The organism is Streptomyces sp. NPDC030814, from assembly GCF_055572155.1.
On the sequence record NZ_JBVIDX010000024.1, the window covers coordinates 1 to 57,333 of the forward strand.

The window sequence follows — 57,333 nt, forward strand, 5'->3', positions numbered from 1 at the left end:
TTGTCCGATGGACGGGGTATCAACATATCTGGCGTTGATTTTTGGCACGCTGTTGAGTTCTCAAGGAACGGACGCTTCCTTTGTACTCACCCGAGCATCTTCTCGGGCTTTCCTCCGGGCGCTTCCCTTCGGTCTTGCGTTTCCGACTCTATCAGTGTTTTTCCGTCTCTCTGACCACTCTCCCGCAGACATGCGGAAGGGACCCTGAGATAGGATCTGACAAGTTGGATGCCGCTTAGGGCGGGACGCGCAGTGGCGCCGCTCGGCCCCGAGCAGGTCTACGACTGTACAGCGGGCTCCGGAGCGCGTGCAAATCGCTTGGACTGGTGGTCTAGACCACTAGGCGGTATCTTCCGTGCGGAACCCTGCATCTGACATACGCTGCTGGGCAGTGCCGCGCGAGACAAGCGGTGACGGCTCGTACGCAGCTCCACCCCTGGGAGGCTTCCCATGACCACCGTGACGTCCCCGCTTGCCGGACGCGCCATCGGACTGGCCGCCGTACCGGACCCCGTCTTCTCGGGAGCCATGGTGGGCCCCGGCACTGCGATCGACCCCGCGCGTGACGCGACCGACGCCGTCTCCCCCGTGGACGGAGTCATCGTCTCGCTGCACCCGCACGCGTTCGTCGTGGTCGACAGTGAGGGACACGGTGTGCTGACGCATCTCGGGATCGACACCGTGCAGCTGAACGGCGAAGGGTTCGAGCTGCTCGTCAACAAGGGCGACACCGTCCAGCGTGGTCAGGCCGTGGTCCGCTGGGACCCCGCCGCCGTCGAGGCCACGGGCAAGTCGCCGATCTGTCCTGTCGTTGCCCTGGAGGCCACAGCGGACGCACTCTCCGATCTCCGCCTGGACGGCGATGTGAAGACCGGTGACGCGCTCTTCGGCTGGCAGTGACGCCAGGTCCGTACCGCACGGCAAGTTCGACAACCACCGCGGCGGCGGGGTCCGCCGCCCTACCGGAGACGGGTGAGATGGAGACAACGCTGCGAGGCGTCGGTGTGAGCCACGGTGTGGCCATCGGCGAGGTTCGGCACATGGGCACGGCGGTCCTGGAACCGCCGGCCAAGCAGATACCGGCGGAGGACGCGGAGCGCGAGCAGGGACGGGCCCGCAAGGCGGTGGACGCCGTCGCGGCCGACTTGACGGCGCGCGGCAACCTGGCGGGCGGAGAGGCCCAGGCGGTGCTCGAAGCCCAGGCGCTGATGGCGCAGGACCCGGAACTGATGGCGGATGTGGAACGCCGAATCGCCGTGGGGAGCACGGCGGAGCGGGCGGTCTACGACGCCTTCGCCGCGTACCGCGCTCTGCTGGCGGGTGCCGGTGAGTACCTCGCGGGCCGGGTGGCCGACCTCGACGACGTGCGGAACCGTATCGTCGCCCGGTTGCTCGGGGTCCCCATGCCGGGGGTGCCGGACAGTGACGAGCCGTATGTCCTCATCGCCCGTGATCTGGCGCCTGCGGACACGGCGCTGCTCGACCCGACTCTCGTGCTCGGTTTCGTCACCGAGGAGGGCGGGCCGACCAGTCACAGCGCGATCCTGGCGCGGGCGCTCGGTGTGCCGGCCGTGGTGGCGCTGCCGGGGGCCGGGGAGCTCGCCGAGGGCACGGTGATCGCCGTGGACGGCAGCACCGGTGAGATCTTCGTGAACCCGAGTGCGGAGAAGAAGGCCGAACTGGAGTCCGCCGCCGCAGAGCGCAAGGCCGCGTTGGCAGCGTCCAGCGGTCCGGGGGCCACCTCCGACGGGCACAAGGTGCCGCTGCTGGCCAATGTGGGCGGTCCCTCCGACGTGCCGGCGGCCGTGGAGGCCGGGGCCGAGGGTGTCGGTCTCTTCCGTACCGAGTTCCTCTTCCTGGACGACAGCAAGCAGGCGCCCTCGGAGGAGAAGCAGGTCGAGGCGTACCGGAAGGTGCTGGAGGCCTTTCCCGAGGGGCGGGTGGTCGTACGCGTGCTCGATGCGGGCGCCGACAAGCCGCTGGACTTCCTGACTCCGGCCGACGAGCCGAACCCGGCGCTCGGTGTGCGGGGGCTGAGGACGCTGCTGGACCACCCGGAGGTGCTGCGCACGCAGCTGACGGCGCTCGCCAAGGCCGCGGAGGGACTGCCCGTCTATCTCGAGGTCATGGCGCCGATGGTCGCTGACCGCACGGATGCGAAGGCGTTCGCCGACGCGTGCCGTGAGGCCGGACTGCGGGCCAAGTTCGGTGCCATGGTCGAGATCCCGTCGGCTGCTCTGCGGGCGCGGTCGATCCTGCAGGAGGTCGAGTTCCTTTCGCTGGGGACCAATGACCTCGCGCAGTACACGTTCGCGGCAGACCGGCAGGTGGGTGCGGTGTCGCGGCTGCAGGATCCGTGGCAGCCCGCGCTGCTCGACCTGGTGGCGCTGTCCGCGGAGGCCGCGAGGGCCGAGGGCAAGAGCTGCGGTGTGTGCGGTGAGGCGGCGTCGGATCCGCTGCTCGCGTGTGTGTTGACGGGGCTGGGAGTCACCTCCCTGTCCATGGGGGCGGCGTCGATTCCGTACGTGCGGGCGACGCTGGCGAAGTACACGCTGGCCCAGTGCGAGCGTGCTGCGGCTGCCGCTCGGGCGGCGGACACGGCGGAAGAGGCGCGCAGTGCTGCTCAGGCGGTGCTGTCCGGCGAGTGACGTGGCGGTGATCGGTTGAGGCCGAGGGGCGCTCCACCTGCAGCGGGTGGAGCGCCCCTCCGCGTTCAGTGGAGGTGTCCGTCCGGGGCGGTGCCTCCCCGGCCGAGGTCGTCCCCGAGGTCGGGCGGGGTGCAGTAGTCGACGCCGGACTCCGGTGAGACGAGGTCGCCGGAGTCCACGTCGGTGCAGTAGGCGTCGAAGACCTCGCCCGCGGTGAGGGGTTCGAGGCCTTCGCCGCGCAGACGCCAGCCGTAGACCCGGTCGGTGGTGTCGGGGGCGGTGGTGCGCATGACGAGTCCAGCGGGGCTGCGAGTGGCGATGCCCAGGGCGAGGACGGTGGCGAACTCCAGGGCTTCCGTGTCGTCCAGGCGGGTGGCGCCGTCGGGGCCCTGGTCCGCGCGGAGGACGGCGACGAGTGCCTGGGGCTTGGAGGAGACGCTGCACACGAGGTGGCGTTCGCCGGGGCCTGCCGTGTCGAGGATGCGGGTGAGCAGTTCCATGGCCCGGGCGAAGGCCGCGCGTCCGATGTCCTCGCCGCAGCAGACGCAGGCACCGATCTGGGCGAGGAGTGTGGTGGCGTATTCCCAGGTGGCCTGGCGGACCGCCTCGTCGATCAGTTCGGGGACGAGTTCGGTGAGGGACTGTCCTTCGTAGGGGACGGCGGCGCCCGTCGCGGCCAGTTCGGCGGTGAAGCGGGTGCGGCTGGAGGGGGTGTCCGGTTCGAGACCCGTGTCGGCGCAGAATTGCGCGTACTCCTCGGGGTCGAAGAGGGCGACGGTGGTGTGGTTGCCCTGCTCGGCTCGGGTGCGGAGCAGGGCTTCCACTTGGTCGAGGTAGGTGGTGTGGTCGTCGAAGGTGAAGCTGCGGTAGCGCCGCATGGCCGTGAAGTCGTGCTCGTCCGCGAGCAGGCCGATGGTGCCCGCGATCTCGCGGCGCAGGACCCTTCGCATGCTCTGGTGGCCGGTGTGTGCCATGGTTCTCCCCCTGTGCGAGCAGTCGATCAATGCTCACTCACAGTAACCGGACCCACTGACAACGGGTGCCGGCCCGGTGTCCGGCTCACGGCGCCCGGTCCGCGTCAGGCTCGTTCGCGGGCCAGGTCCTGGTAGAAGCGCAGCAGGTCGAGGTTGTCGATGGAGCCGGGATTGACCGCCTTCTCCAGGGGGGTGCCCTGGAGAAGGCGCTTGACGGGGACCTCGATGCGTTTGCCGGTGAGCGTGTGGGGGATTCCGGGGACCTCGATGATCTCGTCGGGTACGTGGCGCGGGGAGAGCTCCTGGCGGATGGTCCGCTTGATGCGGTCCCGGAGTTTTTCGTCGAGGGTCGATCCGGGGCTGAGGTGCACGAAGAGGGGCATCCAGTAGCCGCCGTCGGGCTGTTCGATGCCGATGACGAGGGATTCCTTGATCTCCGGGAGCCGTTCCACGGCTTCGTAGATGTCGGCCGAGCCCATGCGGACGCCCTGGCGGTTGAGCGTGGAGTCGGAGCGGCCGTGGATGACGACGGAGCCGCGTGAGGTGACGGTGATCCAGTCGCCGTGTCGCCAGGCGCCGGGGTAGGTGTCGAAGTAGCTGTCGTGGTAGCGGGTGCCGTCGGGGTCGTTCCAGAAGTGGATCGGCATGGACGGCATGGGGTTGGTGACGACGAGTTCGCCGACCTCGTCGGTGAGAGGTTTGCCGCTGGGGTCCCAGGACTGGAGGTCGGTGCCGAGGCAGGGTGCCTGGAGTTCGCCGATGTGGACGGGGAGGGTGGGGACGGCTCCGGCGAAGCAGGAGCAGACGTCGGTGCCGCCGCTGACGGAGGCGATCCAGAGGTCCTCGCGGACCTCGTCGTGGAGCCAGCGGAAGCCGTCGGGCGGGAGCGGGGAGCCGGTGGTGCCGACGCACTGGACGCGGGAGAGGTCGTAGTCGCGGCCGGGGTGGATGCCGGCCTTGCGGCAGGCCATGACATAGGCGGCGGAGGTGCCGTACAGGGTGGCGCCGGTGCGTTCGGCGACGCGCCACTGGGCGCCGGTGTCGGGGTACCCGGGGCTGCCGTCGTAGAGGACGACCGTGGTTCCGGTGAGGAGGCCGGAGACGAGGAAGTTCCACATCATCCAGCCGGTGGAGGTGTACCAGAAGAAGCGGTCCTCGGGGCCGAGGTCGCAGTGCAGGCCGAGCTGTTTGAGGTGCTCGATCAGGATGCCGCCCTGGGACTGGACGAGGGCCTTGGGGAGGCCGGTGGTGCCGGACGAGTAGAGCACCCACAGGGGGTGGTCGAAGGGCACCTGTTCGAAGGTGGGTTCGATGTCCGCAGAGGTGAGGGCGGACCACTGCAGGGCCCCGTCGGGGGCGTCGGTGCCAAGGAGGGGGATGTGGACGACGGCGCGCAGGGTGGGCAGTTCGCGGCGGAGTTCGGCGACGATGTCCCGGCGGTCGTGGTCCTTTCCGCCGTAGCGGTAGCCGTCGACGGTGAACAGGACGACCGGCTCGACCTGCTGGAAGCGGTCGAGGACGCTGCGGGCGCCGAAGTCGGGAGCGCAGGACGTCCACACGCCGCCGACGGCGGCCGTGGCGAGGAGGGCGACGACGGCCTGGGGGATGTTCGGGAGGTAGCCGCTGACGCGGTCTCCCGGGCGTACGCCGAGGGCGCGTAGTTCGGCGGCGAGGGAGCCGACCTGGCGGCGCAGTTCGGCCCAGGTCACGGGGCGTGGTTCGTGGGTCTCGTCGACGTGGAGCAGGGCCGGTTCGTCGGCGCGGGTGGCGGCCGCGCGGAGGGCGTGTTCGGCGTAGTTCAGGGTGGCGCCGGGAAACCACTGGGCGCCGGGCATGGCGCGGTCGCCGAGCACGCGCGCGTAGGGCGTGGAGAACCGTACGTCGAACCACTCGGTGACGGCCTTCCAGAAGGTCTCGAGTTCGTCGACGGACCAGCGGTGCAGGGCCGGGTATCCGCCTTCGGCGGGGGCTCCGTGGTGCTCGGCCGCCCAGGCCTGGAACCGGGTGATCCGGGCCCGGGCGATGCGGTCCGCGTCGGGCCGCCAGAGCGGCGAGGGGTTCGCTGAGGTCATGGGTCGGCTCCCGGACTGTGCGCGTCGTGTGCGTCTGGCGCGCACGAGCGGGGTGTGCGCGTGACGCGGCCACCACGGACGATGCCATGTGATCGACTTCGGCACCAGGGTGCGCCGCGGATGGTCGGCGACATGAAGTGTGCCGTCACCATGGGTGAACGGAAGTTGAACGACTCACACAAACGGGCCGGTCAGTGGCAGGGTGAGCGGCATGGAGGGTCGTGACCTGGTGCGTTCGGTGAAGGCGATCGGTTCGGCGGGGGCGGTGCAAGGGCTTCGAACCGTCCGGGCCGCGTGGCGCAGGAGGCGTTCCGATGCCACCGGGTTGGTGGCGCGGGGCGCCGAACGGGCGCGGGTGCCGGGGTCGGTCCGGGATGTGGAGCCGGGGCCCGGCGGTGGGGTCGTGCGGTTCGGCCGGTCGGAGTTGCGGATCATCGTCGATGTGAACGGGGCCGTTTTCTGGGGCTGGGACGGGGCCGGGCAGGAGCCGTCGTACGCCGTCGCGGGCCGGTGCCCGGAGCCGGATCCGCGGGCCATGCTGGAGCCGCACAAGGACGGCGGCTGGCGGGTCGTGGCCGAGCGGGTGACGGTCGTGGTGTCGCGGTTCGGGGCGGTCGAGGTGTGTACGCCCGGTGGGGTGACGTTGCGGCGTGATCTGCCGCCGCGGTGGTGGGAGCCGGTCGGTGGGGGTGAGGCGCGGTGGACGCAGCGCTCGGAGGTAGCGGCCGATGCCCGGTTCTTCGGTCTGGGCGGGCGCGCGGCCGGGCCCCGGCTGCGTGCGGGAACGTATCGCCTGTGGAACACGGATCCCGGGCACGCGTTCAGGCCTGGCGATGATCCGCTGTACATCACGATGCCCGTGCAGATGGTGGTGGCCGACGCGGGGACGCATCTGGTCTTCCACGACACCACGTGGGACGGCACGGTGACGTTGCGCGAGGGCGAGGAGGGCGCGGGGTCGGGGCACGACCGGATGGGCGCGTCGGAGCTGCGGATGTCAGGGGGGCCGCTGCGCTGCTGGGTGATGGTCGGTACTCCCGCGCGCGTGCTGCATGCCTGGGCGGCGCTCACGGGGGCTCCGGCGCTGCCGCCGGCGTGGGCGCTGGGACACCATCACGCGCGGTGGGGGTTCGGCAGCGAGCAGGAGGTGCGGCGGATCGTCGCGGGGTACCGGGAGCACGGGCTGCCGCTCGACGCGGTCCATCTGGACATCGACCACTTCGACGGCCATCAGGTGTTCACGGTGGACGCCGAGCGCTTCCCGAAGTTGCCTGACCTCGCCGAGGAACTGCGGGGGCAGGGGATCCGGCTGGTGTCGATCGTCGACGCGGCGGTGCCGGCGCGGCCCGGCAATGCCGTGTACGACAGCGGGACGGCCGAGGACGCGTTCGTGCGGGATGCCGCGGGGCGGGTCGTGGAGGGGCTGGTGTGGCCCGGGGAGTCGGTCTTCCCGGACTTCACGCGGGCGCGTACGCGCGCGTGGTGGGGCGGTCTGTACGAGGAGAGGCTCGCGCAGGGCTTCGCGGGGTTCTGGCACGACATGAACGAGCCGACGTCGTTCGTGGCGTTCGGGGAGAACACGTTGCCCCGGTCGGCCCGGCACGACCTGGAGGGCCGGGGCGGCGACCATCGGGAGGCGCACAACGTGTACGCGTTGTGCATGGCGCGGGCCGGCTACGAGGGGCTGCGTGAGCTGGTGCCCCAGGAGCGGCCGTTCGTGTTCTCGCGTTCCGGGTGGGTGGGTATGCAGCGCTACGGGGGCGCGTGGTCCGGGGACGTGGCGACGGGCTGGCCGGGGCTGCGGGCGTCGCTGGCGCTGGTGCTGGGGCTCGGACTGTGCGGAGTGCCGTACTCGGGTCCGGATGTGGGCGGCTTCGACGGGAGCCCGTCGCCCGAGCTGTTCCTGCGGTGGTTCCAGCTGGGGGCGTATCTGCCGCTGTTCCGCACGCACGCCAGCATGCGGGCTGGGCGCAGGGAGCCGTGGGAGTTCGGGGACGAGGTCGTCGAGCACGCGCGGGTGGCGCTCGTCGAGCGGCGGCGGCTGCTGCCGTACTTCATGACGCTGGCCCATAAGGCGCGGCGCACGGGGGCGCCCTATGTGCGCCCGGTGTGGTGGGGTGCGCCGGAGGACCGGGCGCTGCGGGACTGCGAGGACGCGTTCCTGCTGGGGGGCTGTCTGCTGGTGGCGCCGGTGCTGGAGCCGGGTGCGGACAGGCGTGCCGTGCAGCTGCCTCGGGGGCGCTGGTACGACACGGTGACGGGGAAGGCGTACCAGGGGCCCGGTCGCGTGCTGGTGGACGCGCCGTTGTCGAGGATCCCCGTTCTCGCGCGCGCGGGTGCCGTGGTGCCGGTCCGGGGCGCCGACGGCGGCCTGGAGCTGGAGGTGTGGGCACCCGCGCGCGGGCGGACGGGGGGCGGGCTCGTGGTGCCGGACGCGGGCGACGGCTGGAACGAGCCGGAGGTCGAGCGGTACACGACGCGCTGGGAGGGGCGGCGTGTGGTCGTGGAGCGGGACGGGGAGGAGGGGCCGGTCGAGCCCTCGTACCCGGTGCGGGTGCGTGGGCTCGACCGGGGGTGAGCGCGGGTCCGGCTCAGATGTAGCGGCCGTCGAAGAACGCCTGTACCGCCAGGGTGTGCAGCGGGAAGGCGAGTTCGGCCGGTCTGCGCAGCAGGTGCCAGCCCTCCGTCTCGTCGGTGGCCGCGGGCGGCGGGAGGTTGGCTGCCGGGCGTTCGGGGAGCAGCCCGAACAGGAGCAGATGGCCGTCGGGTGAGCTCATGGCGTCGGCGAGGCGGACGTCGCGGTCGGCCGCGCAGATGCCCGTCTCCTCCTTGAGCTCGCGGACGACGGCGTGCCGCCAGTCCTCCCGGTGGTCGATGAAGCCGCCGGGCAGGGCGGTGCCCCCGCGTGCGGGGGCGATGGTCCGTGTGATCACCACGAGGGCTGTGCCCTTGGTGTCGTACACGGGCTGGAGGGCCACCGCGACGGGCAGCGGGTTGCGGTAGGCCACGGTGTGGCAGGCCTCGCAGGTGCGGGGCCAGCCGGAAACGCCCTCACCGTAGGGCGCTCCGCAACCGGAACAATGCGAGTCCGGTGCGGAGTTGGCGGTTGGGTGTTGATTTGCGGACACGCGGCGGACTGTATCCGATCATCTGCTGGTCGTCCTGTTCGGGCGACGCAATGCGCCATCGCGGCCGGTGGACGGCATGAGGAGGGGTGGCCGGAACCACCCCCGTCGGCCCCGGCCACCCCTCCGGATACTGCGACGCCGAATGGGGCTCGTTGGTTCGCTCCGGGGCCTGCTCAATTTCCGCCGCCCGTGACAAACTTCTGACGGTTCATCAGATCTCTTGTCGGGGAGGCGCGTTGTCGCGTAGTCGCACGCCTGTGGTCGCCGGCTGGTTCACCGGGGAGGGCGACGAGTTCCGTCTGCTCGGCACGCGCTGCTCGACGTGTGCCTCGGTGTTCTTCCCCCGCGAGGACGTCTTCTGCCGCAACCCCGGGTGCGGCGGGGGCGAGCTGCGGGAGGTGCCGCTGTCCCGGCGGGGGCGCGTGTGGTCGTACACGGACGGCCGATACCGACCTCCGTCACCGTACGTGTCCGATCCGGACCTGCCGTGGGAGCCGTACGTGTTGGTCGCGGTGGAACTGGCCGCGGAGCGTCTGGTGGTGCTGGGGCAGGCGGTTCCCGGGGTCACCGTCGCCGATCTGGCGGTGGGCATGGAGGTGGAGGTCGTCCCCGGCGTGCTGAACGAGGATCCGGAGACGACCTGGACGACGTGGCACTGGCGGCCGACGGGGGTGACGGCATGACGGACGACGTGGCGGTGCTCGGCGCGGGCATGCACCCGTGGGGCAAGTGGGGAAGGAGTTTCGTCGAGTACGGCACGGCCGCCGCGCGGGCGGCGCTGGACGACGCCGGGGTCGGCTGGCGGGACGTCGGCTCGATCGTCGGGGCGGACACGGTGCGTGGCGGCTACCCGGGGTACGTGGCCGGGGCGACCTTCGCGAAGGCGCTGGGCTGGCAGGGGGCACGGGTCACGAGTGTGTACGCGGCCTGCGCGTCGGGGGCGCAGGCGGTGGCCGCCGCCCGGGCGCAGATCCTCGGCGGTCTCGCGGACGTCGTGCTCGTGGTGGGGGCGGATTCGGCGCCGAAGGGGTTCTTCCGGCCCGCGGGCGGGAATCGCCCGGACGACCCGGACTGGCTGCGGTTCCGGGTTCTCGGCGCGACCAACCCGACCTACTTCGGGCTGTACGCGCGGCGCCGGATGGCGGTGCACGGTGACACCCGGGAGGACTTCGCCCGGGTCAAGGTGAAGAACTCGGCGCTGGGGGCGCTCAACCCGTACGCGCGGTACCGCAAGCGGGTGACCGCGGAGGAGGTCGCGGGGTCCCCCGTCGTCGCGGACCCGTTGCGGCTGATGGACATCTGCGCGACCTCGGACGGGGGTGCGGCCCTCGTGCTGTCCGGCATGGAGTTCGCACGGCGGCACGGCGTGGCCCGGCCCGTGCGCGTACGCGCGGTGTCCACGGTGACGCCGCACTATCCCAACACGGTGCTGGACCTCCCGGACATCGCGACGGACTCCGCGGTGGCGGTGGAACCGGCTGCCGAGACGTTCCGGGCGTCGATCGCACGGGCGGCGTACGAGGAGGCGGGTCTCGGACCGGACGACCTGTCGCTCGCCGAGGTCTACGACCTGTCCACGGCGCTGGAACTGCAGTGGTACGAGGACCTGGGGCTGTGCGGCGAGGGTGAGGCGGCGAAGCTGCTGCGGGACGGGGTGACGGCGCTCGGCGGACGGATACCGGTGAACACGAGCGGGGGTCTCGCGTCGTTCGGTGAGGCGGTCCCGGCGCAGGCGATCGCCCAGGTGTGCGAGCTGGTCCGGCAGTTGCGGGGCGATGCGGGTGACCGGCAGGTGGCGGGAGCGCGCGTCGGCATCAGTGTGAATCAGGGGTTGTTCGGGCACGGGTCGGCGGTGATCGCGGTCCGGTGACGCATCCGGTCGGGTGCGGGCGGCGCAGCGGCCCGGTCGCCACGGTGTCCGAGGGAGTCGTGCAGACGTGCGTACAGTCCGTGCCGGTGCGAAAACCATGCGTGAACAGCTTATGAACCGGGTCCCGGCGGGCGCGGGCGACGTCATCATGCTGCCGTGCCTTCCTGGTCGGACATGCTCCGCTTCGCCTTCCAGCCGATCGTCAACCTGACAACCGGCGGGGTCTCGGCGCTGGAGATACTCGCGCGTCCCGAGAGCGGTGACGTGCTGGCCGAGGCCCGCCGGGACCCCGAACTCGACGGCCGGCTGGCCGCGTCCGCGATCCGTGCCGCGGCCCGGATGGAGACGCTGCTGCCGCTGCATGTGAACGTCTTCGCCGCGACACCGACCGATCTGGGCGGTCTCGCCGCACTGCGGGACGCCGTACGGGACGTGCGGCGGCTGCCGTGGGAGGTGACCGTCGACATCGTGCCGCCGTACGCGCACGTGCCCCGGTCGGGCCTGCTGGAGGCGGTCGCCGGGCTCAGGAGCGAGGGTTTCCGGATCTGCGCCGACGGGGTCGGGGAGGGCGACGTACCGCTGCGGTTGCTGGTGGATCTCGCGCCCCACCTGGTGAAGCTGGACGCGTCGCTGCTGGCACGGCCCGCCGCGGTGCGGGCGATGCGGACGCTGTGCGACGAGGTGGGCGCGTTGTTGTCGGTCGAGGGGGTCGAGACGGAGGCGCAGTGCGCGGCAGCGATGGCGGCGGGCGCGCAGCTGGCGCAGGGCGAGTTGTTCGCGCCGGCCGCCCGGCTGCCCGCGGCGGACGTGTACGTTCCGCGGCTCTCCCCCGTGGCGCCGGCGCCCGTCGCCGGGCCCTCGGTACGGCAGTTCCTGCGGCCGGCCGCGCTGTTGCCCGCGTCGGCGTCGGCGGCCGAGGTGCGGGCGCTGCTCACCGGGGCTCCCGAGGTGTCGGGGGTGCTGCTCGTGGACGGCTGCGGGAGCCCGGTGCGGTCGGTGCACCGGTCGCGGTTCCTGCTGTCGATGTCGGGGCGCTACGGGCACGCCTTGTACGCCGACCGGCCGGCGGCGAGGCTCGCCGACCCGCCCCGAACGGTCCGTGTCGACGCCACGGCCTGGGAGGTCCTCGACATCGTGGCGCTCGGCGACCGGGACCGTACCTCGGACGACGTCGCGGTGGTCGACCCGTACGGGCGGTGTGTGGGCGTCGTGCGGCCGGCCGATCTGCTGCGGGCACTCGCCGAGAGCCGGGTCGAGGAGGCGGCGGGTCTCAATCCACTGACGCGGCTGCCCGGTTCGGACGCGATCACCGGCGAGGTGGACCGATGGATCGCGGCCGGGCGTACGGTCGCGTTGAGCTGGCTGGACATCGACCACTTCAAACAGGTCAACGACGGGGCGGGGTTCGCCGCCGGGGACGAGTTGATCCGGTCCGTGGGGCGGGCGTTGCAGCGCGCCGCGTCCGGGGCGGCCCGGGTGGGCCACATCGGGGGTGACGACTTCCTGGTCCTCGCCGAACCGGACGGACTCGATCCGTTGGCCGGTGCGGTGCTGGACGTCCCGTGGTCGGTGGGCGGGAGCGCGGTCACGCTGTCGTTCGCCACCGTCGTGTGCTCCCCCGGCAGCGTCACCGATCATCGGGAGGCTGCCGCGTACCTGGCACCGCTCAAACGCGCCGCCAAGGCGCTGGGCGGCGCCAGTTGGGTGCTGGGGCGGGCCGGGCGACCGGGGCACGAGGTGCGGCGCGGGGGCGAGGCGGTGGGGGCGGGGGCAGGGCAGCCGGGCTGTGCCCGAGCGGAGTGACGGGCGCGGGGGCCCGCTTCTCGCCGGTCGGCCGGTCGGGTGGTACGCGGGCGTCGGCGTCGGTGCCCAGGACAGCGGCCCCCAGGTGGGGCGGAGTTCGGCACGGACGTGGAAGGCGGCTTCCATGGGGCCACCCAACGAGCAAGGGCGCACAGCGGCCGTACGCACGCCTACGCGCCCGGGCTTGCGGCGGGCCATGACGAGGCCCGGAAGCCGACCCGCTCGGTAGCGGTGGACGGATCCCCGACGGCCGCTCCCCTGACCGCCATGCCCCTCCCCCGGCCGCACCCCCGACGGCGGTGCTGGGCCGTCGTGTCGAACGCCGCACGGGACGGCCGTCCCCAACCATTGTTCGTCCGTGTTCTTGACGCCCCCTGGGTGCCGGTGAACACTGCCGGTGTCAGTCGGCATCGCCGCATTCGGGCGTCTTTGTGCACTGCGCCGCTCGGGTCTCCCGCCTGCCCATCGGGCCGTCCCCCACGGGCGATTCGGCTGCTACGGCACGCTCGTCACGGACGCCGGGCGGGGCTCGGGACTCTCCCTGCCTTCGGCTGAAGTAGCCATGGGAACGCACCCTGCACGCATGGTCCGGGGTCGATCACCCCCGGGCCGGGGCCTAGGAGCCGCCATGAGCAACGCAGACATATTCCTCGGCGAGGTCATCGGTACGGCGATCCTGATTCTCTTCGGCGCCGGAGTGTGCGCCGCCGTCACCCTCAGGTTCTCGAAGGCGAGGGCATCGGGCTGGATCGTCATCGCGTTCGGCTGGGGCTTCGCCGTCCTGGCCGGTGCCTACACCGCCGCTCCCCTGTCGGGCGGGCACCTGAACCCGGCGGTGACCGTGGGGATCGCGGTCGACACGGGAACGTGGGACAAGGTCTGGGTGTATCTGCTGGGCCAGATGGTGGGCGCGATGCTCGGCGCGGTCCTCGCCTACCTCGTCTACCTCGCGCAGTTCCAGGCGAACGTCCGCAAGGAGGGCACCACTCAGGGCACGGCGGACGAGCCGACGCCGACCCTCGGGATCTTCTCCACCATCCCGGAGATCCGGAACCCCGTCGCCAACCTGATCACCGAGATCATCGCGACGATCGCGCTGGTGCTGCCGATCCTCGCCTTCGGCCGGAACACAGGGATAGGCATCGGCCAGATCCCCGGCGAAGAGGCCGGGGTCTACGGCTCCGGCATCTCCGTGCTGCTGGTGTCGTTCCTGGTCGTCGGTATCGGCCTCTCCCTGGGCGGGCCCACCGGCTACGCGATCAACCCGGCGCGTGACCTCGGCCCGCGCATCGTCCACACCTTCCTGCCGATCCCGAACAAGGGCACCTCCGACTGGGGTTACGCCTGGATCCCGGTCGTCGGCCCGCTGGCCGGCGGAATCCTCGCGGGCCTCGTCTACAACGCCGCCTTCTGACCCAACAGACGCAAGACGTGTATCGACGTAAGACGTAAGGGGATGTCATGCCGGACAACGCCCAGAAGTACGTCGCCGCCATCGACCAGGGCACCACCTCCAGCCGTTGCATCATCTTCGACCGGGGCGGCGCCATCGTCGCCGTCGACCAGCGCGAACACCGCCAGATCTTCCCCAAGCCCGGCTGGGTGGAGCACGACGCCACCGAGATCTGGTCGAAGGTGCAGGCGGTCGTCGCCGGAGCGATCGCCAAGGCGGGCCTGCGCCCGGACCAGATCAGCGCGCTCGGCATCACCAACCAGCGCGAGACGACCGTCCTGTGGGACCGGACCACGGGCAAACCCGTGCACAACGCGATCGTCTGGCAGGACACGCGTACCTCCGCGCTCTGCACCGAACTCGGCGGCTCCGACGGGCAGGACCGGTTCCGCGAGCAGACCGGTCTGCCGCTGGCCAGCTACTTCTCCGGCCCGAAGGCCGCCTGGCTGCTCGACAACGTGCCGGGGCTCAGGACCCGCGCCGAACGCGGCGAGATCGCCTTCGGCACGATCGACTCCTGGCTGATCTGGAACCTCACCGGCGGCACGGACGGCGGTCGGCACGTCACCGACGTCACCAACGCGGGGCGCACCATGCTGATGAATCTGGAGACCCTCCAGTGGGACCCCTCGATCCTCTCCGCGATGGACGTCCCGGAGGCGGTCCTCCCGGAGATCAGGTCCTCCGCCGAGGTGTACGGCACGGCCGTGGGTCAACTCGCGGGCGTACCCGTGGCGTCGGCTCTCGGCGACCAGCAGGCGGCGGTGTTCGGGCAGGCCTGCTACGACGTGGGCACCGCGAAGAACACGTACGGCACCGGTAGTTTCCTGCTGCTCAACACCGGCAACCGGCCCGTGCCCTCGAAGAGCGGACTGCTCACGACCATGGGGTACAAGATCGGTGACGAGGCGCCGGTGTACTGCCTGGAGGGGTCGATCGCGATCACGGGCGCCCTGGTGCAGTGGTTCCGCGACCAGCTCGGCATCATCCGTACCGCCGACGAGATCGAATCGCTGGCGGCGAGCGTCGACGACAACGGCGGAGCCTACATCGTGCCCGCGTTCTCGGGGCTGTTCGCCCCGTACTGGCGCTCCGACGCCCGCGGCGTCATCACCGGATTGACGCGGTACGTCACCAAGGCACATCTCGCGCGCGCGGTGCTGGAGGCGACGAGCTGGCAGACCCGGGAGGTCGTGGACGCCATGTTCCAGGACTCGGGGGTGCGCATCACGACTCTGAAGGTCGACGGCGGCATGACCCGGAACAACCTGCTGATGCAGCATCAGGCGGACGTTCTGGACGTCCCGGTGATCCGCCCGAAGGTCTCCGAGACGACGTGTCTGGGAGCCGCGTACGCGGCCGGGCTCGCCACCGGGGTGTGGAACGACCTGGACGAGCTGAAGTCGCACTGGGCCAAGGACGTCGAGTGGACACCGTCCATGGAGGGCTCCGTCCGTGACCGCGAATACCACAACTGGCGCAAGGCGGTGGAGAAGAGCCTCGGCTGGCACGAGGACGACGTCGCTTGAGCGCGTCTCAGGCCACGGCCCGTACCCCGGTCGGCGGGGGTACGGGTCGTGCTCAGGTCGTGCTCAGGTCGTGACGGACTGGCGGTGCTCCGCGGTGTACGCCATCGCGTGCCGCACGACGGCGACCAGGACGTCCTTGACGGACTCCCGCCGACGCGCGTCGCACAGCACGACCGGTACGTCAGGGTCGAGGTCGAGTGCCTGGCGGACGGTCTGCTCCGGGTAACGCGCCGCCATGTCGAAGCAGTTGACGCCGATCACGAAGGGGATGGAGCGGCGCTCGAAGTAGTCGACGGCGGCGAAGCAGTCCTCCAGGCGGCGGGTGTCGGCGAGCACCACGGCGCCCAGGGCGCCGGCGGCCAGCTCGTCCCAGAGGAACCAGAAGCGGTCCTGGCCGGGTGTGCCGAAGAGGTACAGGACGAGGTCCTCGCGCAGCGTGATGCGCCCGAAGTCCATGGCCACGGTGGTGGTGTGCTTGCCCTCCACACCGGTGGTGTCGTCGACCGGGCGGCCCGCCTCGGTCAGCACCTCCTCGGTGCGCAGCGGCTTGATCTCACTGACCGCGCCGACGAGGGTCGTCTTGCCCACGCCGAAGCCGCCGGCCACGAGGATCTTGAGCGTGACGGGCTCGACCGGAGGTGTGCCGCGCTCAGTGCGCCCGAGGATCATCGGTCTCTTCTCCTGCTGGATGGTTGTCGCGCGACGGCGGACCGCGGCCTGCTCACAGCGCCCGGAGGCCGTTGATCACGTCGCGCAGAATACTCTCGTCCACCAGTTCGGCAGGCGGAACTGGACGATTCACATGGACCAGTTCCTCGTCGACGAGGTCACCGACGAGGACACGGACCACTCCGACGGGCAGGTCCAGTTCGGCGCCCAGCTCGGCCACCGACTGCGGGGTGTCACGGCACATCTCGACGATGCGGACGTGCTCCGGGGAGAGCGAGTGGTCCTCCTCCGCATCGTCGGCATGGGGCTCCGTGACGACCACGGCGATGAGATCGAGGCGGTGCTGCACCGCGTGGCTGGTCCGGCCGCGCGTCATGGCGTACGGACGGACCACCGGTCCGGCCTCGTCGTCGAACCAGTGGCTTCTTCCCTGACCGTCTCGGCTCATGCCATCCCACTACCCGCCCTGGGGCAGATCGGTGCGTGGGGCGGAGCCCAGATGTACGCCGACCCGCTTGACCAGCAGCGTCATCTCGTACGCGACCTGCCCGATGTCGGCTTCGGCGTCGGCGAGGACGGCGAGGGCGCTGCCGTCGCCGGCGGCCGTGACGAAGAGGAAGGCCTCGTCGAGTTCGACCACGGTCTGGCGGACGTTGCCCGCCTCGAAGTGGCGGCCGACGCCCTTGGCGAGGCTGTGGAAGCCGGAGGAGACAGCGGCCAGGTGCTCGCTGTCCTCCCTGGTGAGCTCCTTGGAGACGCCCGTGGGCAGTCCGTCGCCGGAGAGCACGAGCGCCTTGCGGATGCTGGCGACGCGCTCCACCAGGTCGTCCAGGAGCCAGTTCAGCTCGCCGGACGTGCCGGTCGCGGTGGGCCCTTCGGCCTTCGGTGCGGTCATCGACCGTCCCCCTCTGTCGTTCCTCGTGGTGCTGAGACGTCTCGGGCGTCCTCGCCCTCGGCGTTCTCCTCGCGGCCTCGCTGCCAGCCCCGCTGGAGTGAGGCCATACGGCTGCGTACTTCGTCGGCGTCGCGTTCGGCGGTGTCCGGCCGGTCGGCGGCGCGAGCCCTCTCGCGCTCGACCCGTCGGGCGAGGCCGTCCTTCAACTGCGGGGCCAGATTGGCCTGTCGGACTCGACGCGGCAGTGGGCTCGGAGCTGATTCTGCCTGGTCGGCCGTCGCGTCCGTACGTGGGGTGGCCGCACCGGGAACCGGCCTCGGTGTGATCGGTGCCGGGCCGTCGGCCGCGGTCGTACGCCGCCGTTGGGGCAGTGCCGGCGGCTCGTCCCCGCCGGGCAGGGCCCCCGGCTGGTAGGCGTCGGACAGCGGAGCGGATCCGGTGCGGTCGGCGCCGGTGCGAGCCGAGGGTTCGGCGCGGTCGCCGCGCAGGGCGGTGAAGGGCCGTGGGTCGGTGATCCCCGCCTCGCGGCCCTGCGGGGCCTCCTCCTCCGGGCGGCGCGGCTTCTGGCCCGTCACCGGGCGACCGTGCGAGCTGATCAGGTGCGGCGTCCGGCGCTGCGGCAGCGGTACGGGGCCGACCGTGGGGTCGGGGTCGGTGAGGGGCGTCCGCTGCGCCTCGCCGTCGTGTGCCGCCCGGGGGTCGCCGTCGACCCCGGTGCGGGGGCGGCGCGAGCGGAACAGCTCGCCGCCTTCGGTGTCGTCGCCCAGGGTGTTCGGGAAGCCGCCGAGTGGGTCCAGGTCGACAGGCGCCTCGAGCTCCACCGGACCGTCGAGGATGGCGGCGGAGAGCCCGGGCAGCCGGACCGGCACCTGGGAGAGGGCGGCGTTGCGCTCCTCCTCCAGCTGCGCCTCCCGGGTGGGGTGGGCGCGGTCGAGGCGGAAGCCGATGCCGTTGGTGTCGGGGACGTCGTCGGTGAGGAGCGCGTCGGGGATGAACACCACGGCCGTGGTGCCGCCGTACGGCGAGGGCTGGAGGGAGACGCGGACCTTCTGCCGCTGGGCGAGCCGGCTGACCACGAAGAGGCCGAGCCGGTCGGTGTCGGACAGTTCGAAGTCGGGCGTCTCGGCCAGCTTCAGGTTGGCGTCGAGGAGCGCCTCGGCGGCCATGCCGAGGCCCCGGTCGTGGATCTCCAGGGTGAAGCCGTTGGCGACACGCTCGCCGAGGACCTGCACCGCGGTGTGCGGGGGCGAGAACACCGTGGCGTTCTCGAGGAGTTCGGCGACGAGGTGGGTGAGGTCGGCCACGGCGGGGCCGGTGACGGCGACCCGGGGCAGCCGGCGGACCTCGATGCGCTCGTAGTCCTCGACCTCGGCGACGGCGGCGCGGACGACGTCCATCAGCTGGATGGGCTTGCGCCACTGCCGCGACGGGGCGGCGCCGGAGAGGATGACCAGGCCCTCGGCGTGCCGGCGCATACGGGTGGTCAGGTGGTCGAGGCGGAAGAGGTCCGCGAGTTCCTCGGTGTCGTCGGTCCGCCGCTCCATGGTGTCGAGCAGGGTGAGCTGCTTGTGGAGCAGGACCTGGCTGCGGCGGGCGAGGTTGACGAAGACCTCGGAGATGCCGCTGCGGAGTTCGGACTGCTTGACGGCGGCCTCGACGGCGGCCCGTTGGAGCGTGTTGAGCGCCTGGCTGACCTCGCCGATCTCGTTCTTGTCGTACTCCAGGCGGGGCACTTCGGTCTCGACGTCGACCTGTTCGCCCGCGGCGAGCCGGCGCATCACGCTGGGCAGTCGCACATCGGCCGTCTCGTGGGCCTCCTGGCGCAGTCGGCGCAGGTCGCGGATGAGGACGCGGCCGATGCGAACCGACATGAACAGCGAGACCAGGAGTGCGAAGAGACCGAGGACTCCGGCGACGACGGCCTTCAGGATGACGTTGGTGGCCAGGGGACGCACGCGGTCCTGGTAGCGGTCGCCCGCCTCGATGCTGAGGTCACGGAGGTCGGAGAGCACCGGTTCCACCGCGCTGTCCCAGCTCTTGGCGCTGACGCCCGCCCGCTGTCCGGCGACGGAGCCGATGACGTCCTGCTCGACCGAGCGCAGGGGCGCCGTGTTCGCGTTCCGCCAGTAGCCGGCGAAGTGGTCGCGTTCGGAGGAGGGCAGCAGCGGCAGGGTGATGTCGTACAGCAGCGTCCGCTGTGCCACGAGGTCGGAGAAGTCGCGGATCTCGTCGCGGCTGATCCGGCCGGCGACGAGGACCGAGCTGAACAGGGCGTCCTCGCGGGAGAGCAGCTCCCGGGCCCGGCCCAGGTTGACCAGGGCGCGGCCCTGCTTGTCCATCTCCACGTTGTCGAGCGCGGGGAGGTTGGCCAGCAGGGCGAAGCAGGGGTCCACCAACTGGTTGTAGAAATTGAGGCCCTGGGTGACGGTGACGGTGCCGTCGTCGACACCCGTGCGCAGCGCCGGGAGGCCGTCGAGGGCGTCCAGGATGGCGGTGAGCCGCAGGGAGGTGGCGCCGCCCATCTCGTCCCTCAGGTCCGCGTTCTCGGCGTGGTCGCGGAACGCCGCGACGGCCTTGTCCGTGGCGGTACGGCTGCGTTCGAGGGCCGCGGCGGCGTCGGAGCCGCGCGGATCGGCGAGATGGACCAGCGTCTGGCGGCGTTCCTGCTGGAGGACACGGATGGTGTCCTCGGTGGGGAAGCCGATCTCCTCGACGATGTCGGCCACTCGGAAGAGGTCGCTCGCCGCACGCCCCGTCAGCACCGTGGCGAACGCCCAGACGCTGGTCAGTGCGATCAGGGGCACGAGCAGCAGCGCCACGATCTTCCGGCGGATCGACTTCCCGCGAAAGCGCATGGCCTCCCCCAGCTCATCCCCCGCCGGCCCGGGGGCACACATGTGCGTCAACAAACGGCGTGAGCCTACTACCGACACGTGGGTATCTCGAAGGGCCGTCCGCCCGCACCGCTCGCCCACGGCGAACCGGACACGGGGAGTTGTCCGTTCATGGGGGAGATTGCCGCCCCCTGTCGGGCAGTTGAACCCATGACATCCCGTCGGGGAAGTTGGCCGGTTGGCCGGATTTTTGCGTTCCTTGGGAATCTTTCGGCGCTCCTCGATCGTCTTTCTGTACGGGAATGGGGGACGGAAGGGGCGACAGCCCCCGCAAGCCGACCCCGGGTGGCGTAATTCAGAGGAAGTCGGGCACTTGAGGGGGGCCGGGTCTCGTGATCCCGGAGCTCTTGGGCCACCGGCGGTGGGGAGTGACAAGTTGATGGGCACGGCGGAGCGGCAAGTAGCGCCCGAGGACGACGCGGTGGCGACGGGCATGGCACCGGAGCGCGGCCTCCGGGAGGGCGGGCGTGTCGCGGTGGAAGAGAAGAGGCTCTCCGCCAGGGACGAAGAGCGGATGCATTACCGGCCGTTGTGGATCGAGGAGCCGGCGCGCCGTCGCCGCCTGCCCGATCCGGTGCGGACGGCGGCGGTGCGCGCGGTGCTCATCATCGCGGTGACGCTGATTCAGGCGATGGTGGCCGTCCTGTGCACACTGGCCGGTTCGTGGCTGGCCTTCCCCATGGTCCTCAGCAGCGTGGCGAGTACGGTCGCGGCGACCTGGGGCGTGCTGGACGTCTGGGTGACCCGGCAGGTGTGGAGCCAGCGCAACGGCGTGGTGTCGGCCCCCAGCAGCACGGCACGCGCGCTGCGGCGCGAGCGTCGGCGGGCACGCCGCGAGGCCCGCGCGGTGGAGCGCACGCAGGCGCGGATACGCCGTCGGGGCGGCGCCGGCCAGCTGTCGCATCCCTAGGCTCCGGCCCGTCTCCTCGTTTCTCCTGGCCGTTCCTCTGGCCGTTCCTCCTGGCCATGCGTGTCAGCCGTCACATTTGACTGGCCGCTTGGCATAGAACGCGGTCTTCCGGTTAGGCGCTCAGCCGCAAGGGCGCCAGCAGCACGGCGCTGACCAGGAGGAACGAGGGATATGCCCGAACTTTTCATCGGCGGAGCGTGGCGCGCCGCGCTCGACGGGCGGACGCGTGAGATCCGCTGTCCCGCCGACGGCAGCCTGGTCGCCGTCGTCGACGAGGCCGGCCGTGAGGACACCGTGGAGGCGATCGCCGCCGCACGTCACGCCTTCGACGAGGGCCCGTGGCCCACGACTCCGGCCGCCGAGCGGGGCGCCCTGCTGCTGCGGGTCGCCGACCTGCTCGTACGCGACAAGGACGCGCTCGCCCGCGCCGAATCGCTCGACACCGGCAAGCGGCTGGTGGAGAGCGAGTACGACATGGACGACATCGCGAACTGCTTCCGCTACTTCGGCCACGCGGCCACCGCCGAGGCGGGCCGGGTCGTGGACACCGGACAGGAGGGCATCGACAGCCGGGTCGTGCACGAGCCGGTCGGGGTGTGCGCGCTGATCACCCCGTGGAACTACCCCCTGCTCCAGACGGCCTGGAAGGTCGCCCCGGCGCTCGCGGCCGGCAACACCTTCGTACTGAAGCCCAGCGAGCTCACCCCGCACACGGCGATCCATCTGATGCGGCTCCTGGAGGAGGCCGGGCTGCCGCCGGGCACGGCCAATCTGGTCCTGGGCGCCGGCCCCGAGGCGGGTGCCCCCCTCTCGGACCATCCGGACGTGGACCTCGTCTCGTTCACCGGTGGTCTCCAGACGGGCCGGCGCTTGATGGCGAACGCCGCCGCGAGCGTGAAGAAGGTCGCGCTGGAGCTCGGCGGCAAGAACCCGAACATCGTGTTCGCCGACGCCGACTTCGACACCGCCGTCGACATGGCCCTCACCGCCGTGTTCCTGCACTCGGGCCAGGTGTGCTCCGCCGGCGCCCGGCTGCTGGTCGAGGACTCGCTGCACGACCGGTTCGTCGACGAGGTCGTACGCCGGGCCGAGCGGATCCGGCTGGGCGGCCCGTTCGACGAGCAGGCGCAGACCGGGCCGCTGATCTCGGCGGCGCACCTGAGGAAGGTCGAGGAGTACGTCGCCAAGGGCGTCGCGGAGGGCGCGGTACTGCGCTGTGGAGGCGAGCGGCCGTCCGGTGAGGCGTACGGCCGGGGCTTCTACTATCTGCCGACCGTCCTGGACGAGTGCGCGAGCAGGATGTCCGTGGTCCAGGAAGAGTCGTTCGGGCCGGTGCTGACCGTGGAGCGGTTCAGCAGCGAGGCCGAGGCCGTACGGCTGGCGAACGACACCGTCTATGGTCTGGCCGGGGCGGTCTGGACGACGGACGAGGCCAAGGCCCGGCGGGTCGCCGCCCGGCTGCGGCTCGGCACGGTGTGGATCAACGACTACCACCCGTACGTCCCGCAGGCGGAGTGGGGCGGTTACAAGCAGTCCGGCTTCGGCCGCGAGCTCGGGCCCGCGGGGCTCGCGGAGTACCGCGAGACGAAGCACATCTGGCGCAACACGGATCCCGCACCGCAGGGCTGGTTCGCCTGACCCCCTTGTTTCGCACAACTCCCTTGTGGCGCACAACTCCCTTGTGATGAGTGGGAGTTGAGGCGTACGTATAACTCTTCTTCCGTGTCCGCGGATGCGGTCCCCTTCCCTGCCCGTGCCCCACGGGAGCCCCGTCCCGGCACCCGTGAGAGCCGCTCCCTCTTTCCCCAAGGCCCCCAGGAGTCCGCTCATGTCGACCATCGAGCAACCGACCGGCCCGCAGAAACCAGACGATGACGCCGAACTCGCCGAGTTCGGCTACAAACCCGAACTCAAGCGCACCCTCGGCAACTTCCACACCTTCGCCGCGGGGATCAGCTACATCTCCATCCTCACCGGCACCTTCCAGCTGTTCTACTTCGGCTACGGCAGCGGCGGTCCCGCCTACTGGTGGTCGTGGCCGATGGTGTTCGTCGGCCAGTTCATGGTGGCGCTCTGTTTCGCCGAACTGGCGGCGCGCTACCCGGTGGCGGGCTCCGTCTACAACTGGTCGAAGAAGATGGGCAATCCGCATCTGGGCTGGCTCGCCGGCTGGATGATGCTGACCGCGTCGATCGTGTCGATCGCGGCGGTGGCGCTCGCCTACCAGCTGACGCTGCCGCAGATCTCCGATGTGTTCCAGTTCGTCGGGGACGGCACCGGCACCTATGACGTGGCGACCAACGCGGTCATCCTGGCCGCGGTGCTGATCCTGTTCACCACGCTGGTGAACGCCTTCGGCGTGAAGCTGATGGCCACGATCAACACGGCGGGTGTATTCATCGAGCTGATCGCCACCGTCGTGCTGATCGTCCTGTTCGCGGTGCACATCACGCGTGGTCCGCAGGTCGTCCTGGAGACGAACGGCACCGGCGAGGGGTACGGCGGCGCCGGGTATCTGGGCGCGTTCCTCGTGGCCTCGCTGGCGTCGGCGTACGTCATGTACGGCTTCGACACGGCCGCCTCGCTCGGTGAGGAGTCGCTGGACCCGTCCCGGAACGCGCCGCGCGCCATCATCCGTGCGATCGTCGCCTCCTTCGTGCTCGGCGGTCTGATCCTGCTGCTGGCGCTGATGAGCGTTTCCAGCCTGAAGGGCGAGAAGCTGTCCACGGACGGTCTGCAGTACGTCGTGCTCGACGTGCTCGGCCCGACGGCCGGCAAGGCGATGCTCTGGTGCGTGCTGATCGCGGTCACGGTGTGCGCACTCGCCGTGCACACGGCGGCGATCCGCCTGGCCTTCGCGATGGCCCGCGACAACAACCTGCCCGCGTCCTCGCTGCTGGCCAAGGTCAGCCCTCGCTTCCAGACCCCGGTCCTCCCGGCCGTGATCATCGGCGTGCTGGCCCTCGCGATCCTGGTCGTGAACATCCGCCAGCCGCAGATCTTCACCGTGGTGACCAGCATCGGCATCATCATGATCTACCTCGCCTACCTCGGCGTCACCGTGCCGATGCTGGTGGCGCGGCTGCGCGGCACGTGGCAGCCGGCGGGCGACGGCAGGTTCTCCCTGGGCCGCTGGGGCCTCCTCGTCAACGCCCTGGCCGTCCTGTGGGGCGCGGGCATGACCGTCAACCTGATCTGGCCCCGGGCCTCCGTCTACAACGCGACCGAGCCGTTCCACTGGTACCTGCGCTGGGGCGCGGTCCTCTTCGTCGGGATCATCGCCGGCGGCGGCTTCGCCTACTACTGGTTCGTCCAGCGGCACAGGACCGGTGTGCTCGCCGAGCACGCGATGCCGGCCACCACGACCGGCGCCGCGCCCTCCGGCCCGACCACGCCGCCCGCCCCGCCCGTCGCCGCCCCGGCCGCCGACTGACCGAACCCGGCACCGGACGCACCGGGCTACCGACAGAGCCCGGCTCGCCAGGACCGGGCCCAGCACAGAACGCGCGGTCCCCGGCGCCGATCCGCAGGGGACCGCATGCCCCACATGGAGAACAACTCCCCATGAGCCCAGAAGAGTTCGATTACGTCGTGGTCGGCGGCGGCACCGCGGGAAACGTGGTCGCGGCCCGGCTGTCCGAGGACCCGTCGGTCACGGTGTGCGTCCTGGAGGCGGGACCCAGCGACGTCGGCGACGACGCCGTCCTGAGACTGGAACGCTGGATGGGCCTGCTGGAGTCCGGCTACGACTGGGACTACCCCGTCGAGCCGCAGTCCAGCGGCAACAGCTTCATGCGGCACGCCCGCGCGAAGGTTCTCGGCGGCTGCTCCTCCCACAACTCCTGCATCGCCTTCTGGGCTCCCGCGGAGGATCTGGACGACTGGGCGGCGGCAGGCTGCACGGGCTGGTCCGCGGCCGACCTCTTCCCGCTCTACCGGCGGCTGGAGAACAACGACGCCCCGGGCGACCACCACGGCCGCAGCGGGCCGGTCAAACTCCGCACGCTCAAGAGCGACGACCCGTGCGGGACCGCGCTGCTGGAGGCGTGCGCCCAGGCCGGGATACCGACGACGCCCTTCAACTCCGGTACCACGGTGATCCGGGGCGCCAACTGGTTCCAGATCAACTCCGACGAGAACAACATCCGGCAGTCCTCCTCGGTGGCGTATCTGCACCCGATCATGGGCAAGCGGCCGAACCTTGAGATACGCACGGGCGTCCGCGCCAAGAAGCTGGTGCTGGAGGGGCGGCGCTGCGTCGGCGCCGAGTACCTCGACCCGGACCAGATCCACACCCGCACCGTCCGGGCCCGGCGCGAGGTCATCGTCTCCTGCGGCTCCATCGACACACCGAAGCTCCTGATGCTCTCCGGGATCGGCCCCGCCGAGCACCTGCGCGAGGTCGGCGTGGACGTGGTCGTGGACTCGGCGGGCGTCGGCGAGAACCTCCAGGACCACCCCGAGGGGGTCATCATGTGGGAGGCGAAGCAACCGATGACCACCACGTCCAGCCAGTGGTGGGAGGCGGGCATCTTCTACGACACCGAGCCCGGTCTGGACCGCCCCGACCTGATGTTCCACTACGGGTCCGTGCCGTTCGACATGAACACGGCCCGGCACGGCTACCCCACGACCGAGAACGCGTTCTGCCTGACGCCGAACGTGACGCGGGCGAAGTCGCGCGGCACGGTACGGCTGCGCACCCGGGACTACCGGGACAAGCCGAAGGTCGATCCGCGGTATTTCACCCACGAGCACGATGTGCGGGTGATGACGTACGGGTTGCGGCTGGCCCGGCGGATCGCCGCGCAGCCGGCGCTGAGCGGATGGGCGGGGGCCGAACTGGCGCCCGGTCCCGACGTACAGACCGACGAGGAGCTGTTCGACTACATCCGCAGGACGCACAACACCGTCTACCACCCGGCCTGCACGGTGAAGATGGGTGCGGACGACGACCCCTCGGCTCCGCTCGACGCGCGGCTGCGGGTCAAGGGGGTCGAGGGGGTGCGGGTGGCCGACGGATCGGTGATGCCGGACCTGGTGACCGTCAATCCCTGCATCACGACGATGATGATCGGCGAGAAGTGTGCGGATCTGCTGAAGGCCGACGCGTAGGCGCGGCGCCGGCGAGGCAGTGGGGAACCGCGGGTCCGTTTCCGCCGGTCGCGCAGTTCCCCGCGCCCCTCATGGGGTTGCGGCGGGCCTTTTGTACATCCTCGTCGCCGTGATCTCGCTGTGCACCGCCTCTCCCGCCCGGGGCTGTTGCGGCAGTCCCGGGCGGAGGTGTTCCTCGACGCTGATGTACTTCAGGCCGGCGCGGAGGTCGGCGTCGTTGCGGAGGCGGATGACCAGGGGGAATTCGGCCAGCGCGGTGGTGTCGAAAAGACCGGTCGTGTAGAGGAGCTGGACGCCGAGGGCGTCCGACACGGCCCGCTGCAGCTCCAGCAGGTACGTCGCGTTGGCGCGACCGATGGGGTTGTCGAGGAACAGGGTGCCGGCGTGGCGGTGCCTGTCACGGCCCCGGTCGTTGCTGCGGAGCGCGGCCATCGTGCAGTAGAGGGCGATGGCCGCGGTGAGCAGCTGGCCCCCGGAGAAGACGTCGCCCATCTGTCCGACGGGGACCCGCTCGGCGCGCAGCACGGCGTCGGGCTTGAGGATCTCGACGGCGACGCCCTTGGGCTGGAGCGCCGCGCTGACCCCGCGCAGCAGCAGGGACATGCCGTCCCGCCGCATGTCGGAGTTCTTCTTGACGGCCGCGCGGGTCGCCTCGTCGATGACCTCGCCGAGCCGCTCGGTGAGCGTCGCCTGGTCGGGTTCCTCGAAGCGGATCCGCAGGAACTCCTGGCCGGACCACTCCCCCAGGCCCTCGGGGAGCCTGGACAGCCGCTGGGCCGAGCGCAGTGTGGCGAGCGCGGACTCCACGAGGCCGCGCAGCCGGTCCACGATCGAGTCGCGGTTGCGCTCCAGCTGCGCCAGCTCGTCGGTCAGGACCCGGAGCCGGGGCGCGAAGGCGTCCGCCCACTTCTGGGCGTGCTCGGGCAGCGCTGAGGCGGGCAGCTCGCGGATCTGCTGGCGGGCCGGGGTGCGCACCTGCTCGTAGCGGGTGGAGTTGGCGTGCCGTACGAGAATGTCGCTGGCCTCGCGTACCGCGCCCTCGGCGGCGGAGAGGTCGGTGGCGCAGCCGCGCAGGGAGCGGCGGGTCTCGGCGGCGGCCCCTCGGGCCTCCTCGAGGGAGCCGGGGTAGGGCTCGGGCTCCTCCTGGTCGTCATCCGTGGTGTGGTCGCGCAGGAGGTCCCTGAGCAGGGCGGCCGTCTCGTCGAAGCCGCCGGCCGCGTCCTCGGCGGCGCGGTGGGCCGCGAGCAGCTCGGCGTGGGCCTCGCGGGCCTGGGTCAGCGCCTCGGTGCGGGAGGCGAGCTCGGCGGTGGCGGTGCGCAGCAGCGCCTGGGCGTGGTCGGCGTCGCGCGGAAGAAGTTCCTCGGGCAGCTCGGTGTGCGCCTCGCCGTCCTCGGGCGCGTGCCGCTCGGCCTCGCCGCGCAGCCGTCCGAGCTGCTCGCTCGCGGTCGACATACGGGTCTCCAGGACCTGCACCAGCTCCTCCGCGCGGGCCGCCGCCGCCTGCCGGGAGGGGCCGTCGGAGCCGTCGGGCGACTGGAGGAGTTGCTCGGCGCGGTTGCGGACCTTGTTGCTGAGCCGGTCCAGTTCAGCGCGGGCCGCGCTCTCGTCGCTCTCGGCCCGGGCCTGCTCGGCGCGCAGGTCGGCGCCCACGCCGACCTTCTCGTACACCTGGGAGGCGGCGCGGTAGGCCTCGCGGAGGGCGGCGAGGGGCTGCTTGGGCGCGTCGGTGTCCGCTTCCGGTACGTCATCGGGGGCGCCCGCGATCTCCGCGCGCTCGGCGCGCAGCGCACGCGCCGTGCGGCGTGCGTCGTCGGCGGCGCGCTGGGTGGCGCGGCGGTCCTCGTCGGCGGCGCGGGCCCGCTCCAGACAGGTCTGGGCGCGGGCCTCGGACTCGGCGGCCTCGTCGGCGAGTTCGCGGAGCTTGACCTGCCAGCCGGCGCGTTCGCGCAGCCGGAAGGCGAGCCCGGCGAGGGCGTCGGCGGCCCGCCGGGCCTTCTGCGCGGCCTCCTGCCGCTCGTCCCGCACCTGAGCTGCCTCGGCCGCCGCCTCCTCGGCCTCCGCCCGCGCGGTCCGGGCCTCGGCCAGCTCGGCCTCCGCCTCCTCGGCGAACGCGCGGGTCTCCCGCGCGGTCGTGGCCAGCTCGGTGAGCCGGCCCGCCGGGCAGCCCGTGCGCCAGGAGGCGAGGCGCGCCGCGAGCTCCCGGTCCTTGCCGAGCCGTGCCGCGAGGGCGCGGATCTCCTCGTCGCGCTGCGTGGCCCTGGCGCGCAGTGCCTGGCGCTCCTCGTCGGCGGCGCGCTCGTCGTGCATGGCCGGGTTCGGGGGGACGAGGAACACCTCGGAAGAGGTGCCGTCGCCCGCGTCGAGGGGCGGCGTCGGCGCCAGCAGGGCGGCGGCCGTGCCGACGGCGACGGCGGACCGGGGGAGCAGGGCCGCGTCGCTCAGTGCCTCACGGGCGCGGACGTGGGAGTCCGGGTCGGTGATGATGACGCCGTCGACCAGCTCCGGCCGCGCGGCCAGCACGCGCGCGTGGTCGGCGGGGTCCACGGCCTGGGCGAGGTACCGCCAGCCGGGCAGCGCGGGGATGCCGTGCTCGCCGAGGTACTCGACGGTGGCCAGCACGTCGGGGCCCGGCGGCAGCAGTCCGCCGTCGCCGAGGGCGCCGAGGATGCGGGAGTCGTCGGCGGCGGCGGTGCGCAGTTCGAAGAGGTGGCGCTCGGCGGAGGACACGTTCTCGTCGAGCAGTTCCCGCAGCTCGTCCGCGAAGCGGTCCAGCTCCTCGGGAGTGAGGTGGCCGTCACCCGAGGAGCCGGAGGCGTCGGGGCCTGGGCCGTCGGCCGGTCCGGCGGCGGATCCCGGCCGGTCCGGCTCGGCGGACCTCGCGGCCGCCGTACCGCCCGGGCCGTCGGTGGCTGCGCGGGGTACGGGCACACCGGCCCGGCTCCCGCGGGAGGCGCCCGGCAGGCTCAGCAGCTCGGCGAGGCGCTCCTCCGCCGCGAGGGTCTCCGCAGTGCGCCGCTCCCCGTCGTACGCGCGCTCGGCGGCGATGGCGGCGTCCGCCGCGCGGGCCGCCGTCAGCTCGGCGCGGGACTCGGCGGAGGCCGCCTCCCTGGCGTGCTCGGAGGCACGTCGTGAGGCCTCGCGGGCGGCGTCCCAGGCGGCGACGGCGGTCTTCTCGGCGTCGCTGGCGGCGAGGGCGGCCCTGGCGGGGTCGGCGTCGGGCGCGCTGTCGTCGAGCCAGCCGGCCCGGACCGCCTCGGCGGTCTCCTGCTCGACCTCGCTGAGCCGCTGCTTCAGGTGCCCGATCTCGCTGCGGGCGCGCTGTGCCTCGGTGGCCGCCGCCGTGGAGTCCCGGTGGGCGGCCTCGCCGATCTCCTGGAGGGCGGCCGACCGCTCCTCCCCCTCGTTGGCGAGGTTCTCGGCGCTCTCGGCGGCCGTGTGCAGGGCGCGGACGAGGTCGACGGCGGCCTTGGCGCGGGCGGCGAGCGCGGGGGCCGCGTCCCGCTCGGCCTCCTGGATGGCGGCGGCCACGCGCGCGACACGGTCGGCGGCGGCACGGTGCCTGAGGACGGCTTCGGCGGCCTGCCAGGCGGAGTGCAGGGTGCGGGCGTCGGCCAGTTCCCGCTTCTGGGCGGCGGCCGACTTCTCGGCGGCGGCCAGCGCGAGGGAGGCGTGCCGGTAGGCGAGTTCCGCCGCGATCAGCGCACTGCGCTCGCGGGCGCCCTCGGCGTGTGTGACCGCGTACGCGGCGGCCGTGACGCGCTGGGCCAGGTCGGTGCCCCTGACCCGTTCCCGGGTGGCCCGGGCGGAGAGCCGCCGGGCCAGGGTGCGGGTCCGTCGCTCGGCGGCCGTGTGGATGTCACGTGCGTGCGACCGTGCCTCGGCGGCCTCCACGATCCGGCCGAGCAGGTCCACGGACCCGGCGGTGAAGTCGCGTTCGGCGATCAGTTCGGCACGGCGTCCCAGCTTGTTGCCGAATCCGCCGACCAGGTCGGCGAGCCCGTCGGTGTCCCGTGTGTCGGTGACCGCGCGCAGCAGCAGGTCGGTGAAGTCGGAATCCTTCTTGACCGCGAAGAGACCGGCGGCCTCACCCTCGTCGGCGTTCATCTCCCGCTGGTAGCGGAAGAGTTCGGGGTCGAGGCCGAGATCCGTCAGATGTTCGTTCCAGCGGTCGTGGATCTCCTCCCAGTGCACTTCGAGGTGCGGGTAAGCCTTGCCCGCCTCGGTGAGGGCGTCCCGGAACCCCTTCATGGTCCGCCGCCGCCCCTGCGCGCCGGAGGCGCCCTCCGCGGGGGGCCGTACGGCGGTGGACTCGGCGACGGGGAGGTTGTCGAGGCTCAGGCCGGGGCCGGGCCGGAAGGAGTACCAGGCTTCGGCGAACTTCCGCGGGTCGTTGGAGACCTGGCGTCCGCGCCACTCGCTCACCTTGCCCACGACCACGCACTCACCGGTGAGCGTGTGCTGCCACTCCAGCGCGACGTGTCCGCAGTCGTCGGCGAGCAGGAACTTCCGCAGCACACCCGAGCTGGCCCCGCCGAGGGTGTTGCGGTGCCCCGGCAGCATCACCGAGAAGATCAGCTTGAGCAGCACCGACTTGCCGCCGCCGTTCTCCAGGAAGAGCACGCCCGCGGGCGCGGGACGGCGCGGCGGCCCGGTGGGCTCCTCCTCGAAGAACTCCGCCTGCTGTGGCGCGGGGTCGGGCACGGGCTCGCCGACACCCCTCAGGTCCAGCACGGTGTCGGCGTAACGCGCACCGGCCGGCCCGATGGAGTAGAGGCGGACCCGGGACAGCTCGTACATGGTGGGGGACTTTCGCGGTCGTGAGGGTGGTTCGTGCGGAGGCGTTGGTGGCGGCGGTACGTGCGGATCAGAAGGGACAGGCCGGTGAGTGCGGGTCAGGAGTGGAACGGCAGCCCGGCGTCGGCCACCAGCTCCAGGTCGTCGCTGTCCTCGGCGGGCAGCAGGGTGGCCGTGCCGTCGGTGACCGGCACGATCCCGAGGTCGAGCAGTTCGGCCATCGCGGCGCTGCCCGCCATGTCCCGTACCTGGAGCTGGTAGCGGGCGGTCGTGCGGTACGTACCGCCGTTGTCGTCACCCGTGCGCTGGAGGAATCCGGAGTCGGTGAGGAAGCCCACCGCCTTGCCGACGATGCCGGTGGTGGAACCGGCCAGTCGGCGGGCGTCCTTGGTGGCTCCGGTGGAGCTGCGTCTCGCCCAGATCCGCCACGCCGCCTCCAGTCCGGGCGCGTCGGTCGCCGGGTCGGTGTTCTCCCCCTGCTCCTCGGCTCGCTCCTCCAGCCGCCGGCAGGCCTGCCGTACGAACGAGTCGACCCCGTTGACCGACACCCGGCCGATGTATCCGTCGTCGGCGAGGTCCTCGGGCCGGGGAAAGGCCATCGCGGCGACCGCGAGATGGGCGAGCCCGTGGAGGAACCGGTCCACGGAGTCGGCCGAGGTGCGCCGTGCGTAGTCGCCCATCCGCACCGCGAACACGGAGTCCTCGGCGGCCGTCACCGCCATCCCGGCTCGCGGCGACACCTCCAGCACCACCAGCCCGAGCCCGGTGGCGACGGCGTCGGCGAGCCGGGCGAACGCCGGATCCTCTCGGTAACGGCGCAGCAGATCGCCGTACTCCTGGTCGCGGGCGGGCTGGAGTTTGGGCTGGAGCCCGAAGGCGACGAGCCGCGCCGCGTCGGCGGCGTCGGCGGGGGTGACGGCGGCGGCCACCGGAGCGGCGGCTTCCGGCTCACTCCACTCGACGTGCTCGCTCACGGCAAGGACTCCTCGGTCTCGGAACAGGGGACAGCGACAGCAGGGGCAGCGGCTCGGGGCACCACGGGATCGGACGCGCGCCGCCCGCGGACGGCGCGCGTCCGGGGGACCGACGGGGCTCTCATGCCGCCTCCGAACGGTCCGCGGCCATCCCGGCCGCGTCCAGGAGTGCCGTCCCCACTATCAGATCGGCACCGCCGAACTCCGGGTCGTCCAGCTCCGTCCCGTCGTCCACGGCGAAGAGCAGCTTCTCCTCACCCTGCCGGTAGGCCGTACCGACCGGTGGACTGGCCGCGTGCACGGCCAGCAGCGCGACGAGATACGGCAGTTCGGGGTCCGACCGCCGTGCCTGGGCCAGCAGGCCCGACAAGCGTCGGGGCGCGTCCGCGGGCAGGTCCAGCAGTTCCATCGCCGCGGCCAGTTGCTCCTCGCTGAACCGGCTGTCGTCGGGTGTCGCGATCAGATCCGGCTCAGGCATCTCCGCGCCCAGGTGCTCGCGCTCCACCGGGGGCGTGAACAGGAGGTCGACGAGATCCCCGATCCGCACGGACCCCGGCGTGCGCAGCCCCGTCCCGCGGGCGAAGAACGCGTCGGTCACCCGCCGTGCCTGCTCCACGGGCAGCGGCAGCAGCGGAGCGAGGAGATGACCGTAGAGGTCTGTCCCCGAGGTCGTCATGGGGGTGGCGAAGGCCTGCCGGTCCTGCTCGGCGCGGAACAGCGGGCCGGCCTCCAGCAGCCGGGACTGCAACTGGGTGTGCCGGCGGATGCAGTCCTTGACGATGTCGACGAGCTCGGCGGCGCGCCGCTTCTGCTCGGGGTCCTCGGACTCGTCGCGGGCCTTGCGGATGTTGGTGAGGATCGCGTTCTCGTGGCGGTAGCGGTCGGCGACGTGGTCGAGCGCCTCGGCGATCATGTCGGGGACGGCCTGGAGCCAGTCGACCGCGCGAACGTTGCGCCGGGTGGCGTCCAGGGCCTTCCTGAGCGTCTCGGAGTACTGCACGGTCCTGTAGCGCGCCTGTTCGGCGGCGAGCTGGGCGTCGGCGAGCCGGCCCCGGCTGATCAGGACCTCCAGCTTGACCTCGGCGGCGATCTGGGCGCTGGTGACGTCGGTGTCGAGGGCGCCCACGAGGACGTTGACGGCCTCGTCGGTCGTACGGAGGTAGACACCGCCTCCGTAGCCGGGGACCTCCTCGATCAGCTTGAAGTCGTAGTCGCGGCGCACATAGGTGCCGTCGGACGCGAAGGTGCCGTAGACGGCCCGGAAACCGCGGTCGACGCTTCCGACGTTGATCAGGTTCTCCAGGACCCAGCGGGCCACCCGCTCGTGCTCCTCGACGGGGCGCTGCGGTGCCTGGGCGGCGATGCGGGGGACGAGCCGAGCGACGATCTGGTCGTGGTCCGCGCCGGTGTCGAAGTCCATGTTGAGGGTGACCAGGTCGATGGCGGCGAGGGCGACCTCCGCCATGCCGTACACCGAGTACTCACCCGCCAGGTTGGCCTTGCGCGCGTCGAGGTCGTGCAGCGGCGCGGTGCAGGCGAGCGCGCGCAGCCGCCGCGCCAGTCCCTCGTCGGCGGCCGGGCCCGGCGCAGGGCGCGGCCCCGCGCTGAGCTGGGGCGGAACACTGTCCGTCGATACGGGTGAAGTCACGGTGCACAGATTAGGTCCTGGGTCTGACAGCGACCCAAATCGCTGCGCCGGGCGGGGCCGGACCAGCACGTCACCGGACCGGGCGGAGTCACCATGTCACCGTGCGTCGCCCCGCACCGCTCGACCGCGCCTCGAGAGACCACGGCCGCCGGCTTGACCCCGAAGCGCCCCGCCGGCTCCGTCCTGGACCAGGGCCTCCGGCTCCGCCCGAGACCAGGGCCACCGGCTTCACCCCCAAGCCCCGCCGGCTCCGCCGACACCACGGCCCCAGCCTCGTCGGACGCCGGTCAGGAGACGTCGGCCACCCGGCGTCCGTAGACCTCGACCAGGCCCTTCAGCGAGTCGTCGAGGTACTGGCCCAGCATCTCCTCGGCCCGGTCGCGCTCTCCCCGCTGGAGCGCCTGGAGGATCAGGAGGTTCCGGGCCAGGTACGGCTCGTACAGCTTGCGCGGATTGTCCACCACGTGGAACGCGAGCCGCAGTTCGGCGAAGACGCTGCGCATGAGCTCGTCGGTACGGGCGCTGCCCGCGAGGGCGACCAGCTCGCGGTGGAAGTGGATGTTGGCCGTGGAGACGCCCTTCCAGTCGCCCTCCCGCGCCTGCCGCTGTCCGTCGGCGACCGCCTCGGCGAGCCCGTCGAGGCCGTACGGCGGCTCGCCCAGCCCGCGGACGACGGCGCACTCGACGAGCCGGCGGGTGCGGTAGATGTCCTCGACGTCCTCGACGGTGAGCACTCGTACGAAGACCCCGCGGTTGAGCTCGTGCACGAGGAGCCGTTCATGGGTGAGCAGGCGGAACGCCTCGCGGAGGGTGTTGCGGGAGACCCCGAGGGCGCCGCCGATGCTGTCCTCGGACAGCCGGGTGCCCGGCGGGAAGAACCCCTCGGCGATCCGGCTCCGGAGGATGTCCGAAACGCGTTCGGCGGTGCTGGTGCGGCCCAGCAGGGCCCGGTCGTCGGCAAGTCCCGTCAGTTCGGCGGCCATGCCCCGAATTCAACCCCAGGCATCAGAACGAAACAACATGGGTATTGAAGGATCGTTCAACGATCCTCTACCTTGCTGGACAGGCGCAGGCGCCCGAACCGCACCGCACGAACCGCACCACAGGTCGGCTCACCCTGCGCCGGTCGCTCCGCGCGGCATGGCACGGCCCAGCTCACCCCTCACGCATCCTCCGTCCCGCATTGCGAGGTGCCCATGAGCTCGACCCCTCCGTCCCCGGTTCCCACGACCACATCCCAGCCCTCACCGGGCGCACAGACCGCAGACGACGGCGCGTTCGGCTGGCTGCGCGCCCTCGGCCCGCGCGGCCGTCGGGCCTTCGGCGGCGCGTTCGGCGGATACGCCCTCGACTCGTACGACTACTTCACGCTGCCGCTGAGCATGGTCGCGCTGGCGGCCTACTTCGGTCTGGACAGCGGCCAGACCGGCCTGTTCACCACCGTCACGCTGGTCGTCTCGGCGATCGGCGGTGCCGCCGCGGGCGTCCTCGCGGACCGGATCGGCCGGGTGAAGGCCCTGATGATCACCGTGATCACCTACGCGGTCTTCACCGTGGCCTGCGGCTTCGCGCCCAACTACGAGACGCTGCTGGTCTTCCGGGCCCTCCAGGGCCTCGGTTTCGGCGGTGAGTGGGCGGTCGGCGCGATCCTGGTCGCCGAGTACGCGAGCGCCAAGCACCGGGGGCGCACGCTCGGCGCGATCCAGAGTTCCTGGGCCGTCGGCTGGGGACTGGCCGTGATCGTTTACACGGCGGTCTTCTCCGTCTTCGGCGACGACCTCGCCTGGCGTGTGATGTTCTGGACGGGCGCACTGCCCGCGCTGCTCGTGGTCTGGGTCCGCCGCTCGGTCGAGGACGCCCCGGAGGCCGCCGCCGCGCGCGAACGGAGCGCCGAGAAGGGCTCGTTCGCCGCGATCTTCCGGCCCGGCACCGCGTCCGCTCCCGGTCTGCTGCGCACGACCCTCTTCGCCGTGCTGCTGTCCACCGGCGTCCAGGGCGGTTACTACACGCTGGCGACCTGGGTGCCGACGTATCTCAAGACCGAGCGTGGCCTGTCCGTCGTCGGCACCGGCGGCTACCTCACGTTCCTGATCTCCGGTGCCTTCGTCGGCTACCTCACGGGCGGGTATCTCACCGACCGGCTGGGCCGCAGGCGGAACATCTGGCTCTTCGCGGTGCTGTCGGCGCTGTGCATCCTGGCGTACGCGAACATACCGAGCGGCGCCAACGGCCTTCTCCTGGTGCTCGGTTTCCCGCTCGGGTTCTGCATGTCGGCGATCTTCAGCGGCTTCGGGTCGTTCCTGAGTGAGCTGTACCCGGCGGCCGTACGCGGCACCGGGCAGGGCTTCACGTACAACACCGGGCGAGCGGTGGGCGCCGTCTTCCCGACGACGGTCGGCTTCCTGGCGGACAGCTGGGGCGTGGGCGGCGCGCTGGTCTTCGGCGCGATCGGCTACGGCCTGGCGGCCGTCGCCCTCCTCGGCCTGCCGGAGACGCGCGGGAAGGAACTCGTATGAACCCCGCGACCGCTCAGGACCGCCCGCCGTCCGACACCTTCCTCGCCCACGACGGCGCCTGTGCCCCCTCCCCGGACGACCGTCCCGTGGCCCTCGGCGACCCGCAGGCGCGCGCGTGGACCCCCGGTGAGGCTCGCACCCGGTTCCGCGCCGGCCTGTCGGGGCCCACCGCCGGGGTCGCCGCCGGCCACACCCAGGCGAACCTGATCTCGGTGCCCGCCGACTGGGCGTACGACATGCTGCTGTTCTGCCAGCGCAACCCGAAGCCCTGTCCGGTACTCGACGTGACGGACGCCGGCTCCTGGACCACCCCGCTCGCGGCGGGCGCCGACCTGCGCACCGACCTCCCCCGCTACCGGGTGTGGGAGCACGGCGAGCCGGTGGCCGAACCCACGGACGTGGTCGACGTCTGGCGCGACGACCTCGTGTCGTTCCTGATCGGGTGCAGCTTCACCTTCGAGTGGGCGCTCACCGAGGCGGGCGTCCCGATGCGCCACATCGAGCAGGGCCGCAACGTCCCGATGTACGTCACCGGCCGCCAGTGCCGTCCCGCGGGGCGGCTGCACGGCCCGATGGTGGTGTCGATGCGCCCGGTGCCGCCCGAGCACCTCGCGACCGCGATACGGGAGAGCAGTCTGTTCCCGGCGGTGCACGGCGGGCCGGTGCACTGCGGGGAGGCGACCGGCCTCGGCATCGCCGACCTGTCCCGCCCGGACTTCGGCGAGGCAGTGGCCGCCGAGCCGGACGACATCCCGGTGTTCTGGGCCTGCGGGGTCACCCCGCAGGCCGCCGTGATGGCGTCGCGCCCACCGTTCGCGATCACCCACGCGCCGGGGCAGATGTTCCTGACCGACGCCCGCGACGAGCAGTACCGCGTGGCCTAGCGGGCACCGCGGCAAGAGGAGAATGGGACCCATGACGTCGATCGACCTCAACGCCGACCTCGGCGAGGGTTTCGGCCGCTGGCAGCTGACCGACGACGAGGAGCTGCTCTCCGTCGTCACCAGCGCCAACGTGGCCTGTGGCTTCCACGCCGGGGACGCGGTCACCATGCGCCGGGTCTGCGAGCTGGCGGCGGAGCGCGGGGTGCGGATCGGCGCCCAGGTCTCGTACCGCGATCTCGCGGGCTTCGGGCGGCGCGCGATGGACGTGCCGGCCGACGAGCTGGCGGCCGAGGTGGCCTACCAGGTCGGGGCCCTGGAGGTCTTCGCGCGCGCGGCAGGCACGCGCGTGTCCTACGTGAAGCCGCACGGCGCGCTCTACAACCGTGTCGTGCACGACGAGGCGCAGGCGGCGGCGGTGGTGGACGGGGTGGTCCTCGCCGACGCCACGCTGCCGGTGCTCGGCCTGCCCGGCTCGCACCTCCTGAAAGTGGCGGAGCAGGCCGGACTGCCCGTGGTCACCGAGGCGTTCGCCGACCGGGCATACACCGAGCAGGGCACCCTGGTGCCGCGCGGACAGCACGGCGCGGTGATCACGGACACCGCCACGGTCATCGAGCGGTCGGTCACCCTGGCCCGTTCCGGCACGGTCGTCTCCCACTCCGGCGAGCGCGTCACCGTGCGCGCCCGCTCCCTGTGCCTGCACGGCGACACGCCGGGCGCCGTGGAGCTGGCGCGACGGGTGCGGGCCGAGCTGACCGCTTCGGGCATCCGCGTGGAGGCGTTCGTATGAGGGCCATGCCGGTCGGCGCTCGCGCGCTGCTCATCGAGCTGGACTCGGGCGAGGAGGCCGAGGCCCTGCACGCCGAGTTGCTGCGCCGTCGCGCCACGGGCGAACTCGCCGTCGCCGAGATCGTCCCCGCGGCCCGCACGGTCCTCCTGGACGGCCTGGAGGCCCCCGCGCGCCTCGCCGAGCGCCTCGTCCACTGGGACGTGTCGCCGGCCCCGGCCCGCGCCGACCAGGTCGTCGAGATCCGCGTCAGGTACGACGGGCCCGATCTGCCGGACGTCGCCGCCCACTGGGGTGTCGACGAGGCCGAGGTGGTGCGTATCCACGCGGCGGCCGAGTTCCGCGTCGCCTTCTGCGGTTTCGCACCCGGCTTCGGCTACCTGACGGGCCTGCCCCGTGAGGTGCCGCGCCGGGCGACCCCGCGGACAGCCGTCCCGGCGGGTTCCGTCGCCCTGGCCGGCCCGTACACGGGCGTCTATCCGCGCTCCTCCCCCGGTGGCTGGCAGCTGATCGGCTCGACCGACACCGTCCTGTGGGACCCCTCGCGGGTGCCGGCCGCTCTGCTGGCACCGGGTACCCGGGTCCGCTTCACGCCGGCGGCGGCCCCATGAGCGACCGTGCCCTCGCCGTCGTCCGCGCCGGTGCCCTGACCACCGTCCAGGACCTGGGGCGGCCCGGCCACGCCCACCTCGGCGTACCCCGCTCGGGAGCACTGGACGCGCCCGCCGCCGCCCTGGTCAACCGGCTGGTGGGCAACGCCCCGGAGGCGGCCGTCCTCGAGACCACCCTCAACGGCTGCTCGGTACGGCCCCGCGCGACGGTCACGGTGGCCGTCGGGGGCGCGCCCTGCCCCGTCACCCTCGACGGCCGCCCGGTGGCCTGGGGAGCGCCCGTACGGGTCCCCGGAGGCGCGCTGCTGGACATCGGGGCCGCCCGCGCGGGTGTACGCGGCTATCTCGCCGTCTCCGGCGGCGTGAACGTCGAGCCGGTCCTCGGCAGCCGCTCCACCGACCTGCTGTCCGGTCTGGGTCCTCCCCCGCTGACGGACGGCACCGTGCTCCCACTGGGACGTCCGACCGGGGGGCACGCGTGCGTGGACGTCGTTCCGCATCCGGCGCCGCCCTCGGAGCTGGTACTACGAGTCACCCTGGGCCCCCGGCACGACTGGTTCACGGACGTGGCGCTCCGCACCCTGACCGCCCGCCCCTATTCCGTGTCGTCGGCGAGCAACCGCATCGGGCTGCGCACGGACGGCCCGGCCCTGGAACGCGCGCGACCGGGTGAGCTGCCCAGCGAAGGCATGGTGCTGGGAGCCGTCCAGGTGCCGCCGGACGGCCGCCCGGTCGTCTTCCTCGCCGACCACCCGACCACCGGGGGCTATCCGGTGATCGCGGTCGTCGACCCGGCGGACCTCCCCGCCGCGGCCCAGGCCACGCCGGGCACCCCCGTGCGGTTCGTCGCCGTGAGACACCGTCGCTGACCGGCCGGGCAACGGGGAGCGGGCGTGGGCGGCCGACGTCTGCCTCGCGAGGGGCGGGCCTGGGCCGGGTCTGGTGGCCGGCCTGGCCACCAGGACGGCTGGCGCGGGCAGGAGCGGCCGATCGGCCACCGGAACGGGGCAGGGACACCACATGACCGCCGTGACCACCAGACGGCCAGTTCGAGCACCAAAACGTCCGACGGGCCCAACAGACGGCCGCCGTTTGCGCCGATGCGGCCGACGGACGCCGACCGCCCCCGCCTGGTGCCCCTGCCAGGCTCAGCGGCCCTCCCCGCCCCCGTCGGCGGGCGCTCCCCCGCCCCCGTCGCGGTCGCTACCCCACCACCTCGGCCGTCGCCCCATCCGACCCCGCCGTCGCCTCACACACCACCCCCGGCCGTCGCTCACACCACCCCCGGCCTCTGCTCGGACACCGTCAACGCGGCGAGGGCCGACGCCACCGCGTGGGAGGCGGACAGGTCGAGCGCGGCGCTGGTGCCGCGCGCCCTGTGGCGCACCTCGGCGGCGGCGAGGGTGAGGAGCTGGGGCAGCAGGTCGGTGCACCGCCGGGCCACCCACCCCGTGCCCGCCGTGGCCAGCCACCACAGGCCGGCCGCACGGGTGGGCGCGGGGGACCCTGGCTCCGGTGAGGGTGGCGGGCCCGTCGCGAGCCCGGCCTCGGCGAGGAGCGCGTGGAAGCGGACCGCGAGCTGCCGGTGTCCCCGCTCGCCGGGGTGCAGTCGGTCCGCGCTCCACATCGCGCGGTCCGTCAGCCAGTCCCCCTCACAGGCGTGGAGATGGAGCGCTCCGTGGCGCTCGGACAGGGCGTGCACGACGGCGTTGACGGCCCGCTGCCGCCGGGCGAGCGGTCGGGCCAGGGCTCCGGGCAGGCCGAGCATCGCACCGGGGTCGGGCAGACACGCGGTGAGCACCTCAGCACCCTGGTCCCGGAAGGATCCGTACACCTCGTCCAGGCGGGCGGCCACGGCATGGATGTCGAAGGTGCAGCGCAGGGTGTCGTTGACACCGATGACGACGGAGGCGATGTCCGGGCGGAGCGCGAGCGCGGTCGGCAGCTGCCGTTCCAGGACGTCGCGCGTCTGGGAGCCGCTGAGGGCGAGGTTGGTGAACTCCACGTCCGGGCCCAGCCCGTCGGTGAGCAGCGCGGCCCAGCCACGCCGGCCCGCCCCGACGTGGTCCCCGACGCCTTCGGTGAGGGAGTCGCCGAGCGCCACGAAGCGCAGGGGTCTCATCCGACGCCCTCCCACGCCGGGCGGCCGACGCTCGCGTCGTGGGCGGCGAGGAAGGCGTCCACGGCACTCTGCCAGCCGAAGCACTCGGCACGCGCGCGTGCCGCGTCCCTGCGTTCCGGCTCGGGACGGTCGAGGAGCGACTCGACGGCGTCGGCGAAGGACGCGCCGCTGTCCGCCGCCGTGGCCCCGGCCGCCCCGATGACCTCGGGCAGCGCCGACGAGGAGCTGGCCACGACCGGCGTACCGCAGGCCATCGCCTCCAGCGCGGCGAGCCCGAACGTCTCGGCGGGCCCGGGTGCCAGGCACACATCGGCGGAGGCCTGGAGGGCGCCCAGCAGGCGGCGGTCGGCGACATGGCCGAGGAAGGTCACGGGCAGCCCGCGGGCCCGCTGTTCGAGCCGGCCCCGCAGCGGTCCGTCCCCGGCGACCACCAGCACCGCGCGCCGCCCGCGTCGGAGCAGGGCGTCCAGGGCGTCGAGCGCTGTGCCGGGACGTTTCTCCACCGACAGTCTGGAGCACATCACCAGCAGCACCTCGTCCCCCTGCGCGTGTTGCCCGCGCAGCTCTCGGTCCCGGAGCGCGGGGTGTCGTCCCACGAGGTCGACGCCCAGCGGAGCGCGTACGACGTTCCGGGCGCCGATCCGTACGAACTCCCGCTCGGCGAACTCGGTCGTGCACACCACGCGTGAGTAGGTGTGGGCGGTACGGAGGTTGAGGGCGTCGGCGGCCCGCCGGGCCATCCTCTCGGGGAGCCCCCAGGTCCGCAGCACCCCGTCGGCGGTCTCGTGGGAGACCATCACCGCGGGCACCCTGGCGCGTCGTGCCCACGCCCCGGTCCAGCGCAGAGTGGTGCGGTCGGAGACCTCCAGCCGGTCGGGGCCGAGCGACTCCAGCAGGGACGCGACCCGACGCCTGTCCGTGAGGACGCGGTAGCCGCCGGTGCCGGGCAGCAGCGGTCCCGGCAGGGTGATGACGCGCCCCTGCTCCGTCTCGCGGTCGGTGTACCGCTCACCGGGCACGACGAGCACCGGGTGGTGCCCGGCCGCCTTGAAGCCCTGGCCCAGCTCCCGCAGGGCGGTCCGCAGTCCGCCCGAGGCGGGTGCGACGAAGTTGGCGAGCCGAACGATGCGCAGGCCCGTACCTCGGGCAGCGTCGTCCCGTGTCCCCTCGGCGGTGGCCCCGTTCATGCCGCCACCGCCGTCCGCGCCGCCAGCACGTCGGCGTAGTGCCCGATGAGCTGATCGCCGACGGTCGCCCAGGTGCGCCCCTCGACCATGGCCCGGCCGGCGGCCCCGTACGCCGCCCGCAGCCCCGGGTCGGCGGCCAGCGACCGCACGGCGTCCCGTACGGCGGCAGCGTCGCGCGGCGGCACCAGCAGTCCGGTGCGCCCGTGTGCCACGAGGTCCAGCGGTCCGCCGGCGGCGGGGGCGACGACGGGCACTGCGCTGGCCATGGCCTCCTGCACGGTCTGGCAGAAGGTCTCGAAGGGGCCGGTGTGGGCGAAGACGTCCAGTGAGGCGAAGATCCTGGCGAGGTCGTCGCCGGTGCGGCGCCCCAGGAAGACGGCGCCGGGCAGGGCCTCACGCAGCCCTGGTTCGCTGGGGCCGTCGCCCACGACGACGACGCGTATGCCGTCCAGGCCGCACACGCCGGCCAGCAGTTCCACCTGCTTCTCGGGGGCGAGACGGCCGACGTAGCCGACGATCAGCTCGCCGTTCGGCGCCAGTTCGCGGCGCAGCGCCTCGTCGCGCAGGGCGGGCCGGAAGCGGACGGTGTCCACGCCGCGCTGCCACAGCTTCACGCGCGGCACACCGTGCGCCTCCAGGTCACGCAGGGCGACGCCGGACGGGGCCAGGGTGAGGTCGGCGGCGGCGTGCACGGAGCGGATGCGCCGCCAGGCGGCCGCCTCACCGGCGTGCACATAGGTGCGGGCGTAGCCGGCGAGGTCGGTCTGGTAGATGGCGACGGCGGGGACACCGAGGCGCGCGGCGGCGGCCATGCCGCGCACGCCGAGGACGAAGGGGCTGGCCAGGTGGACGATGTCGGCCCGGTGCTCGACGATCGCCCCGGCGACCCGGCGGCTGGGCAGGGCGACGCGGACCTGGGGGTAGCCCGGGAGTGGAAGGGACGGGACACGGACAACGGGGCAGGGCGCCTTGAGGTCGGCGCCCGCTCCCGTCCCCGAGGCGGTGGCCGGGGCCACGACGAGCGGCGAGTGACCGCGTGCGACGAGGTGCCGCGCGGTCTGCAGGGCGCAGTGGGCCACGCCGTTCACATCGGGGGGAAAGGATTCGGTCACGATGACGACACGCATACCGGTGTTGTCCTCGTGCCGGACGTGGCCGCGTCAACGTGGATCTTTCCGGACGAGGAACGTCCCATGAGCGTTGCGCTGCACACATGTCCAGGTCAGACCGTGTCCATACCCTCCTGACCTCCGGGTCACGGGGTGTTCACATTGCGGGCATGTCAGGACCGATTCGGCTGCGTACGGCTGTCTGGACCTCGGCCTCCTCGGCTGGATCGGCGGCCAGACGGCGGAGTTGGTCGACGACTCGAGCGTCGCCCGTCTCGGCGTGCCGGGCGGCGATCTCACGGGTGGTCTCCTCGCAGTCCCAGAGGCATTCGACGGCGAAGCCGGTCGGGAAGGAGGGGTCGGTGGCGGCGAGCGCTCGGGCGGCGCGGCCGCGCAGGTGGGAGGAGGCGGTCTCTCGGTAGATGTGGCGCAGGACGGGTGCGGCGCAGGCGATGCCGAGCCGTCCGGTGCCGTCGACGAGGGTCCACAGGGTGGGTGCGTCGGGGCCCTCGCCGCGTACGGCCTCACGCAGGGCGCCCAGCACCAGGTCGCTGTCCTGCGCGCCGCCTCGGCAGGCGAGGATGCGCCCGGCGGCAGCGCCCAGCGCGTCCGGCCGGTGCACCCAGCCGCGGGCCCGGTCGACGGCGGCCACGCTGCGCATCCGTTCGAAGGCGTCGACGGCTGCCTCCACGACCATCGTGGTGCCGTCGGCCACCGCGCCCTCGATCAGATCGAGGGCGTCGGGATCGTTGCCGTCGGCGAGATAGCGCAGGGCGGTACAACGGGCGCCGTCGTCGCCCGACCGGGCGGCCTCGATGATCTCCGGCCGGTCCTCTGGGCCCGCGACGGCCGTGAGGCATCGCGCGGCCGGCACATGGAGGACGGCCCCGCGTTCGATGCCTTGTCGGGCCCACTCGAAGACCGCGCTGACGCTCCAGCCCGGCCGGGGCCCGCTGGGCCGCATCTGCCGCTGCCAGCGGTCGAAACAGCCGGTCTCCTGGGCGGCACGCACGCGTGCGGCGATCGATTCGCGGGGGTCGTCGGCCCACAGGCGCCAGGGCCGGGGCTCGAAGGCGTCCCGGACGGTGGCGGCGAGTTCCGCCTCGCCCTCCGGGTCGGTGGTGAAGCGGGCCAGGACGGGTTCGGCGAGCGCGCGCAGCCCTTCGTCGTCGTCCCTCAGGGCCAGTTCGTCCAGGGCCCAGGCCCAGTTGGTGCCCGTGGCGGCATACCTGCGCAGCAGTTCCAGCGCATCGCGCCTGCCGTACGAGGCGAGGTGCCCGAGCACCGCGAGGGCGAGCCCGGTGCGCGACTCCTCGGTGTCCAGCACGTCCTCGGCGTCGAAGAGGTGCCGCTCGATCTCGTCGAGTTCGCCGTGCAGATCGAGGTAGAGCCGGGCGTAGTAGAGCGAGCGGTTCTCCACCTGCCAGTCGTGGCGGGGGTCGCTCAGCACACAGGTGTTCAGTGCCGCGAGCGCCTCGGCCCGCGGGGCGGTGAGCGCGTGCAGCGTGCCGTCGCCACGGCCCCGCTGCAGCAGGCCGAGCAGCGTACCGCTGGGCGCTATGAACGGTTCGAACATGGGAAACAGCCTCACATCAAGCGTCGACGCAACCGGGATCTTGCTTTACCTGGCCGCGTGACAACACGTCGGGGCGCCCGCCGTTTCCTGCTTGCTGTAGACCATCTTCCTCTGCCTCTCGTCAGTGGCCCATGCGGACCGCATCACGGTCCACGTGGTGCGGCAACACCTGCCCAGCCATCGCGTCCGTGAATCACGACGTCATGATGACCCGGCGGTTCTTCCTGCCGCGACCGATATTTCCGGCGGCCCTGTACCGCCTCCCCCGTCTTTGGTGTTGTACCTGGTCAGAACATGTTGATCAGTGTGCGCCGAACAGTTCCAGCAACTCGGACCTGCCGAACATGCGCGCCGTGTCGACGGCGTTCGGCGTGCCCTCCAGCGGGTCCGCCCCGCCCTCCAGAAGCACCCGGATGACACCCTCCTCACCCTTGAAGACCGCCCCCGCGAGGGGAGTCTGGCCCCGGTCGTTGACGCGGCCCGCCTCGGCGCCACGGGACAGCAACTCCCGTACCGCGTCGGCGTGGCCGTGGTAGGCGGCCAGCATCACGAGCGAGTCACCGCGGTCATTGGTGAGATCGGCCGGAACTCCCGCGTCGACATACGCCACGAGCGCCTCGGTCTCGCCCCGCCGGGCCAGGTCGAAGATCTTGGTCGCCAGCTCCACGACCTCGGGGTCGGGGGCTTCGCTCATCGCCGGGTCCACCTCTCACTACGCGTTACCGCCACGAGCACATGTGCTTCTGGAGCGTACGACGACAACGCCACCGTACGGGTGAATCGCCAGGGTACTGGCTTCTCGCGCACATGAGCGGTCACGACCGAGGCAAAGATCATATCGAGTCATCTGCGGCGCAACGGCCCAGCTCGGACAGCTCGGAGACCACTCAGCCGCCCAGGTGGATTCGTCAGCATTTCCCCCATTTGCACCTTTAATCATATGGATACATGCTGTGACCTTGGAAGAACTCATGGTGACTGTCCCCATCAACCAGGAGAACTCACATGATCCTGAACATCTCCGGCGTCGTGCTGCTCGGCGTCATCGTCTTCCTCTTCTTCCGCAAGGACGGCCTCAAGGCCTCGCACGCCATCGTCGTCACGCTCTTCGGCTTCTACCTGGCCAGCACGGGTATCGCCCCGAGCATCACGGCGGGCGGCGAGAGCCTCGCGAGCCTCCTCGGCGGGATCAAGTTCTGACCCCGTCCCCATCCGTACGCACCTCCAGGAGACAGTCGTGGCCCGGGTCACCCTCCCCCGCATTCTGAGCAGCGGCGGCGCGCATCTCGCCAGGAGCCGGGAGCTGGCCCGGACTGCGGCCGACGGCGCCACCGACGTCCTCCACCCGTTGATCACGATCACCCGTGGGCTGCGCCGACTGGCTGCGGCCGGCCGGCGCAAATGGGTGGAGACCCCGAAGGACCGGCGCGGGTCACTGCTCTTCCTCGCCGCGTCGGTGGTCCTGGTGGTGACCCTCGTGCCGTACGGAGCGCTGCTCGCCGTCATCACCCTGATGGCGGCGGCAGCCTGGGCGGGCCGCGAGAGCGCCGCCCCCGAGCCCACCGGCCCCGACGAGTCCCAGAGCCAGCGTCTGCGCTCCCTCTACGAGGCCCTGGTCCCCTACTTCTCGGCCGCCGAGGACCCAGAGCCCCTCTACGCGCACGGCGGAGCCTGGGACAAGGCCTTCCCCACCTACGCGTTCGACGGCACCGGGCGGATCTGTCATCTGCTGATCCACTACCCGGCGTACTTCGCCGACGGCGAGGCAGAGGCCCGTGCGCGCATCGAGCACCTGCTGCACGCCAAGGCGGGCCGTGGGCGCGAGTACCGCTTCGACTGGGACGAGGAGGGCAACACCCTGTCCGTCAGCGTCCTGCCCCCGCTCGCCACCGACATCGCCGCGCAGCGCTTCGTGACGGCCGAGGGCGAGACGGTCCTCGGTTTCACCGACCCGGCCCAGGTGCAGCGCACGCTCCCTCTCTCCTTCGGTGAGGAGCAGCGCGACGTGCCGCCGGTCGTCTGGCGCACCGGCGTCCGCTCCACCGAGCCCCATCTGCTGGCCGTGGGCGGACCGGGCAGCGGTACGACGACACTGCTGCGCTGCATCGCCCTCCAGGTGCTGCAACACGGCGACGTCGTCATCGTCGACGGCGCCGGCAGCGGCGACTACGCGTGCCTGACCGGCCGGGACGGCGTCCTGGCCGTGGAGAGCGGGCTCTCCGGAGCGCTGGCGAGCCTGGAATGGGCGTCCCAGGAGACGGAACGCCGTCTGATCGCCGTGAACCGCGCCCGCCAGGCGGGGCATCCGCCCCCGGACGACACCAAGCGTCCCCTCTGGCTGCTGCTCGACCGCCCGACCGTGCTGGCGCATCTGGCGGCGGCGGACGGCGGACGCGACCCGCAGTCCCTCCTCCAGGTGCCGCTGCGCCACGGCCGGGCCGCCAACGTCACGGTCGTCGTGGCCGAGCAGTTCGACCATCTGGACGCCCTCGGCGAGGCCGTGCTCCGGCACACCCGCGCGCGGGTGGCCCTCGGCCCCGCCACCGCCGAGCAACTGGAATCCGTCCTGGGCGCCCCACCCCCCACGACCCCCACCCCCGACGTCCCCCCGGGCCGCGGCTACGCCCGCCTCGGCTCCGCCCCCGTCCTTCGCCTCCAGGTCCCCGCCACCCCGGACCCCCACGACCCCGACACCCCCGAACCCCAACGGGAGTCCGTCCTCTCGCTCCTGCCACCCCACACGACCCCGGCGGACGCCATGCCGAAGGTCGCGGTGGCCGAGAACTGACCGCCGGGGCAGCGAGGCCACTGGGCTGCGGGGGCAGTCACGCACCGATACCGCTGCGGGCCGGCACCGGTACTCACCGCGCCGCCCCGCTCACGCCACGAACGTCCGCGGCCCCTCGTTCCCGCCGGACGCGCCGCTCCGTACCAACTGCGCCGCCGCGGCCAACCGCGCCGCCGCTTCCTCCGCGACCGCCCCGCCCACGGTGAACGGCAGCCGCACATACCCCTCGAACGCCCCGTCGACCCCGAACCGCGGCCCGGACGGCACCCGGACCCCGACCCGTTCCCCCACCTCCGCGAGCCTCGACCCCGACAGACCCCCCGTGCGGACCCACAGCGTCAGCCCACCCCGCGGCTCCGTGAACTCCCACTCCGGCAGTTCCCTGCGCACGGCGGCGACGAGCGCGTCCCGGTTCTCCCGCGCCTGCTCCCGCCGCATCCCCACGGCCTGCTGCCAACCCCCCGTGCTCATCAGCCAGTTCACGGCCAGCTGCTCCAGCACCGGAGTCCCCAGATCCGCGTACGCCCGCGCCGCCACCAGGCTCCTGATCACCTCCGGCGCGGCCCGTACCCATCCGATCCGCATCCCCGCCCAGAACGCCTTGCTGGCCGACCCGACGGTGATCACCGTGGACCCCGCCGGATCGAACGCGCAGACGGGCCGCGGCATCTCCACCTCCTCGTCGAGGTACAGCTCGGCCATGGTCTCGTCCACGACCAGCACCGTCCCGGCGGCCCGCGCCGCGTCGACGAGCCCCCGGCGCCGGTCCTCGTCGGCGAGCGCCCCGGTCGGGTTGTGGAAGTCGGCCACGACATACGCGAGCCGGGGCGCCGCCTCGCGCAGAACCTGCCGCCAGCGGTCCATGTCCCATCCGGCGAGTCCCTCGGCCATGGCGACCGGGACCAGCCGGGCCCCGGCCTCCCGCATCAGCTGGAGGATGTTGGCGTAAGAGGGCGACTCCACGGCGATCCGTTCGCCACGGCCGGCGAAGAGGTGACAGATGGCGTCCATGGCGCCCATGGCGCCCGTGGTCACCATGATCTGCTCGGGCATCGTCGGGATGCCGCGCGCCGTGTACCGGTCGGCGAGCATCGAGCGCAGCGCGGGCAGCCCGGCCGGATAGTCGCCGTGCGTGTGGGCGTACGGCGGAAGCTCCTCCAGGGCCCCCTGCACGGCCCGGGTCAGCCAGGGCTCGGGGGCGGGCAGCGCCGCACACCCCAGGTCGATCATCGAGCCGAGCGCCTCCGGGGGCAGGGGTTCGAGGCCACGTGCCGGCAGCGGCTTCCCGGCCGGTACGGCGGTCCAGCTCCCCGCTCCGCGCCGGGACTCCAGGAACCCCTCGGTGCGCAGAGCCTCGTAAGCCGCCGCGACGGTGGTCCGGCTGACGGAGAGTGCGAGCGCCAGCTCCCGCTCGGCGGGCAGCCGGGCCGCCACCGGCACCCGCCCTTCGAGGACCAGCAGCCGGACGCCGTCGGCCAGCGCGCGGTAGGCGGGCGGACGCTTGCTGCCGGGGCCACTGGGGCGGTCCTGCTGGGAGTTGAGCATGCGGGCCAGCTGCGCGGCCCCGACCGCGGAAGTCCACTGAGACATGTTTTCCAGTCCACCTTCCCCGAATTGGCCATGGAGGACCTTACTCCTCAAGCCACAGGGTGACATGCGACAGGCCACCACCACCAACGAGGGGGGCATCTCGTGTCCGCACCCGGGCATCTCACACGGCGTCTGCTTCAGCTCTATGTCGGTCTCACCCTGTACGGCGTGAGCTCGGCGCTCCTCGTCCGGTCGGGTCTCGGGCTGGAGCCCTGGAACGTGCTCCACCAGGGGCTCTCCGAGCGGACCGGCCTGTCGATGGGGATCGTCCTCACCATCGTGGGCGCCGCGATCCTCCTCCTGTGGATCCCGCTGCGTCAGCGCCCCGGCCTCGGCACGGTCTCCAACGTCCTGGTGATCGGCGCCGCCATGGACGCGACGCTCGCCCTGACCCCCGACGCCCGCACCTGGGCGGCCCGCATCACCCTGATGGTCGTCGGGATCGTCCTGAACGGCGCCGCGACCGGCCTCTACATCGCCGCCCGCTTCGGCCCCGGCCCCCGCGACGGGCTGATGACCGGCCTCAACCGGGTGACCGGACTGTCGATCCGCCTCGTCCGCACGGGCATCGAGCTCACCGTGGTCGCGACCGGCTTCGTCCTCGGCGGCACGGTCGGCGTCGGCACCCTCCTGTACGCCGTCTCCATCGGCCCGCTCGCCCAGGTCTTCCTTCGCGTGTTCGCCGTTCCCTCGGCATCCGGCAGCACGGTCGTTGCCACCGGTCCATCGGAGCGGGCCATACTTCCCGGGTGACCGCCCTGATACGCCACCCGTACCTCGACCATCCGGGCCCGATCGCCTTCGCCCACCGGGGTGGGGCGGCGGACGGCCTGGAGAACACCACGGCCCAGTTCCGGCGCGCGGTGGAGGCGGGCTACCGGTACATCGAGACCGACGTGCACGCCACGCTCGACGGCAGGCTCGTCGCCTTCCACGACGCGACCCTGGACCGGATGACCGACGGGGCGGGCCGGATAGCGGACCTGCCGTGGAAGGAGGTGCGGCACGCGCGTGTGGCGGGCGTCGAACCGGTGCCGCTCTTCGAGGAACTCCTGGAGGCCTTCCCCGACGTCCGCTGGAACGTGGACGTCAAGGCGGAGTCGGCGCTGCACCCCCTGCTCAACCTCATCGCCCGCACCGGCTCCTGGGACCGTGTCTGCGTCGGCTCCTTCTCCGAGCCGCGCGTGGCCCGGGCCCAGCGCCTGGCGGGTCCCCGGCTGGCCACCTCGTACGGCTCCGGCGGCGTCCTCGGGCTGCGACTGCGCTCATGGGGGATGCCCTGCCCGCTGCGCCGCTCGGCGATCGCCGCGCAGGTACCGGAGTCGCAGTCGGGGGTACCCGTGGTCGACCACCGGTTCGTGCGGGCCGCCCACGCGCGCGGACTGCAGGTCCACGTCTGGACCGTGAACGAACCGCAACGTATGCACCGGCTCCTGGATCTCGGTGTCGATGGCATCATGACCGATCACATCGACACGCTGCGCAAGGTGCTCGAGGACCGCGGGACCTGGGTCTGAGGCTGTCGCGCGGCCCTTTCCCGGGGAAGCGAGGGGGGCACGGGTGGGCACCGACACCGTGCGGACGGACGAGGCCGACGAGGCCGCGGACCGGCGACGCGAACAACGCGGCTGGTACTTCTACGACTGGGCCTGTTCCGTCTACTCGACCAGCGTCCTGACCGTGTTCCTCGGTCCCTATCTGACCGAGGTCGCCAAGTCCGCCGCCGACGCGGACGGTTACGTCCATCCGCTGGGCATCCCGGTCCGCGCCGGCTCGTTCTTCGCGTACTCGGTTTCCCTGTCGGTGATCGTCGCTGTGGTGATCATGCCTCTGGTGGGCGCGGCCGCCGACCGCACCGGCCGCAAGAAGCCCCTCCTGGGAGCCGCCGCCTATCTGGGGGCCGCCGCGACCGCCGGGATGTTCTTCCTGGACGGCGACCGCTATCTCCTCGGCGGCGTGCTCCTCGTCGTCGCGAACGCGGCGCAGTCCGTCGCGATGATGCTCTACAACTCCTACCTCCCCCAGATCGCCCCGCCCGAGGAACGCGACGCCGTCTCCTCCCGGGGCTGGGCCTTCGGCTATGCGTCGGGCTCCCTGGTCCTCGTCGCGAACCTGGTCCTCTTCACCTCGCACGACAGCTTCGGCCTCTCGGAGGGCATGGCCGTCCGGATCTGCCTGGCCTCGGCGGGCCTGTGGTGGGGCGCCTTCGCCCTGATCCCGCTGCGTCGTCTGCGGGACCGTCGCAACCCGGTGGCGGACACCGGGGAGTCGACCGCCCCCGGCCTGCAGCAGCTGGCGGCGACCGTACGGGACATGCGCCGTCATCCCCTGACGCTCGCCTTCCTCCTGGCGTACCTGCTCTACAACGACGGCATCCAGACGGTGATCTCGCAGGCGTCGGTGTACGGCTCCGAGGAACTGCGTCTCGGACAGTCGACGCTGATCGTGGCGGTGCTGCTGGTGCAGGTGCTGGCGGTGTGCGGCGCTCTCGCCATGGGCCGGCTGGCCCGGCGCCACGGCGCCAAGCGCACGATCCTCGGCTCCCTGGTCGCCTGGACGCTGATCCTCTCCGTCGGCTACTTCCTCCCGGCGGGGGCACCCGTCTGGTTCTTCGTCCTGGCCGGGGGTATCGGTCTGGTCCTCGGCGGCAGCCAGGCCCTGTCCCGCTCCCTCTTCTCCCACCTCGTCCCGCCCGGCAAGGAGGCCGAGTACTTCTCCGCCTACGAGATGAGCGACCGCGGGATGAGCTGGCTCGGTCCGTTGCTGTTCGGTCTCACGTACCAGCTGACCGGAAGTTATCGGGACGCGATCATCTCTCTGGTCATCTTCTTCGTGCTCGGGTTTGCCCTGCTCGCGAGGGTTCCGGTGCGCCGGGCGATCAGTGACGCGGGGAATCCCGTCCCCGAGAGGATTTAGCACCGGAAGCGAAAGGGCTGTAGTGTACGCGTTTGGCCTGCCAGGCGTACCGTTACTGCGCGTCAAAGATGCCGAAACGCTGGGTGACATCTGCTGTCAGATGTGACAAACCGGGCGCCGGTGGGTACTGCACTGGTTGACAAGGCTGCGGCTACGACGGCGACGCATGACCCGGAACGGGACACGGAACGGGAATCTTTACCGCCGACCGGACGTTGACCGGATGACGACGACAGCGACACCTGTCCTGTGGGCGACAAGCCCGGGAGGCACGATTCATGAGTGAGCGAGCTCTTCGCGGCACGCGCCTCGTGGTGACCAGCTACGAGACGGACCGCGGCATCGACTTGGCTCCGCGCCAGGCCGTGGAGTACGCATGCGAGAAAGGGCACCGCTTCGAGATGCCCTTCTCGGTGGAGGCGGAGATCCCGCCGGAGTGGGAGTGCAAGGTCTGTGGGGCCCAGGCACTCCTCGTGGACGGCGACGGCCCTGAGGAGAAGAAGGCCAAGCCCGCGCGTACGCATTGGGACATGCTGATGGAGCGGCGCACCCGTGAGGAACTCGAAGAGGTCCTCGAGGAGCGCCTGGCCGTTCTCCGCTCCGGCGCGATGAACATCGCGGTCCATCCGCGAGACAGCCGCAAGTCCGCGTAGCCCCACAGGGGCTGCAGACCCCAGCGCGACCGAAGACCGCGGGCGCCGTACTTGTACGGCGCCCGCGGTCTTCGCATGCGAAAGGGAACTCGCCGGGTCGTCAGGCGCCCGGTCCCTCCTCAGTACTCCAGCGGCGGACGAGCGTCCCTCGGCTCCTCACCCTTCCCGGTCGCCTGGTCCCTGACGACCTCTCCCGGTACGACCTTGCCGTCGGGCCGATGGATCCGCGCCTGCGTGAAGGCGTCCCCGAACCCCCCGGCGCCCGCCTCCCGGAGCTTCCGCTCGAACGTGCGTTCCGTATAGCGCCCCAGCGCCTTCTGCACCGGCGGCACCAACAGCACCAGCCCCACCGCGTCGGAGACGATGCCGGGGAGCATCAGCAACAGCCCGCCCAGCATCAGGAAGCCGTTGCCCTCGCTCCGGCCTGACCCGCCCTCCGGCGCTGCCCCGCCGCCACCGCCCTGCTGCTGTTGCAACGTCTCGGTCAGCGTCCGGAACGCCCGCCTCCCAGCCCGCTTGACCACCGCGGAACCCACGAGGAACCCGGCGACCAACAGCAGAAGGACCGCGAGCCCGCCGGCCGCGCCCGCGACCACCGTGAGCAGCCAGATCTCCAGCACGAGCCACGCGGCGACCCCCAACGGCAGGAAGGTGCGCAGCCGGGAGCGCCGAGGCCGGGCGGGGTAGGTCGGGGTCGAAGCGCCAGTCGTCATGCCCCCAGTGTGCCCGTCAGCGGCTCAGGACGGGATAAGCGGACGATCAGCCCTTCACGTCCGGGTCCGGGCGCTGCGCGTCCGGGGCCAGGTCCTTCGCATCCGGGGCCGGGCCCTTGCCGTCGCGGCCGAGGACCTTGCCGACCCGTTCGCCCACGCCCCAGGCGGTGACCCGCCACAGCGCCTCGACGAGGATGTCGCGGCTCATCTTGGAGTCGCCGAGTTCGCGCTCCACGAAGGTGATGGGCACCTCGACCACGTGATAGCCGGCCTTGACCGCACGGCGGGCGAGGTCGACCTGGAAGCAGTAGCCCTGGGAGGCGACGTCGTCGAGGCCGAGGCCCTCCAGGGTCTCGCGGCGGAACGCACGGTAGCCGCCGGTCACATCGCGGACGGGGACGTCGAGCAGGACCCGGGAGTAGAGGCTGCCGCCGCGGGAGATGAACTCGCGGGACTTGGGCCAGTTCACCACGCGCCCTCCCGGCACCCACCGGGACCCGAGGACGAGGTCGGCGCCCTTGAGCGCGGTCAGCAGCCGGGGCAGTTCCTCGGGCTGGTGGGAACCGTCCGCGTCCATCTCGATGAGGACGCCGTAACCGTGCTCCATGCCCCAGCGGAAACCCGCGAGGTACGCCGCTCCGAGTCCTTCCTTGCCCTTGCGGTGCAGCACCTGGACCTGGTCGTCCTCGGCGGCCAGTTCGTCGGCCAGCTTGCCGGTGCCGTCGGGGCTGTTGTCGTCGGCCACCAGGACGTGTGCCTCGGGAACAGCCTCCCGCACCCGGCCGACGATCGTCTTGATGTTCTCCGCCTCGTTGTAGGTCGGAATGATCACCAAGGCCGTGCCGAGCGGGCCGAAGCGCCTCTCCTGGCCTGCTGCCGCGAGGGTCCCGTCGCCGTCGTTCACTGCTGCCCCTTCAAGTCCGTACGCAGGGGTCCACCATAGTGGCCGCCGCCTGCGATGGAGTGTCGGCTCATGTCCAGAGGGGTTCCGACTCGACGGGGGATGTGCGGGAGCGCGCCCTGCATGGCTTGTGCGCCGGCGCGGAACGACGTGATCAACGACGCGGAACGGGCCGAAGCCGACCGTAGTGCGACCCTGGGACCAGGTGTCGTCCCGCCGCGGCGGATGGGGGCCCGGTGCCCTTCGGGCCGACCTGGGACCCGCTGGCTGCGGGTCGACCGAAAGCCGTTGTCTACTGAGCTCCCGGGCCCCACCCGGGTCACACCTACCCGACCGGTCCGGAACCTTCCCTCGTCGAGCGCTGACCCTGGGCCTGGCTGCCAGTGGCGCTTCGACGACCGCGCGGAAGCTCCTCGGTCGGACGTCCAGTGGTGGACCCGACCGAACCTACCGGCCCTCTGCCGTCCGCTGTCAACTACCGCTTGACCTGGGGGTTTTCCCCATGCTGCCTGGTGGGCGCGGAGGATACGCAGGTCGCGCGGCGCTGTGGCGGGCCGGGTCCGCTCCCACGCCGGCCGTGGAGATCACTCGCCCGGCCGTACGAAAACCGTTCGCCCGGCCACCACGGTCCGCAGGCAGACGGGCAGGTCGCCGCCGGGGGTGAGATCGGGCAGGCCGGGGGTGCCGGAGCGGGGGTCGGTGGACCAGCGGGCGACCCGGTCGTCGGGGGCCTGGACGACGAGTTCGCCGGTGCGCCACACCGCGTAGTCGGCGGGCGCGCCCGGGACCAGGACGCCCGCGTCGTCCCGGCCGATCGCCCGCCAGCCGCCCCGCGTGTGCGCCGTGAACGCCGCGCGCACGGACACCCGGTGCTCCGGCGTGCGGTGGAAAGCCGCCGCGCGGACCGTACCCCACGGGTCGAGCGGGGTGACCGGGCTGTCGGAGCCGAAGGCCAGCGGAACACCGGCGCGCAGCAGGGCCGCGAACGGGTTGAGGGTACGGGCCCGCTCGGCTCCCAGACGCTGGGCGTACATGCCCTCCTCGCCGCCCCACAGCGCGTCGAAGGCGGGCTGCACGGAGGCGGTGAGGCCGAGTTCGGCGAAGGCGGCGACCGTTTCGGGGGTGAGCATCTCCGCGTGTTCGACACGGTGGCGGGCGGCTCGCACCCGGGCCGGGCCGACCTTCTCCGCGGCCGCCCGCACTCCCTCGACCACGGCGGTCACGGCGGCGTCCCCGATGGCGTGGAAGCCCGCCTGGAGGCCCGCCTCGGTGCACGCGACGACATGGGCGGCGACGGCGTCGGCGTCCAGGTACGCGGTGCCGGTGTGCGGGGCGTCGGCGTACGGCTCGTGCAGGCAGGCCGTGTGCGAGCCGAGGGCGCCGTCGACGAAGAGGTCACCGGCGGCGCCGACGGCGCCGAGGGCCTGCGCCCTGACGACGTCCCGCTCGGCCCAGTAGCCGACGACCCGGGGGCCCGGCTCCTCGGCGGCGAGCCGCAGCAGCGACGTGAAGTCGTCCTCGGAGGAGATCTCCGGGCCGGCGCACTCGTGGACCGAGCCGATGCCGAGCGAGGCCGCGTGGGCGAGGGCCGCGCGCTGGGCCTCGCTGCGCTGCGCGGGGGTGATGGCGCCGAGCGCGGTGGCCCGTACGGCGTGGTGGGCGTCACGGGTGAGCGGGCCGTCGTCGAAGCGGTCGGCGCCCGGGACGAGGTCGAGCAGTGCCGTGGTGACGACCGCCGAGTGGACGTCGATGCGGCTCAGGTACAGCGGGCGCCCGCCGGTGGCCTCGTCGAGTTCGGCGCGGGTCGGCGGACGGCCGCCGGGCCAGCGGGCGGCGTCCCAGCCGTGGCCGAGCAGGACCCGGTCGGCCGGGCGGGCGGCAGCGAATTCCCGGACGAGAACGAGTGCGGCCTCCAGGGAGGGGGCGGCCGAGAGATCGAGGCCGGTGAGCGCGAGACCGGTGGACGTGGTGTGCACATGGGCGTCGGTGAACGCCGGGGTGACCAGGGCACCTTCGAGCTCGACGACCTCGTCGACGCCCCCCGCGAAGGCGTCGGCGGCGCCCTCGGAGCCGACCCAGGCGATCTGTCCGTGTTCGACGACCATCGCGGTGGCGAACGGGTCGGCGGGGCTGTGGACCTCCCCTCCGCGCAGCAACACGGTTTCCGTCGAGGCGGTGCGTTCACTCATGGGGAACAGTCTCGCGCCTGCCGCCGGCACGGTCGCACCAGGGGCGTGGTCGCCGGCGGCCGGCCCCGGGTCAGATCCTCGGCGGCCTCGCCTCGTACGGGGTGGACAGCACCACCGTCGTGCGGGTGGAGACACCCGCGAGGGAGCGCAGCCGTGCCAGCAGTTCCTCCAGCTCGTGGGGGGTGGCGACACGGACCTTCAGGATGTAGTTCTCGTCGCCGGCGACGCTGTGGCAGGCCTCGATCTCGGGCACGCCGGCGAGGCGTTCCGCAATGTCGTCGGGGGCGCTGGGGTCGAACGGTTTCACCGAGATGAACGCGGTCATCGGCAGCCCGACGGCCTCCGGGTCCACGACCGCGGCATAGCCCCGGATGACACCCCGCTGCTCGAGTCGGCGCACGCGCTGATGAACGGCCGACGTGGACAGGCCCGTGGCCTTGCCCAGGTCGGTGTAGCTCATCCGCCCGTCCGCGACGAGCAGCTGCACGATCTGTCGGTCCAGCTCCTCCATGGCGCAAGAACCTACAGGGCGGTTGATCTCCTCGGATACCTCAGCGGCGCTGGTCATGCCCGGTTCGTGATGTGGCTGAGCGCCCGCTGCGAGCCGTCGGGGCGATCGGGCCGGTGGGCGGGGCATCTGCGAGCGGCATGTGACGAAGACCACATCACCCGAACAAGCTGCGTGATGATCTCGTGATTACCGCCGATGCGGGACGGGAAATGCTTGCTGTGGTCGAGGCCGCAGTGCCCGAACGGCCCAGCACTAGGGGGAGAATCCCATGCAGAGTCTTAAGCGCCCAGGTCGTACCGCGCCCAAGCGCCTGAAGCCGGTCGTCGAGCCCGAGCCGGAGGGCGTCGAACCGGACGACGAGTCCGACGCGTACGACACCTTCGAGATGTACCGGGTCATCTGCCCGGACTGCGCTCAGCCCATCGCCCTGCTGTCCGACGAGGACGTCCTGCCGGAGCACGCGCTGGTCGTGTCGCCGTGGAACCCGTTCGGGCTCACGGTCTGCGCCGGTACGGGCCGTTCGGCCACCGACGCCCGGTCCGCGGACGAGTCCGTGGAGCCGCAGGAGCAGGACACCGCCCTTCTGTTGACGCTCCCGCAGGGGCTCGACTGGCGGACGCAGCCCTTCTCGCACGTCGGCGGCCCGGGTTCGCGCCCGATGCGCGCGCCGATGACGCGACGCGCGGCTGCCTGACCCACCGGCCGTTCAGCCCTCGGCGTCCGCGGCCTCCCGCTGACGCGACCGCCCAGAGGACCTTCTCCGTGGTCATCCCGCGCCATGCGCCGCACAGGCCGCCATGGCGCGGGTTCCGTGCGTCCGGCGGGCGGGCGCGCATGCCGTCCGCCCGGGCCCTCGCGAACGCAGACACGATTCACCGGAGCGGTGACCGCACTGCCGGTCGTT

Annotated in this window: 45 protein-coding genes; 24 read left to right on the forward strand and 21 right to left on the reverse strand. The window is 72.2% G+C overall.

The window, feature by feature from the left end:
• The first annotated feature begins 450 nt into the window (after window positions 1-450).
• Both ACZ43N_RS33865 and ptsP read left to right on the forward strand, forming a co-directional pair.
• Window positions 451-900, forward strand: a complete 450-nt coding sequence (locus tag ACZ43N_RS33865) for a PTS sugar transporter subunit IIA (protein ID WP_468102885.1) — start codon at window positions 451-453, stop codon at window positions 898-900.
• A gap of 77 nt (window positions 901-977) precedes the next feature.
• Window positions 978-2,648, forward strand: a complete 1,671-nt coding sequence (gene ptsP / locus ACZ43N_RS33870; RefSeq protein ID WP_468102886.1) for a phosphoenolpyruvate--protein phosphotransferase — start codon at window positions 978-980, stop codon at window positions 2,646-2,648.
• Between the two features lie 65 nt (window positions 2,649-2,713).
• Here ptsP and ACZ43N_RS33875 read toward each other — a convergent pair whose 3' ends face one another.
• Together ACZ43N_RS33875 and ACZ43N_RS33880 are read right to left on the reverse strand one after the other, a co-directional pair.
• Window positions 2,714-3,622 (reverse strand): hypothetical protein, encoded by a 909-nt coding sequence (locus ACZ43N_RS33875; RefSeq protein WP_468102887.1) that lies wholly within the window; start codon window positions 3,620-3,622, stop codon window positions 2,714-2,716.
• A 104-nt stretch (window positions 3,623-3,726) separates the two neighbouring features.
• The gene (locus tag ACZ43N_RS33880; RefSeq protein WP_468102888.1) at window positions 3,727-5,694 is read right to left on the reverse strand and encodes an acetoacetate--CoA ligase; all 1,968 of its coding nucleotides are present in this window, start codon (window positions 5,692-5,694) and stop codon (window positions 3,727-3,729) included.
• 211 nt (window positions 5,695-5,905) lie between these two features.
• Between ACZ43N_RS33880 and ACZ43N_RS33885 the strand changes: the two genes are divergently transcribed.
• Window positions 5,906-8,272 (forward strand): glycoside hydrolase family 31 protein, encoded by a 2,367-nt coding sequence (locus ACZ43N_RS33885; RefSeq protein WP_468102889.1) that lies wholly within the window; start codon window positions 5,906-5,908, stop codon window positions 8,270-8,272.
• 13 nt (window positions 8,273-8,285) lie between these two features.
• On the opposite strand, the gene ACZ43N_RS33890 is transcribed toward ACZ43N_RS33885, so the two are convergent.
• Window positions 8,286-8,822 (reverse strand): NUDIX domain-containing protein, encoded by a 537-nt coding sequence (locus tag ACZ43N_RS33890; protein WP_468102890.1) that lies wholly within the window; start codon window positions 8,820-8,822, stop codon window positions 8,286-8,288.
• 257 nt (window positions 8,823-9,079) lie between these two features.
• On the opposite strand from ACZ43N_RS33890, the gene ACZ43N_RS33895 reads away from it, so the two are divergent.
• The 5 genes from ACZ43N_RS33895 to glpK all read left to right on the forward strand — a co-directional run bounded on the left by ACZ43N_RS33895 (window position 9,080) and on the right by glpK (window position 15,477).
• Complete coding sequence (locus ACZ43N_RS33895; RefSeq protein WP_468102978.1) at window positions 9,080-9,505, forward strand: Zn-ribbon domain-containing OB-fold protein; 426 nt, start codon at window positions 9,080-9,082, stop codon at window positions 9,503-9,505.
• On the forward strand, window positions 9,502-10,692 hold the full coding sequence (locus ACZ43N_RS33900) for a lipid-transfer protein (RefSeq protein WP_468102891.1): 1,191 nt from the start codon (window positions 9,502-9,504) through the stop codon (window positions 10,690-10,692). Before ACZ43N_RS33895 ends, ACZ43N_RS33900 begins: the two co-directional genes overlap by 4 nt.
• 156 nt (window positions 10,693-10,848) lie before the next feature.
• A complete protein-coding gene (locus ACZ43N_RS33905; RefSeq protein WP_468102892.1) occupies window positions 10,849-12,495 on the forward strand; it encodes an EAL domain-containing protein in 1,647 nt (548 codons plus the stop codon).
• Between the two features lie 628 nt (window positions 12,496-13,123).
• Entirely contained in the window at window positions 13,124-13,909 is a 786-nt protein-coding gene (locus ACZ43N_RS33910) for an MIP/aquaporin family protein (protein WP_468102893.1), read from the forward strand.
• A 47-nt stretch (window positions 13,910-13,956) separates the two neighbouring features.
• The gene (gene glpK, locus ACZ43N_RS33915; RefSeq protein ID WP_468102894.1) at window positions 13,957-15,477 is read left to right on the forward strand and encodes a glycerol kinase GlpK; all 1,521 of its coding nucleotides are present in this window, start codon (window positions 13,957-13,959) and stop codon (window positions 15,475-15,477) included.
• A gap of 63 nt (window positions 15,478-15,540) precedes the next feature.
• Here the strand turns inward: glpK and ACZ43N_RS33920 are convergent, their stop codons facing one another.
• From ACZ43N_RS33920 to ACZ43N_RS33935, 4 genes are read right to left on the reverse strand one after another with little or no spacing between them, the layout of a single operon-like run.
• Window positions 15,541-16,146, reverse strand: coding sequence for a GTP-binding protein (locus ACZ43N_RS33920; RefSeq protein WP_468102895.1), 606 nt, complete (start codon window positions 16,144-16,146; stop codon window positions 15,541-15,543).
• A gap of 52 nt (window positions 16,147-16,198) precedes the next feature.
• Complete coding sequence (locus tag ACZ43N_RS33925; RefSeq protein ID WP_468102896.1) at window positions 16,199-16,594, reverse strand: DUF742 domain-containing protein; 396 nt, start codon at window positions 16,592-16,594, stop codon at window positions 16,199-16,201.
• 9 nt (window positions 16,595-16,603) lie between these two features.
• Complete coding sequence (locus ACZ43N_RS33930; protein WP_055717220.1) at window positions 16,604-17,041, reverse strand: roadblock/LC7 domain-containing protein; 438 nt, start codon at window positions 17,039-17,041, stop codon at window positions 16,604-16,606.
• Complete coding sequence (locus ACZ43N_RS33935; protein ID WP_468102897.1) at window positions 17,038-19,896, reverse strand: sensor histidine kinase; 2,859 nt, start codon at window positions 19,894-19,896, stop codon at window positions 17,038-17,040. Before ACZ43N_RS33935 ends, ACZ43N_RS33930 begins: the two co-directional genes overlap by 4 nt.
• Window positions 19,897-20,314: 418 nt before the next feature.
• Between ACZ43N_RS33935 and ACZ43N_RS33940 the strand changes: the two genes are divergently transcribed.
• The 4 genes from ACZ43N_RS33940 to ACZ43N_RS33955 all read left to right on the forward strand — a co-directional run bounded on the left by ACZ43N_RS33940 (window position 20,315) and on the right by ACZ43N_RS33955 (window position 25,960).
• A complete protein-coding gene (locus ACZ43N_RS33940) occupies window positions 20,315-20,845 on the forward strand; it encodes a hypothetical protein (RefSeq protein ID WP_468102898.1) in 531 nt (176 codons plus the stop codon).
• A gap of 171 nt (window positions 20,846-21,016) precedes the next feature.
• On the forward strand, window positions 21,017-22,483 hold the full coding sequence (locus ACZ43N_RS33945) for an aldehyde dehydrogenase family protein (RefSeq protein WP_468102899.1): 1,467 nt from the start codon (window positions 21,017-21,019) through the stop codon (window positions 22,481-22,483).
• 190 nt (window positions 22,484-22,673) lie between these two features.
• Window positions 22,674-24,278: an APC family permease gene (locus tag ACZ43N_RS33950; RefSeq protein ID WP_468102900.1), complete on the forward strand. Its 1,605-nt coding sequence runs from the start codon at window positions 22,674-22,676 to the stop codon at window positions 24,276-24,278.
• Window positions 24,279-24,409: 131 nt separating this feature from the next.
• Window positions 24,410-25,960, forward strand: coding sequence for a GMC family oxidoreductase (locus tag ACZ43N_RS33955; RefSeq protein ID WP_468102901.1), 1,551 nt, complete (start codon window positions 24,410-24,412; stop codon window positions 25,958-25,960).
• Between the two features lie 69 nt (window positions 25,961-26,029).
• On the opposite strand, the gene ACZ43N_RS33960 is transcribed toward ACZ43N_RS33955, so the two are convergent.
• The 4 genes from ACZ43N_RS33960 to ACZ43N_RS33975 all read right to left on the reverse strand — a co-directional run bounded on the left by ACZ43N_RS33960 (window position 26,030) and on the right by ACZ43N_RS33975 (window position 34,359).
• On the reverse strand, window positions 26,030-30,757 hold the full coding sequence (locus ACZ43N_RS33960) for a hypothetical protein (protein ID WP_468102902.1): 4,728 nt from the start codon (window positions 30,755-30,757) through the stop codon (window positions 26,030-26,032).
• A 95-nt stretch (window positions 30,758-30,852) separates the two neighbouring features.
• Window positions 30,853-31,728, reverse strand: coding sequence for a hypothetical protein (locus tag ACZ43N_RS33965; RefSeq protein WP_468102903.1), 876 nt, complete (start codon window positions 31,726-31,728; stop codon window positions 30,853-30,855).
• A 121-nt stretch (window positions 31,729-31,849) separates the two neighbouring features.
• Complete coding sequence (locus ACZ43N_RS33970; protein WP_468102904.1) at window positions 31,850-33,376, reverse strand: hypothetical protein; 1,527 nt, start codon at window positions 33,374-33,376, stop codon at window positions 31,850-31,852.
• A 287-nt stretch (window positions 33,377-33,663) separates the two neighbouring features.
• A complete protein-coding gene (locus ACZ43N_RS33975) occupies window positions 33,664-34,359 on the reverse strand; it encodes a GntR family transcriptional regulator (protein WP_468102905.1) in 696 nt (231 codons plus the stop codon).
• Window positions 34,360-34,572: 213 nt separating this feature from the next.
• Here ACZ43N_RS33975 and ACZ43N_RS33980 point away from each other — a divergent pair, with 213 nt between their 5' ends.
• Genes ACZ43N_RS33980 through ACZ43N_RS34000 form a run of 5 tightly spaced genes read left to right on the forward strand, consistent with a single transcriptional unit; the run spans window position 34,573 to window position 39,043 of the window.
• A complete protein-coding gene (locus tag ACZ43N_RS33980; RefSeq protein WP_468102906.1) occupies window positions 34,573-35,892 on the forward strand; it encodes an MFS transporter in 1,320 nt (439 codons plus the stop codon).
• Window positions 35,889-36,776, forward strand: a complete 888-nt coding sequence (locus tag ACZ43N_RS33985; protein WP_468102907.1) for a putative hydro-lyase — start codon at window positions 35,889-35,891, stop codon at window positions 36,774-36,776. The genes ACZ43N_RS33980 and ACZ43N_RS33985 overlap by 4 nt, the downstream gene beginning before the upstream one ends.
• Window positions 36,777-36,807: 31 nt before the next feature.
• Window positions 36,808-37,566, forward strand: a complete 759-nt coding sequence (locus tag ACZ43N_RS33990; protein ID WP_468102908.1) for a LamB/YcsF family protein — start codon at window positions 36,808-36,810, stop codon at window positions 37,564-37,566.
• Window positions 37,563-38,174, forward strand: a complete 612-nt coding sequence (locus tag ACZ43N_RS33995; protein ID WP_468102909.1) for a 5-oxoprolinase subunit B family protein — start codon at window positions 37,563-37,565, stop codon at window positions 38,172-38,174. Before ACZ43N_RS33990 ends, ACZ43N_RS33995 begins: the two co-directional genes overlap by 4 nt.
• Window positions 38,171-39,043 carry a 5-oxoprolinase subunit C family protein gene (locus tag ACZ43N_RS34000; RefSeq protein ID WP_468102910.1) on the forward strand — a complete coding sequence of 291 codons (873 nt, stop codon included), beginning with the start codon at window positions 38,171-38,173 and terminating at the stop codon, window positions 39,041-39,043. Before ACZ43N_RS33995 ends, ACZ43N_RS34000 begins: the two co-directional genes overlap by 4 nt.
• 404 nt (window positions 39,044-39,447) lie before the next feature.
• Here ACZ43N_RS34000 and ACZ43N_RS34005 read toward each other — a convergent pair whose 3' ends face one another.
• The 5 genes from ACZ43N_RS34005 to ACZ43N_RS34025 form a co-directional block, all read right to left on the reverse strand.
• A complete protein-coding gene (locus ACZ43N_RS34005) occupies window positions 39,448-40,296 on the reverse strand; it encodes an SGNH/GDSL hydrolase family protein (RefSeq protein WP_468102911.1) in 849 nt (282 codons plus the stop codon).
• Window positions 40,293-41,483: a glycosyltransferase gene (locus ACZ43N_RS34010; RefSeq protein ID WP_468102912.1), complete on the reverse strand. Its 1,191-nt coding sequence runs from the start codon at window positions 41,481-41,483 to the stop codon at window positions 40,293-40,295. The genes ACZ43N_RS34005 and ACZ43N_RS34010 overlap by 4 nt, the downstream gene beginning before the upstream one ends.
• Window positions 41,480-42,610: a glycosyltransferase family 4 protein gene (locus ACZ43N_RS34015; protein ID WP_468102913.1), complete on the reverse strand. Its 1,131-nt coding sequence runs from the start codon at window positions 42,608-42,610 to the stop codon at window positions 41,480-41,482. Before ACZ43N_RS34015 ends, ACZ43N_RS34010 begins: the two co-directional genes overlap by 4 nt.
• Before the next feature lie 139 nt (window positions 42,611-42,749).
• On the reverse strand, window positions 42,750-44,168 hold the full coding sequence (locus ACZ43N_RS34020; protein WP_468102914.1) for a HEAT repeat domain-containing protein: 1,419 nt from the start codon (window positions 44,166-44,168) through the stop codon (window positions 42,750-42,752).
• A 301-nt stretch (window positions 44,169-44,469) separates the two neighbouring features.
• Window positions 44,470-44,862, reverse strand: coding sequence for an ankyrin repeat domain-containing protein (locus ACZ43N_RS34025; protein WP_468102915.1), 393 nt, complete (start codon window positions 44,860-44,862; stop codon window positions 44,470-44,472).
• Window positions 44,863-45,173: 311 nt separating this feature from the next.
• Here ACZ43N_RS34025 and ACZ43N_RS34030 point away from each other — a divergent pair, with 311 nt between their 5' ends.
• Together ACZ43N_RS34030 and ACZ43N_RS34035 are read left to right on the forward strand one after the other, a co-directional pair.
• Entirely contained in the window at window positions 45,174-45,368 is a 195-nt protein-coding gene (locus ACZ43N_RS34030; protein WP_055540730.1) for a hypothetical protein, read from the forward strand.
• Window positions 45,369-45,405: 37 nt separating this feature from the next.
• Complete coding sequence (locus tag ACZ43N_RS34035) at window positions 45,406-46,956, forward strand: hypothetical protein (RefSeq protein ID WP_468102916.1); 1,551 nt, start codon at window positions 45,406-45,408, stop codon at window positions 46,954-46,956.
• 90 nt (window positions 46,957-47,046) lie between these two features.
• Here the strand turns inward: ACZ43N_RS34035 and ACZ43N_RS34040 are convergent, their stop codons facing one another.
• Complete coding sequence (locus tag ACZ43N_RS34040; RefSeq protein WP_468102917.1) at window positions 47,047-48,546, reverse strand: SCO1417 family PLP biosynthesis transcription factor; 1,500 nt, start codon at window positions 48,544-48,546, stop codon at window positions 47,047-47,049.
• A 102-nt stretch (window positions 48,547-48,648) separates the two neighbouring features.
• Between ACZ43N_RS34040 and yczE the strand changes: the two genes are divergently transcribed.
• The 4 genes from yczE (at window position 48,649) to ACZ43N_RS34060 (ending at window position 52,115) form a co-directional block, all read left to right on the forward strand.
• Complete coding sequence (yczE, locus tag ACZ43N_RS34045; RefSeq protein ID WP_468102918.1) at window positions 48,649-49,299, forward strand: membrane protein YczE; 651 nt, start codon at window positions 48,649-48,651, stop codon at window positions 49,297-49,299.
• On the forward strand, window positions 49,296-50,063 hold the full coding sequence (locus tag ACZ43N_RS34050) for a glycerophosphodiester phosphodiesterase (protein ID WP_468102919.1): 768 nt from the start codon (window positions 49,296-49,298) through the stop codon (window positions 50,061-50,063). Before yczE ends, ACZ43N_RS34050 begins: the two co-directional genes overlap by 4 nt.
• A gap of 43 nt (window positions 50,064-50,106) precedes the next feature.
• Window positions 50,107-51,462 (forward strand): MFS transporter, encoded by a 1,356-nt coding sequence (locus ACZ43N_RS34055; protein ID WP_468102920.1) that lies wholly within the window; start codon window positions 50,107-50,109, stop codon window positions 51,460-51,462.
• 278 nt (window positions 51,463-51,740) lie between these two features.
• On the forward strand, window positions 51,741-52,115 hold the full coding sequence (locus ACZ43N_RS34060; RefSeq protein WP_003977404.1) for an RNA polymerase-binding protein RbpA: 375 nt from the start codon (window positions 51,741-51,743) through the stop codon (window positions 52,113-52,115).
• Between the two features lie 119 nt (window positions 52,116-52,234).
• Here ACZ43N_RS34060 and fxsA read toward each other — a convergent pair whose 3' ends face one another.
• The 4 genes from fxsA to ACZ43N_RS34080 all read right to left on the reverse strand — a co-directional run bounded on the left by fxsA (window position 52,235) and on the right by ACZ43N_RS34080 (window position 56,429).
• A complete protein-coding gene (fxsA, locus tag ACZ43N_RS34065; RefSeq protein WP_468102921.1) occupies window positions 52,235-52,828 on the reverse strand; it encodes an FxsA family membrane protein in 594 nt (197 codons plus the stop codon).
• 46 nt (window positions 52,829-52,874) lie between these two features.
• Window positions 52,875-53,732, reverse strand: coding sequence for a polyprenol monophosphomannose synthase (locus ACZ43N_RS34070; protein ID WP_468102922.1), 858 nt, complete (start codon window positions 53,730-53,732; stop codon window positions 52,875-52,877).
• Window positions 53,733-54,313: 581 nt separating this feature from the next.
• Window positions 54,314-55,918: an amidohydrolase gene (locus tag ACZ43N_RS34075; protein ID WP_468102923.1), complete on the reverse strand. Its 1,605-nt coding sequence runs from the start codon at window positions 55,916-55,918 to the stop codon at window positions 54,314-54,316.
• 70 nt (window positions 55,919-55,988) lie between these two features.
• Window positions 55,989-56,429: an Lrp/AsnC family transcriptional regulator gene (locus tag ACZ43N_RS34080; RefSeq protein WP_033532524.1), complete on the reverse strand. Its 441-nt coding sequence runs from the start codon at window positions 56,427-56,429 to the stop codon at window positions 55,989-55,991.
• A 268-nt stretch (window positions 56,430-56,697) separates the two neighbouring features.
• Between ACZ43N_RS34080 and ACZ43N_RS34085 the strand changes: the two genes are divergently transcribed.
• The gene (locus ACZ43N_RS34085; RefSeq protein WP_468102924.1) at window positions 56,698-57,123 is read left to right on the forward strand and encodes a hypothetical protein; all 426 of its coding nucleotides are present in this window, start codon (window positions 56,698-56,700) and stop codon (window positions 57,121-57,123) included.
• Window positions 57,124-57,333: the final 210 nt, after the last annotated feature.

Bases quoted from the DNA above. Each gene is read 5' to 3' on its own strand.
- ACZ43N_RS33865 (WP_468102885.1), top strand. From the start codon at position 451: ATGACCACCGTGACGTCCCCGCTTGCCGGACGCGCCATCGGACTGGCC.
- ptsP (WP_468102886.1), top strand. From the start codon at position 978: ATGGAGACAACGCTGCGAGGCGTCGGTGTGAGCCACGGTGTGGCCATC.
- ACZ43N_RS33875 (WP_468102887.1), bottom strand. From the start codon at position 3,622: ATGGCACACACCGGCCACCAGAGCATGCGAAGGGTCCTGCGCCGCGAG.
- ACZ43N_RS33880 (WP_468102888.1), bottom strand. From the start codon at position 5,694: ATGACCTCAGCGAACCCCTCGCCGCTCTGGCGGCCCGACGCGGACCGC.
- ACZ43N_RS33885 (WP_468102889.1), top strand. From the start codon at position 5,906: ATGGAGGGTCGTGACCTGGTGCGTTCGGTGAAGGCGATCGGTTCGGCG.
- ACZ43N_RS33900 (WP_468102891.1), top strand. From the start codon at position 9,502: ATGACGGACGACGTGGCGGTGCTCGGCGCGGGCATGCACCCGTGGGGC.
- ACZ43N_RS33910 (WP_468102893.1), top strand. From the start codon at position 13,124: ATGAGCAACGCAGACATATTCCTCGGCGAGGTCATCGGTACGGCGATC.
- glpK (WP_468102894.1), top strand. From the start codon at position 13,957: ATGCCGGACAACGCCCAGAAGTACGTCGCCGCCATCGACCAGGGCACC.
- ACZ43N_RS33920 (WP_468102895.1), bottom strand. From the start codon at position 16,146: ATGATCCTCGGGCGCACTGAGCGCGGCACACCTCCGGTCGAGCCCGTC.
- ACZ43N_RS33925 (WP_468102896.1), bottom strand. From the start codon at position 16,594: ATGAGCCGAGACGGTCAGGGAAGAAGCCACTGGTTCGACGACGAGGCC.
- ACZ43N_RS33930 (WP_055717220.1), bottom strand. From the start codon at position 17,041: ATGACCGCACCGAAGGCCGAAGGGCCCACCGCGACCGGCACGTCCGGC.
- ACZ43N_RS33935 (WP_468102897.1), bottom strand. From the start codon at position 19,896: ATGCGCTTTCGCGGGAAGTCGATCCGCCGGAAGATCGTGGCGCTGCTG.
- ACZ43N_RS33940 (WP_468102898.1), top strand. From the start codon at position 20,315: ATGGGCACGGCGGAGCGGCAAGTAGCGCCCGAGGACGACGCGGTGGCG.
- ACZ43N_RS33945 (WP_468102899.1), top strand. From the start codon at position 21,017: ATGCCCGAACTTTTCATCGGCGGAGCGTGGCGCGCCGCGCTCGACGGG.
- ACZ43N_RS33950 (WP_468102900.1), top strand. From the start codon at position 22,674: ATGTCGACCATCGAGCAACCGACCGGCCCGCAGAAACCAGACGATGAC.
- ACZ43N_RS33955 (WP_468102901.1), top strand. From the start codon at position 24,410: ATGAGCCCAGAAGAGTTCGATTACGTCGTGGTCGGCGGCGGCACCGCG.
- ACZ43N_RS33960 (WP_468102902.1), bottom strand. From the start codon at position 30,757: ATGTACGAGCTGTCCCGGGTCCGCCTCTACTCCATCGGGCCGGCCGGT.
- ACZ43N_RS33975 (WP_468102905.1), bottom strand. From the start codon at position 34,359: ATGGCCGCCGAACTGACGGGACTTGCCGACGACCGGGCCCTGCTGGGC.
- ACZ43N_RS33980 (WP_468102906.1), top strand. From the start codon at position 34,573: ATGAGCTCGACCCCTCCGTCCCCGGTTCCCACGACCACATCCCAGCCC.
- ACZ43N_RS33985 (WP_468102907.1), top strand. From the start codon at position 35,889: ATGAACCCCGCGACCGCTCAGGACCGCCCGCCGTCCGACACCTTCCTC.
- ACZ43N_RS33990 (WP_468102908.1), top strand. From the start codon at position 36,808: ATGACGTCGATCGACCTCAACGCCGACCTCGGCGAGGGTTTCGGCCGC.
- ACZ43N_RS33995 (WP_468102909.1), top strand. From the start codon at position 37,563: ATGAGGGCCATGCCGGTCGGCGCTCGCGCGCTGCTCATCGAGCTGGAC.
- ACZ43N_RS34000 (WP_468102910.1), top strand. From the start codon at position 38,171: ATGAGCGACCGTGCCCTCGCCGTCGTCCGCGCCGGTGCCCTGACCACC.
- ACZ43N_RS34005 (WP_468102911.1), bottom strand. From the start codon at position 40,296: ATGAGACCCCTGCGCTTCGTGGCGCTCGGCGACTCCCTCACCGAAGGC.
- ACZ43N_RS34010 (WP_468102912.1), bottom strand. From the start codon at position 41,483: ATGAACGGGGCCACCGCCGAGGGGACACGGGACGACGCTGCCCGAGGT.
- ACZ43N_RS34015 (WP_468102913.1), bottom strand. From the start codon at position 42,610: ATGCGTGTCGTCATCGTGACCGAATCCTTTCCCCCCGATGTGAACGGC.
- ACZ43N_RS34020 (WP_468102914.1), bottom strand. From the start codon at position 44,168: ATGTTCGAACCGTTCATAGCGCCCAGCGGTACGCTGCTCGGCCTGCTG.
- ACZ43N_RS34025 (WP_468102915.1), bottom strand. From the start codon at position 44,862: ATGAGCGAAGCCCCCGACCCCGAGGTCGTGGAGCTGGCGACCAAGATC.
- ACZ43N_RS34030 (WP_055540730.1), top strand. From the start codon at position 45,174: ATGATCCTGAACATCTCCGGCGTCGTGCTGCTCGGCGTCATCGTCTTC.
- ACZ43N_RS34040 (WP_468102917.1), bottom strand. From the start codon at position 48,546: ATGTCTCAGTGGACTTCCGCGGTCGGGGCCGCGCAGCTGGCCCGCATG.
- ACZ43N_RS34060 (WP_003977404.1), top strand. From the start codon at position 51,741: ATGAGTGAGCGAGCTCTTCGCGGCACGCGCCTCGTGGTGACCAGCTAC.
- fxsA (WP_468102921.1), bottom strand. From the start codon at position 52,828: ATGACGACTGGCGCTTCGACCCCGACCTACCCCGCCCGGCCTCGGCGC.
- ACZ43N_RS34075 (WP_468102923.1), bottom strand. From the start codon at position 55,918: ATGAGTGAACGCACCGCCTCGACGGAAACCGTGTTGCTGCGCGGAGGG.
- ACZ43N_RS34080 (WP_033532524.1), bottom strand. From the start codon at position 56,429: ATGGAGGAGCTGGACCGACAGATCGTGCAGCTGCTCGTCGCGGACGGG.
- ACZ43N_RS34085 (WP_468102924.1), top strand. From the start codon at position 56,698: ATGCAGAGTCTTAAGCGCCCAGGTCGTACCGCGCCCAAGCGCCTGAAG.